This is a genomic window from Melioribacter sp. (assembly GCF_049325435.1).
Classification (GTDB): domain Bacteria; phylum Bacteroidota; class Ignavibacteria; order Ignavibacteriales; family Melioribacteraceae; genus Melioribacter; species Melioribacter roseus.
This window is the reverse complement of record NZ_JBMOLD010000010.1, coordinates 1-57,671: the sequence shown is the minus strand read 5'-3', so window position 1 is coordinate 57,671 and position 57,671 is coordinate 1. Positions and strand designations below refer to the sequence as shown.

Sequence of the window (57,671 nt, the reverse complement as noted above, 5' to 3'; positions counted from 1 at the left end):
CAGGAATTCGAAAGGGAACCCAACGCCGAAGAGCTCGCCGAACAGTTGAATATGGACGTTTCCGAAGTAGCCGACGCAATTAAAAATGCCGGCAGACACATTTCGATGGATGCGCCTTTCAGCCAGGGCGAAGAAAACAGTTTGCTCGACGTACTGCCCAACGACGAAGTGCCATCGCCGGACCAAACTTTGATGTCGGAATCCCTGAAAAAAGAAATCGAAAGAGCGTTATCAACCTTAACCGACAGAGAAGCAGAGGTCATAAAACTCTATTTCGGACTGAACGGCGAGCATTCCCTGACGCTCGAAGAGATTGGCGAAAAGTTCAATCTTACGCGGGAAAGAGTCCGTCAAATTAAGGAAAAAGCTATCCGACGTCTCAGACATACGTCCAGGAGTAAAAACCTAAGAGCATATCTGGGATAAAACTCGGATGCCCGTAAAAATAGCAATATCTCTTTTACTCATTTCATTTATCCTGATAACAGGATGCTCTTCCACTTCTTCCTCGGTCAGGTATAACAAACCGAAAGAAAAAAAGGAAGAAGCGAACCGTACCCCCAGATTTACTTCCGAAGATAACTTTAAAAGCGACACGTTAAATTATAAAGCCCCCGTTCCGGATTCCGAAGTTTCTGAGTTCGATGAATTGCCGGAAGAAATCAATTCCATTAATAAAGAAGAATTTATAGAGGAATACAGAACTACGGTAAGCTCCGGCGCGCCTCTTTCGTTCAGGGAAAAATTGCTTCTCGAAGTAATAAAGTATATCGACGCTCCTTATAAGTACGGCGGAAATACGGATAAAGGCATTGATTGCTCTGCGTTTACCAAGCATATATTGAGCGCCTTTTCCGTAGATTTGCCCCGCACTGCAAAAGAACAATTTGCCGCAGGTGCAAGCGTCGATGAAAACGAATTAAAATTCGGCGACCTGGTATTTTTCGATACTTCCAAACGAAGTTATCCAGGACATGTGGGAATTTATCTCGGGAACCGGGAATTCGTTCATTCGAGCAGAACCCTGGGCGTTACCATCTCTTCATTGGACGAAGATTATTACAAGAAAAGATTTATAGGAGCCCGCCGTTTTCCGCTATCCAGGTAACGGTTTTAACGATTGCATTAATTTATTCATTCCATTAATTTGTGACATACAATCTAATTTAACGGAGTCAAAGATGGATTACAGAATTGAAACCGACAGCATGGGGGAAATTAAAGTTCCCGCAGACAAATATTACGGAGCGCAGACTGCAAGGTCGTTACAAAATTTTAAAATCGGGGGCGAAAGATTTCCTTTCGAATTGATAAGAGCCCTTGCAATTGTTAAGAAAGCAGCCGCATTGACAAATAACGAGTTGGGACTTTTACCGGAGGAAAAGAAAGACCTGATAATTAAAGCCGCCGACGAAGTGATCGAGGGAAAATTGAACGAACACTTTCCGCTGGTGGTATGGCAAACCGGCAGCGGTACGCAGACCAACATGAATGTAAACGAAGTGATTTCTAATCGCGCTATTGAAATTGCCGGAGGAAAACTCGGCAGCAAAACTCCCATACATCCCAATGACGACGTTAACAAATCCCAATCCACGAACGACGCATTCCCGACGGCTATTCACATTGCGGCAGTTGAAGAAATTCACCGCCGTCTGATTCCCATGATAACAAAATTAAGAGACGCGCTGCAGGAAAAGGCGAAAGAGTTCTCATCGATAATTAAAATCGGTAGGACGCATCTGATGGACGCAACGCCGTTGACATTGGGACAGGAGTTTTCCGGATACGCGCAACAATTAACCAACGGACTGGCAAGAATAAACGACGCTTTGAATCGCCTTTACGAAGTACCTCTTGGAGGAACGGCCGTGGGCACCGGATTGAATACACATCCTGATTATGCGGTTAAAGCGGCGCAAAAAATTTCGGAGCTTACAGGCAAACCTTTCCGTACGGCGCCGAATAAATTCGAAGCTATGGCGGGTAAAGACGCCCTTGTGGAATTAAGCGGAGTTCTGAAAACAATAGCGGCTTCTTTAATGAAAATTGCAAACGACGTTCGCTGGCTCGGCTCCGGACCACGCTGCGGAATCGGCGAAATTGTTTTACCCGCGAACGAACCCGGCAGTTCAATTATGCCAGGCAAAGTAAATCCCACTCAATCCGAAGCCATGACGATGGTTTGTACGCAGGTATTCGGCAACGACGTTACGATAAACTTCGCAGGCGCCAGCGGTAATTTTGAACTGAATGTCTTTATGCCTGTTATTGCTTTCAATATACTGCAATCGATACGGCTAATCGCCGATGCGTGCGAGAGCTTTACGGATAATTGCGTGGTAGGAATAAAACCGAACCGGGAAGTAATTAACAAGCATTTGAATAATTCGCTTATGCTTGTTACGGCGCTGAATCCCGTTATCGGATACGACAACGCCGCCAAAGTTGCAAAGAAAGCATATGCCGAAAACAAAACCCTTAAACAAGCCGCCGTTGAACTGGGATTGCTTACGGAAGAGGAATTCGACAAATTCGTTAGACCGGAAAATATGGTCGGCCCGAACAAAAAATAATTTGTAGGGAAAATGAGGCTGCCCTGCAATTCTAATGGGCGGCCTTTCTTATTATGAAAGAAACCATATTAAATATTTATGTCGAAATAGAAAACAAGGACGTAGTCGGATTTAAGGCGATTTCGTACGAAGTCGAAGGCTCGGACGCCGACAAAATAAATTTTCTTAAACGTCAGGCAAAAAGCGATTACATGCGCGCCGTCCGTTTCGAAGCGCCCGTTAATGAAAAGGGTGAATTTATTTCCTACAGAAAATTTTCCCGTCTCGAATCCAAAGGTTATCATTACAAATTGTACGAAGAAATTTTTGACTATTTCGAAACGCCGGACAACCCTTTGATATGCGTTACTCCGGTACTCGACGGAAAAATATTAGCGGATTAAATTAGATATTTAATTGCAACGAACCCGCCTATTAACAATACGGTGAAAAGAATAGCTAGTGTGTTGAAATATTTATCGATAAAAGTTCTTATCTGCTCGCCGAATTTCCATATAAGTCCAGCAACCAGAAAGAAACGAAGTCCTCTGCCTACAACCGAGGCTGTGATAAAAAGGAGAAAGTTTATATCGAATGCTCCGCCGGAGATTGTAAAAACTTTATAAGGTATGGGAGTAAAACCTGCGGTAAAAATAATCCAGAAATTCCACTCGTTATAGAGGTTGCGTACATTAAAAAATAATTCTTTCGTAAAGCCGGGTACGTTAGCAAAAAAGAAGTTGGCTAAAGCCGAAAAATTTTCAGGAGAATCCCACCATAAGTAGTGGCCGATACCGAATCCGGCGGTGGCTCCGGCTACCGAAGCGGCAGTACAAATTAAAGCAAACTTGAACGCTTTTTCTCTTGAACCGAGTACGAGAGCTATCAGAAGCGCGTCGGGCGGTATAGGAAAAAATGACGCTTCGGCAAAAGCCAATACAAACAATGCCGCGGCTCCGTACTGTGTCTCCGACCAGTGAAGCACCCAATCGTATAGTTTTCTTAAAAATTGCATACTGTATTTATTTTAATCCGTAATTATAGCAAAAATATCGTCAGGATAAAATCGAAATGAGCGCTCGCTCTTTTTCGATTGCCTTTTTTATTTTGTCAGTTTATCTTGTATAAAACATTTTAGGGAGATGATATGCCTATTATTAAAGATTTTAAAACAATTCCTGAATTATTTCATATCATAGCGGTTGAATTTGGCAAAGGGAAAGACAAACCTGCCTTGAAATACAAAGACAAAGATAAATGGATCGACATAAAGTACGATCAACTGTATGAAAAAACGGAATTGTTGGCTTGCGGATTGGCTTCGATGGGAGTAAAAAAAGACGATAAAGTTGCGATTATTTCAGAAAACCGACCTGAATGGGTCTATGCGGATATGGCTATCCTGGGCCTCGGGGCTATCGACGTTCCTTTGTATCCCATATCGACTTCCGATTCTATCGAGTTTATTCTCAATAATTCGGAAGCGGTAGGCATCTTTGTCTCCAATAAATTTCATCTCAACAAAATTTTGAAGATAAAGGACAAGTGTAAACACCTCAAGTTTATTATAGTAATGAACAACGCCGAAAAATCGCCGGACAAGGGAGTTTACGCTTTTGAAGATATTCTGAATATGGGTAAAGAATTTCGCAAAGAAAATCCCGGATATTTTAAGGATAAGAGCGAACTTGTAGAGGAAAATCAACTTTGTACGATTATTTATACTTCGGGTACTACCGGCGAGCCTAAAGGCGTTATGCTTACTCATAAAAATATTGTATCTAATATCAAAGCCGCTCATGAAATTTTCGATATTGACGAAACAGACACATTCCTGTCGTTCCTTCCGCTGTGTCATATATTCGAAAGAATGGCTGGGTATTATACGGCATTTTCGTGCGGCGGAACTATTGCATATGCGGAATCGATTGAAAAAATCGCATCGAACATGCTCGAAATACGACCGACTATTATGACGGCAGTGCCGCGATTATTCGAAAGAATGTATACTAAAATCAAAAGAAATATCGAAAGTCAATCCGAAAAGAAACAGAAAATATTTAATTGGGCAATCGAAACCGGAAAAGAATATCAATTGGCAAGAAAGTCCGGCCAACCGATTCCCGTTTCATTGACTCTGAAGCATAAACTTGCCGACAAGCTTGTGCTCTCTAAGCTGCGCGAAAGAACAGGCGGAAGAATGAGGTTCTTTATATCGGGCGGCGCGGCTTTAGCCAGGGAACTGGGAATATTTTTCGAAGCCGCCGGCATTCTCATAATCGAAGGATACGGATTGACGGAATCGTCTCCCGTAATTGCGGCTAACAGATTAAACGACTATAAATTCGGAACCGTGGGGAAGCCTATGCCGGGCGTCGAAGTGAAAATTGCTAAAGACGGGGAGATACTGGCTCACGGTCCGAATATTATGCAGGGATATTATAAAAATAAAAAAGAAACGGAGGAGACGATTAAAGACGGCTGGCTCCATACAGGCGATATAGGCGTCTTTGACGCTGAAGGCTTTTTGATTATTACGGACAGAAAAAAGCACTTGTTCAAAACCAGTCAGGGTAAATATGTGGCTCCGACTCCGATAGAAAGCATGTTTCTTGCAAGTAAATATATCGAACAATTTGTAATCATCGGCGACCGCAGGATGTTTATCACAGCTCTGATAGTTCCCGATTTCGAAGCTCTGAAAGAATACGCCGACGCCAACAGAATACAGTATAAAGATGAAAAAGAACTCGTTAAAATGAAACAAATTTATGAATTGCTCGACAAGGAGCTTGAACAATTCCAGAAAAAACTTTCGTCGTTCGAAAAGGTGCGCAAATTTACTCTGCTCGATAAACCCTTTACGATAGAAGACGGCGAGCTTACGCCGTCGTTAAAAGTTAAAAGAAAAGTAATAGAAGAAAGATATCGCGATTTAATCGACGAAATGTATAAAGGTTTGGAAGGATAATTCATTCTTCGATTTATAAAATTAACCTCGGCGCCCGGTGGTCTAAATCACCGGGCAATTTATATCGCAAATCATTTTAGAGCGCAGCCTGCCGCAATTCTTATTCTGGGAAATTTCTTATATTTGTCTTCAATCATAAATAAAAATGAGTGAAAAATTGAAAAAAGAAAAGGTGCTGGTTACGTCGGCTCTGCCTTATGCCAATGGCAGAATTCATCTGGGTCATTTGAGCGGAGCTTATTTACCTGCCGATATTTATGTCCGTTACAAACGACTCAAAGGCGACGATGTGATTTATATCTGCGGTTCGGATGAGCACGGCGTGCCTATAACTATTACTGCGGATAAAGAAAAAGTTAGTCCGAAAGTAATTATCGACAGATATCATGAGCTGAATAAACAGGCGTTCGAAAAATTCGGTATGAGTTTCGATATCTATTCGAGAACCAGCATACCGATTCACCATAAAACGGCGCAGGAATTTTTCAAATGCTTTTACGACAACGGACTGCTCGTCGAAAAAAAATCGATGCAGTTTTACGATCCGAAAGCCAAAATGTTTTTGCCCGACCGGTATGTGGAAGGCACATGTCCGAAATGCGGCAATGAAGAAGCCAGAAGCGACGAGTGCGAAAAATGCGGCTCGTTGTATGAACCATCGGAGTTGAAAAATCCCAAAAGCAAAATTACAGGCGAAACGCCAGTTTTGAAAGAAACTTCGCACTGGTATTTCCCTCTGGGTAAGTTTCAGGAACGTCTTGAAAAATATATCGACGAGATGAACAAAAAATACGGCTGGAAAGAAAATGTGCTTCAATATTGCCGCGGTTGGTTTAAAGACGGATTGAAAGACAGGGCGGTAACCCGTGACCTCGACTGGGGCGTCAAAGTTCCATTGGAAAATGCCGAAGGAAAAGTAATCTACGTATGGTTCGAAGCTGTCCTCGGTTATATCTCGGCGACCAAGGAACTCTCGGAAAAAAGAAATCAACCGGATCTGTGGAAAAATTACTGGCAGAATCCCGATACAAAATATGTCGCTTTCATTGGAAAAGATAACATCGTCTTTCATACAATAATTTTCCCGGCTATGTTGATGGCATGGAACGATTACAATGAAGACAAATATATTCTGCCGCAAAACGTTCCGGCTAACGAATTCCTTAATTTCGAAAGTAAGAAGTTTTCAAAATCGAGAGGCTGGGGTGTCGACGTTCTGGAATTCCTCGATATGTTTCCTCCGGATCCTTTGAGATATACGTTGGCTGCAAACCTGCCGGAAAACAAGGACACCGATTTTTATTGGAAGGAATTTCAGTCGCGTAATAACGGCGAACTTGCAGACATTCTGGGAAATTTCATTAATCGTACGTTTACTTTTGCCTTCAAACATTTCGAAGGAAAAGTTCCTCCTGTTAATGAACTTCTGGATATCGACAGAGAAATGATAGAACTTGTTAAAAATTATCCCGCAAAGGTCGGCGAGTTAATCGAGAGATATAAAATTAAAGACGCCGTATTTGAAATGATGAGTTTGGCAAGAGCGGCAAACAAATATTTCAACGATTCCGAACCCTGGATTACGGTCAAGAAAGACAAAAACAGATGCGCTACGACGATTAATATTTGTCTTAATACAATCTACACACTGGCGGAAATATTTGAACCGGTAATTCCATTTACGTCTCAAAAAATATTCAATATGCTCGACGTCGAAAGAGCTCCCTGGTATGAAGCCGGTCAATTCCGTCTCGAACCGGGTAAGGAATTGAAGAAACCCGAAATACTCTTTACTAAAATTGAAGACAAAATTATCGACGAACAGATTTCCAAACTCGATGAGGAAGAACCTGTAAAAGATGACGAATTGATTTCCATAGACGACTTTAAAAAAATTAAACTGATGGCAGCCAGAGTTATCGAAGCCGAAAAAGTGCCGAAGAGCGACAAGCTCCTTAAATTAAAATTGAATACCGGCGACGGCGAACGGCAGGTGGTGGCGGGAATTGCTAAAAGCTACAGCCCTGAAGAATTGATTGGGAAGAACCTGTTGATAGTCGGAAATCTGAAACCGGCGAAGCTTTTCGGAATCGAGTCGCAAGGAATGATTCTGGCGCTCGATACGGACGAAAAAGACAAAGTGAAAATCGTAGAAATAGATTCTTCCGTTTCACCGGGACGCCTTGCTAAATAATATTATGGATTATTGATATGAAGGCGGGCAAAGAGGCGAAGGCGAGGAACAAGACTATTATCCTTGATAATGAAGACATAAATCTTTATTCGAAAAAACTTATTAGACTCGACTCGAATACGGACGTAAATTCGTTGATTAACAAAACGATAAACCAGGATTTTTTCGAAGCGGTTAAATATTTACCCGGAGAATTTGTAGACCTTCTTATACTCGATCCGCCGTATAATTTGAATAAATCGTTCAATTCTATAAAGTTTACTTCGAGAAGCATCGATAAATATTCCGAGTGGATCGATAAAATTATTACCGCTCTTAAACCGTCCCTGAAAAAAAGCGCATCGATATACTTCTGCGGCGACTGGTACACTTCGATATCCATTTCTAATGTTCTCACTAGGCATTTTATTGTGCGTAACAGAATCACATGGGAAAGAGAGAAAGGGCGGGGGTCGTTAAGAAACTGGAAAAATAATTCCGAAGATATCTGGTTTTGCACAATGTCTGATAAATATAAATTCAATATAAACGCAGTTAAACTGATTAAAAAAGTAATTGCTCCCTACAGGGATGCGAACGGATTGCCAAAGGACTGGATTGAAGTAGAAAACGGGAATTACAGATTGACGCATCCTTCCAATATCTGGACTGACATATCGGTGCCTTTTTGGTCGATGTCGGAAAATACCGAGCATCCCACTCAAAAACCCGAGAAGTTAATAGCTAAATTGATTTTAGCCAGCAGCGACGAAAACGATATTGTGTTCGATCCTTTTACAGGTTCCGGCACCACGTCGGTCGTTGCAAAAAAACTGGGCAGAAAATATGTGGGTATCGAAGCTGATAATTATTTCGCTTGCCTTACCGAAAAGCGATTGGAATTAGCAGAAACAAATTCCGATATTCAAGGTTATAATTATGGTTATTTCTGGGAACGTAATACCAAGCCGTTTCCAATCAATTTGAATGTTAAAAAGAAGCGTTAAAAATAACGGGAGGAATCTCATGTCGTCAAAATTCGTCAAAATTCTGAGTCTGATTTTCATTATTGTAATATCTGCATGTTCTGCTCAAAATTCCAAAATAGTAGTTGCCGAATTCGGCGACAACGAAATTACGCTGGATGAATTTCAAAAAGCTTACGAAAAAAATGCCGCGCTTGAAAAAGACGCCGGTGACTCGCTCGACAGTTATAAAAATTTCCTCGACCTTTATGTCAATTACAGAATGAAATTAAGAGACGCCTGGGTAAGAGGCTATTATCAAGACGAAGATTTGCAAAAGGAATTGACGGATTACAAAGTTAATATCGGCGCTGCGCTCTATTATGAAAATGAAATTATTAAGCCCGGTATTGAAAGGCTTTACGATAAAAGAAAAAACGAATTTAAAGTCGCTCATATAATGCTCGTACCCGACTCGGGTAAAACCGTAGAAGACATAATCGCGCTCGGTAAAGAATTAATACGAAGAATTAATAATGGCGAGGATTTTGCCGCTTTGGCAAATGCGTATTCAAAAGATAAATTTACGAATAATAAAGGCGGTGTAATCGGATACATTACGGCGGGCGACATTCCGTTCCCCGAAATCGAAGACGCTATATATGCGACTGCGCCCGGCTCGGTTTATCCCGAACCGGTAAAATCGAATTTTGCTTATCATGTTCTGAAGATTCTCGAAAAACAGCCCCGCCGCTATATGATAAGAATTCGACATATCATGGCTTCCGTAATGGACTCCAACGAAGTTGTCGATACGGCAGCTTCTTATAATAAAATTCTCGAAGTGAATGAGAAGTTGAACAACGGCGGCGATTTTGAAGAACTTGCACGCGAATATTCTGACGATAAATTCAGTTCGAAAAGAGGGGGCGACCTCGGTTTCATTGCGAGAGGGAGAATGGTAAGAGAATTCGAAGACGCAGCTTTTCAATTGAAAGTGGGCGAGCGTTCTCCGATTGTCAAAACACGATTCGGCTATCATATAATCGAAGCTACCGACGAAAAACCGACGCCGCCGATTGACGAAATTAAAGAAGAGTTGAAAAACATTTATCAAAAAACTCGCTATAATTACGATAAGAGTAAATTTATCGACAGCCTGAAACAAAAAGCAGGATTTACAATCGTGCAGTCTACAATCGACAAAATTTTGGAAAACGTCGATTCGATGAAAATGGGAGACGACTACTGGACTTGCAAAATCCATAACGAATTCGGCAATATGCCCGTTTTCAAACTTAACGGTAGAGACGTTATCGTCGATTCATTGTTCAACTTTATGATAACTAAAAAGAAAATTACGAGAGGAAAAGTAGGCGAAACCATAATAGATAATTCTATTGACGAATATTCCGACGAACTTGCAGTGCGGGACGAAGTGATGAATTACGATAAGGTGAATGCTCAATTTGCTTCTTTGATGGATGAATACGAGAAAGGCGTCTATTTATTTAAGATACTTGACGAAGAAGTCTGGTCGAAAGTTAATATCGACAGCACAATGGCAAAAAATTATTATGAGAAGAACAAGGAAAACTTTAAACTGAACGACCGGGTTCAATATAAGCAAATACAGGTTAGGTCTGATTCGCTTGCAAATGTTATTTACGGAGAGTTAGTATCAGGAGCGGATTTCGATTCGCTAGCTTCCAAGTATACCCGTTCAACAATCGTATCGGAATTGGTCGAAGTTAAAAACGACGGAAGTCTGCCGGACAAGGCTCTCGAACTCGGAGAGGTCGGTAAAATTTCCGAACCGTTTAAATTCAAAGGCAACTGGGTGATTTTGAAATTAATAAAACATGAACCCGCGAGAATTAAAACGTTTGACGAAGCGCGCAACGAAATTACGGGCATTCTGCAGGAAAAAGAAAGCAAACGTCTTGAAAACGAATATATAGAAAGATTGAAAAAATTGTATCATCCGGAATATCATTATGACAAACTCGCTGAAATTGTTAAAAAATAGCGCGTATATTGCTGCATTGCTGACGCTGTTGTTAGTCGCGTGCGAACAAAAAAGAGAAATTGGCGACGAAGTGGTGCGCATAGACGACGCTGTATTGACTGAAGAAGATATAGAAAAGGAGATTGGAGAAGGCGCCTCAAGGTCAATGTATCGGGAGCAATTTATTAACGACTGGATCGAAAAAGAAGTGCTCTACCGAAAAGCAATTGAGGAAGGCGTTACAGAATCCGATTATTATGTCGGATTAATAGACAATTCAAAAAAAGAACTTGCAGGCGCCATACTAATTGAAAAATACTTGAAAGAAAATCCGGTTAATATTGAAGAAAATGATTTGATCGATTTTTACGATAAATACAAACAAGATTTTGTCCTTCAACAGGATGCGTACATACTGAATTATATTTCGTTTAATAATTCCGAAAGCGCGCGGGAATTCAGAAGAATTTTGATTGAAAGCGATTGGAACAGAGCTCTCAACGTTTTTCGGGATAACAAATCAATTATTGAAAATGAAACCGACAAACTTTTTTATGATTATCAAATAACCCCGGTTGCTCTCAATCGCATTGTCAAAAATCTCTATGAAAATGAAGTCAGCGTAGTAACGGAAGTTAATCCGGGTAAATATGTCGTTGCGCAGTTCTTAAAAAAATATGAAAAAGGAACTCTGCCGGAATACCGAATAGTAAAGGATGTCGTTTATGAAAGGTATAGACAGTACAAGCAGAAAGAAAAAATAAAAGAATACATTGAACGGTTAGTTATGGAAACCGAAATTAAAAGGGAATCAGAATGAAAAAAATATTTTTGTTTTTTTTGCTCGCATCGGGAATTTATGCGCAGCAAACTATCGATAGAATCGTGGCGGTAGTGGATAACGATATAATACTCCAATCGGAATTGGAATTTCGCGCAAACGTAGAAGCGGCGCAAAGACAATTGCCTCAGATCGATTCGACATTGCTCAGAAACGTTTTAATCCGTATGGTCGAAGAAAAATTATTATACGCTCAGGCAGAACTCGATTCGGTTGTAGTCTCCGACGACCAGGTAAAAAGTCAGCTCGATTATCAAATCAATTATTTTATTCAACAATACGGTTCGCAGGAAAAACTCGAAGAAGCTTACGGTATGCCGGTCGAAAAAATTAAAAGAGTTCTGAGAGACGACACCAGAAAGAATCTTATGGCTCAGATGTTGCAGCAAAAAAAATTCGGAGAAATTCAGGTTTCGCGTAAAGAAGTTGAAGATTTTTATGAAGTCTACAAAGATTCGCTCGGGATGGTGCCGGAGAAATTCGAGCTGGCGCATATTTTCCAGAATCCTAAAACCGGGGAGCAAACAAAAAAGCGCGCGTACGAATTCGCCAGGTCGTTGCTCGACAGCTTGATTCAAGGAGCCGATTTTGCGTATTTGGCAAGAAAGTATTCCGACGATCCCGGAAGCGCATCTGAGGGGGGCGACCTCGGCTATGTTAAACGCGGCGTTTTCTATCCTCAATTCGAGGCGGCTGCATTTTCACTCGCTCCCAATCAAATTTCCGATATCGTCGAAACTCCCGTCGGTTATCATATTATTCAACTCCTCGACAGAAGAGGCGAGTCGATCCACGTACGACATATTCTCGTAAAATTGAAAGCCGACGACGAAGCCGATCTGAAAGCTATCGAATTTCTTAACGAAATCCGCGACAGTATTTTAGCGGGTCATAATACATTCGAATATTACGCAAAAAAATACAGCGACGATAAAGAAAGCGCAAAGTTCGGAGGCAAACTCGGTATTTTCGAAGCCAGTCAGCTCGATAAATCTTTGCTCGATTTAATTTATAAAATGAAAGAAGGCGATATCTCTTACCCTAAAAGAATGGAGCTTGATCCCACTTCTTACGGTTATCATATCGTTAAGTTGATCCGGAGAATACCTCAGCACAAACCGAATCTCGAACAGGATTATGACGAATTGAAACGATTGGCCGAATATTATAAAAGACAAAAGATATATAACGAATGGATGCAGGAGATTAAAAAAAGAATCTACTGGGAAATAAGACTATAGCAAGGGAGAAAATTGAAAAACAAAGAAAACAACTCATTTGACCTAGAACTCGCGGAAAAGTTAAGCGAAAAAATTAATAATGTAAGGAACGAAATATCGAAAGTTATTATTGGGCAAACCGATATAGTAGATAACTTATTGGTATCGCTGCTTTCGCGGGGACATTGTTTGCTTATCGGCGTTCCCGGTCTTGCAAAAACCTTATTGATCAAAACGCTCGCTGAGGTAATGGACTTGAAATTCAGTCGTATCCAGTTTACGCCCGATTTAATGCCGGGAGACATTACGGGCACGGAAATTATCGAAGAAGATTTGTCAACAAAAAAAAGAAATTTCAAGTTTATCAAGGGACCCCTTTTCGCGAATATTGTTTTGGCGGACGAAATAAACAGAACGCCTCCTAAAACTCAATCGGCTCTGCTCGAAGCGATGCAGGAGCATAGAGTAACAGCCGCAGGCACAACGTACACACTCGAAGAGCCGTTTTTTGTCCTGGCAACGCAAAATCCGATCGAACAGGAAGGCACATATCCGCTGCCGGAAGCTCAGCTCGATCGTTTTATGTTCAGTCTCTGGCTCGATTATCCCGCGATTTATGAAGAAATTGAAATTATTAAACAAACTACAAGCGATTACTTGCCCGAGCTGAAGAGAGTTATCACATCGGAAGAAATAATCGAATTCCAGAATTTGATTAAGCGCGTTCCAGTTGCAGACAACGTGATAGAATACACGGTTAAATTTGTCAATGCGACCAGACCTGGCGACGGTAAACCTGAGTTTATTAATAAGTGGGTAAATTGGGGCGCCGGTCCCAGAGCTTCGCAATATCTTATTCTGGCTGCAAAAACAAAATCTGTCGTCGACGGCAGATTTACTCCGAACATCGACGATGTTAAAAGTTTTCTTTTCCCTGTGTTGAGACATCGTATCGTTCCCAATTTTTCAGCCGAAGCGGAAGGTATTTCAACGCTCGATATTATTACAAAACTGAAAAGTCAATTTTAGTTATCATCATACATTGAACGGATTTTATGTTGAAAACAACCCGAATTCTCATTGCGCTCTTGTGCGCAGGTATTATATTTTCAGCCTGTTCTCAAAAAACTGAAAAAACCCAAAATGTTAAACATAAAAAAAATTCATACGGTATTGTAGCCGATACTTTCGAGGTGGTTTCGGGAAAAGTAAAAGCGGGTCAAACCGTTACAGATCTATTGGCTCCGTATGCGGACTATTCGTTGATTCATAAAATGAGAGAAGCCTCCCGCGGTATTTTTAGTTTAAGAAGCATTAAAGTCGGCAATACATACAATATTTATTTAAATAAAGATTCGCTCAATACGCCTAAATATTTTGTTTACGACGAGGATATGATAAACTACGTTGTCTTTGAGTTTGGCGATTCGATTAAGGTTACAAAAGGAGAAAAGGAAAAATATGTTGAATTGAAAGTTGCGGAGAGCGGAATTGTCAATTCTCTTTACGAAACGCTCGACAAAAAAAATCTAAGCGTGGATTTGGCAATTAAACTGTCCGATATTTATGCCTGGCAAATCGATTTCTTCAGAATTCAGCCGAGCGACAGCTTTAAGGTTTATTATGAAACCATTTATGTGGACAGTCAATATGTAGGAACGGGGAAGATTCTGGCAGCTCGGTTTTTCCACCGGGGAACCGAATTCAACGCGTTTTATTTTGAAGGCGAAAAAGAAGCCGGTTATTACGATGAAGAAGGCAATAGTTTAAGGAAGGCATTTCTTAAAGCGCCTTTAAAGTTTAGCAGGATATCGTCTAGATATTCGTCTCGCAGACTTCATCCGATACTGGGACGGGTCAAAGCGCATCTGGGGACTGATTATGCGGCTCCTATCGGCACTCCGATAATGAGCGTCGGGGACGGCGTTGTAATTGCCGCAGGATATACCAGAGGAAACGGGAACTACGTGAAAATAAAACACAATTCGGTGTATACCACTCAATATTTGCATATGTCGCGTTTTGCAAAAGGAATCCGTAAAGGAGTTTATGTTAAACAAGGGCAGGTTATCGGATACGTAGGCAAAACCGGATTAGCTACCGGCCCGCATGTATGTTTCAGGTTCTGGAAAAACGGACGGCAGGTGGATCCTTTCCGGGAAAAAATTCCGCCGTCGAAAGGCATATCGGAAGAAAACCGGGCGAAATTCGATTCTTTGAAAATCGCATATCTTAATGCGCTCGATCCGGGCGCAATCTGAAAAATGCAAATTTCGCGCTAATTAAAAAAATTTATAATTATGCATAATTGTGCATAAAAATAATTTTTATATTTTTGTAAAGGCGCAAAAATTTTTTTATTTTTGCAATTAATTTTTCCCAAATTAATGAGGTTGTTTTATGAAAGCAGAATGCCCGGTCTGCGGCGCAGAATTAGAATTAGCCGAAGGAACGGTTGTGGGCGAATTGCTCGAATGCCCCGATTGCGGTACCGAACTCGAAGTGGTTTCGTTAGATCCGCCCAAATTAAACGAAGCCCCTCAAGAAGAAGAAGACTGGGGTGAATAATTGGTCTGGGTTCTCGATTCCACATTAAGAGAGGGCGAGCAAACGCCGGGTGTTTATTTCGATAAACACATTAAACTTGCAATAGCAAATATGCTCGACGAAGTTGGCGTCGATATAATCGAAGCGGGGCACCCGATGGTCACTCCCGAAATACACGCCGCCGTTAAATCGATTGCTCAAAAAGATTACAAAGCGATTGTGGGCGCTCATTCCAGATCGTTAAAAGCCGACGTCGATCTGGCGCTCGAGTGCGGCGTTAATTTTATCGGCATTTTTTATTGCGTTTCGGACGAACGTCTTAATAACGTATTTAAGAAAGACCTCAATACGGCCATAAATCAAATTACAGATGTTATTAAATACGCCAAATCCCAAAAACCGGATTTGCTGGTGCGTTATACTCCGGAAGATACCGTGCGTTCTCAATTCGAAAACGTTGTGACTGCGGCTGTTGCGGCGGTAGAAGCGGGCGCGGACATTATAAGCGTTGCCGATACTACAGGCTATATGGTTCCGGGCACTAAAAGAAGTATGTACGATTATATATCGCGTCTGAAGGATGAATTCGCAAAAAGGAATTTGAATCCCAAAGTGGCTGTCCATTGCCACAACGACAGAGGTCTTGCATTGGCAAATTCGCTCGACGCTTACAGAGCGGGCGCCGATATAATCGACGCGGCTACTCTCGGCTTAGGCGAACGCGCCGGGATTACGGATCTCGCTCAACTTTTGGTCGTTCTGACGGTTGATTTCGGAGAAAACAGATGGAATTTGAAAAAATTACCGGAATTGTACGACCTCGTCAGCAAGCATTCGGGAGTTCCGATTCCCCATAATTTCCCGATGACGGGCAAAAATGCTTTTACGCATTGCGCCGGCGTTCACACTCACGCAGCTTCAATTAATCCGATGCACTACGAAAGTCTGACTCCAGAATTGCTGGGACGTCAGCGTGAATTTGCTCTCGACCATATGTCGGGCATCGCATCTCTCAGATACGCTCTCGGTCTCATCGGCGAAAATGAGATTGACGAAGAAATGCAGAACGATATTCTAAAAGAAGTTAAAGCCGTCGGACAACGCGGCAGAACAATTGACCTTTCCGAACTTAAACATATCGTCGACGCTGTAAAACATCACCAAACCTATAAACATATTTGATGTTTTATAGCTCTTCTAAATAAATTACAATAAGAGGAGATTATTAAAATGAAAGTTGGTTTACTTCATTCATTATTAAGAAAAGATGAAAAATATTTAATCGACGAATTTAATAAGGTTAAAGGCGTCGAACTTGTTATGATAGACGACAGAAAGGTCAAATTTAATGTCGGTAAAGACAAATTCGATGTGGATGTAATTGTAGAAAGATGTATAAACCACTCGAGAGCGTTGCACGGTTTACGACTGTTCGAAGCTGCGGGCGTAAAATGCGTGAATTCTTATAAAACGGCTACTATTTGCGGCGATAAACTTTTGACGTCGGTGGCTCTGGCTGAAAACAACGTTCCCCAACCCGAAGTCAGAATCGCATTTACCGAAGAATCGGCTTTGGAAGCGATTGAAGAAATGGGATATCCGGTGGTTCTCAAACCCGCCGTCGGATCCTGGGGAAGATTGCTTTCAAAAGTTAACGACAGGGATGCCGCCGAAGCTATTCTGGAACACAAAACAATTTTGGGCTCTTATCATCATTCGATTTTCTATATTCAAAAATATGTCGAAAAAAAGGGAAGGGACATTCGCAGCTTTGTGGTTGGCGACGAATGCATCGCGGCAATTTACAGAACATCGCCTCACTGGATTACAAATACGGCGCGCGGCGGTAAAGCAACCAACTGCCCTGTAACAGATGAAATTGCAGAAATTTCCTTAAACGCCGCTAAAGCCGTAGGCGGCGGAATTGTAGCTATCGACATCTTCGAAACCGATGACGGATACATGGTAAATGAAGTGAATTATACAATGGAGTACAAAAACAGCATCGATACGACGGGCGTTAATATTCCAGCCAAAATGGTCGAATATGTATTAAAAGTCGCCGGAGGAAAATAATGGAAAAATTGAAAGTTTCTATTGTCGGAGCTTCCGGGTATACTGGCGGCGAATTGCTGAGACTATTGCTGTTTCATCCGAATGCGGAAGTTAAACAGGTTACTTCGGAATCGTATACCGGAAAATTTGTATATAAAGTCCATCCGAATTTGCGCAAGGCGACGCAGTTAAAATTCAGCTCAGTCAGCGAGCTCGAGGAGTGCGACGTTTTATTCCTTTGCCTGCCTCATAAAAGTTCGCAGAATAAAATTGACGACTTCATGAAACTCGCTCCGAAAATAATCGATTTGAGCGCGGATTTCAGATTGAAAGACGGTGCGGAATATAAAAAGTGGTACGGACACGACCATGCTCGTCCCGATCTGTTAGATAAATTTGTTTACGGAATCCCCGAGCTTCATCGGGAAGAAATGAAAAAGGCAAATTATATATCGAGCGCGGGTTGCAATGCCACTGCGTCGATTCTCGGTTTGTATCCGCTTTATAAAGAAGGTTTGGTTGAAGAAGACCGAACCGTTATCGAAGTGAAAGTCGGTTCGAGCGAAGGCGGCAATAAAGCCAACGAAGGTTCCCATCATCCCGAACGCAGCAATGTCGTGCGTTCTTATATGCCGACGCGGCATCGACACACTGCTGAGATAATTCAGGAATTGAGTTTCGGGAAAAATATTACCGTCCATTTTTCCGCAACGGCAATAGACCTTGTAAGAGGTTTGCTTGCCACTTGCCATCTCTTCCTGAAAGAAAATCTTGAAGAAAAAGACATATGGAAAATTTATCGTAAATATTATTCAGACGAACCTTTTATCAGAATAGTAAAGGAAAACGAAGGCATTTACAGATTTCCAGAACCGAAATTATTGGCGGGTACGAATTATTGCGATATCGGCTTTAAAAAAGACGAATTGTCGAACAGACTGGTCGTAATTAGCGCAATCGATAATTTGATGAAAGGCGCCGCCGGACAAGCTCTGCAGGCTTTCAATATCATGAACGGTTTCGACGAAAAAACCGGACTCGAATTCCCGGGTCTTCATCCAATTTAACCGGATTGACAATGTGCCGTTTATTCTATCTTAATTCGAAAGAAAAAATTAATGCCGGAGAATACCTCGAGAAATTTGCTCTTATTTCAAAAAACAGTAAGGAATATCAGGGGCACGGATGGGGTATGGCGTACTGGATCGATGGCGAACGCAGAATTTATAAGAATATTAAACCGATTTGGGAAGACGACCTCTCGCAATTCGGCTATACAAACAGAATAGTTGCCCATGCCCGCAGCGCTTTCAGGGACGAAGGTATTGTTGTGGAAAACAATATGCCTTTCTACGACGATAAATATGTTTTTATTTTTAACGGCGAATTGAGAGGCGTCCGAATTAAAGAAGAAGGCAGAATTGGCGCCGAAAAAATTTTTAATTACGTCAAAAGATTCGACAAAGGGTCAATTAAAGAAGCTATCTTAAAAGGCGCGTCGATTATCGAGAAGAAAAGCGCTTATGTAAGAGCAATGAATATTATCGTTGCGGACAGAAACTACGCGTATGTCTATTCCAAGTTCAGCGAAGATCCCGATTATTTTACAATGCACAAAAAGGTTGAAGATAATATCGTTCTCGTTTCATCCGACCCTTTTCCGGATGAATCCGGCTGGCAAAAAATTGAAAACGAATCAATAACGGAGTTCAAATGCTTTTAATTAAAATTGGCGGCGGAGCCGATATTAATATTAAAGGAATAATCGAAGACCTTGCTAAGCTCGACGAAAAATTTATTATTCTGCACGGAGCTAATGCGCTGCGCGACCAAATTGGCGAAAAAATCGGATACAAAAAAAGAGTTGTTACTTCGGTCTCCGGTTACGATTCGGTTTTCAGCGCCGAAGAAACAATCGATTTGATGATGATGACTTATGCCGGACTAAGAAATAAAAGAATTGTCGAGTTGTGCCATCAGAACGGAATAAATGCAGTCGGCTTGAGCGGACTGGACGGAAAAGTTGTTGAAGCCAAAAGAAACAGCGGCATTCGAGTGCGGGAAAACGGCAAAACTCTTTTACTCAGAGACTTTTCGGGCAAACCCAAATCGATCAATAAACATCTACTCGATCTTCTGCTCGACAATGGTTATACTCCCGTATTGTCCGTGCCTTTGATTGACGAAAATAATTTTGCGGTTAATTCCGAAAACGACGATATACTGGCTCTCCTTCAGAAAGAATTTAATGCCGATAAAATTATTTCGCTGATCGAAGCTCCCGGATTTTTGCTCGATAAAAACGATCCGGATTCGTTGGTTAATAATATTTCCCGAAATGAACTCGAAGCTATGGAACAGAAAGTTGAAGGCAGAATGAAAAGAAAGATACTCGCGCTTAGAAAATTATTCGAAGGCTCGCCTACTACCGTAATAATATCCGACGGCAGAACGGCGCATCCTGTTGACGACGCGCTAAACGGAAAAGGAACAACAATTTCATAAAGGTGTATTATGAAAGACTTCAAAGCTTTACAGCAACAATACGAAATCGACGTTTATCCGATGAGGGACGTGGTATTTGTCAAAGGAAAAAATTCCAGATTGTGGGACGACAAAGGAAACGAATATATCGATTTGTCTTCCGGAATCAGCGTTGCAAATATCGGTCATTCCAACGAAAAAGTAGCGCAGGCAATAGCCGAGCAGGCTCGGACTCTCATTACATGCGCCAACACATTCTATAACGATAAAAAGGCGCTGTTCCTGGAAAAACTTTTTTCGGTTGCGCCAAAAAATCTTAAAAAGGCTTTTTTAACTAATTCCGGCGCCGAGGCTGTCGAAGCCGCAATCAAGTTCGCCCGCTTTACTACCAAAAAGAAAAACTTTATTGCCGCCATGAAAGGATTCCATGGCAGAACAATGGGAGCTTTGAGCGCAACGTTTAAGAAGGAATACCGGGAAGCCTTCGAACCTCTGGTGCCCGGATTCTCTTTTGTGCCTTACAATAACTTTGAAAAATTGGCCGAAGCGGTTGATGACGATACCGCCGGCATTATTCTCGAAGTGGTTCAGGGCGAAGGAGGAATTAATATAGGCGACAGGGAATATTTTCAAAAAGTGCGCGAACTCTGCGACGAAAAAAATATTTTGCTGATTATTGACGAAATTCAAACCGGATTTTGCAGAACCGGAAAAATGTTCGCAATTGAACATTACGGAATTGAAGCCGATATGATGACGCTTGCAAAATCAATTGCCGGCGGATTTCCAATGGGAGCGCTTCTCTGTTCCGGCAAAATTCAGATCGAAAGAGGCAAGCACGGTTCTACTTTCGGCGGAAATCCCCTCGCATGCGCCGCGGGAATTGCAGCCATCGACTTTATGGTGGAATATAAATTATGGGAAGAATCAGCCGCAAAAGGAAAATATTTCAGAGAAAAACTCGAAGCTCGTCAACTATCCAAAGTAAGAGAAATACGGCAGATCGGTTTGATGATCGGCATTGAATTGAAAGAAAAAGTTCAACCGTATATTGTCGAATTATTGTCGCTAGGAGTGGTAACTCTGCCCGCAGGCACAACTGTTTTGAGGCTGCTGCCGCCTCTTACGATCGACTACGCCGACCTCGACGCTGCAGTCGAAAAAATTACAGCCGTATTGGCGTAACCGAAAGGCTTTCTTATCCGCGACAATTTCGGAATTAACTCCGGGTGAGAAAGCCTCCTCTTTTTAATTGAGATACTTTGACTTTATACCCTCTTTTAGCTTATTTTACCAAATAAAAAAAATAGATTTACTCATGTTATTAGACTATCTCCCAATTTTTCTGGTGCTCGCATTTTCGGTAATCGTAAGTCTTGCAATAGTCTTTTCTTCACGATTATTCGGACCTTACAGACCCAACAAAGTCAAAAACCTATCGTATGAAAGCGGTAAAGACCCTGTAGGCGGTACGCACGAGCGAATTTCAGTTAAATATTACCTGGTTGCAATGTTGTTTATAATTTTTGATATTGAAGTTATTTATGTTTATCCGTGGGCTGTTGAATTCAGGAATATGTTTCATACTCACGGATTATTCGCATTTATGCCGATGTTTATCTTCTTGATTGTTCTTGAGCTCGGGTATTTGTATATCCTTATGAAAGGAGGATTGAAATGGGATTAGAAGCAAAGCTGACGCAGGATGGTTTTATTACGACAACGATTGATGCGGTTATAGCATGGGCTCGTAAAAGCTCCGTTTGGCCGATGCCGATGGGTATTTCTTGCTGCGCCATCGAAATGATTGCTGCGGCAGACCCTAAATACGACCTTGCCCGATTCGGTTCCGAAGTAATGAGATTCACGCCGCGCCAATGCGATTTGATGATTGTCGCAGGCACGGTTACTTATAAAATGGCTCAGGTCGTCAGAAGAATTTACGACCAAATGCCCGAACCCAAATGGGTTATAGCTATGGGAGCGTGCACTTCTTCAGGCGGCATGTATCGTTCTTATAACGTTGTTCAGGGTATCGACCAGTTCCTGCCCGTCGATGTTTATACCGCGGGATGTCCGCCGAGACCGGAAAATCTGATTAATGCGGTTATGACCATTCAACAGAAAATCGCTAAAACCCGCGCTCAGGATTTTCAGGATAAACCATCATTAGAACTTCAGAAATAGGCAATATGGATCAAAAAAATATTACCGAAAAAATCAAAGCGAAATTTGAAGAATCGGTTTTTGAAATTACTGAATTCAGAGGCGACGTTTCTATTACGGTAGACCCGAACAAAATAGTAGAAATTGCCGGATTTCTTAAAAATGACGAAGACCTCCAATTCGTAATGTGCAAAGACGTTACGGCGATCGATTGGGCTACGCGCAAAAATCGATTTACGGTTGTTTATCATGTCTACTCGTTTAAGAATAATTTTAATCTCAGAATCAAAGCGAATATTTCGGAAGAACCGCCTGCTATTGATTCCGTAACCCCGGTTTGGCGTAGCGCAAATTGGTACGAACGCGAAACCTATGACATGTACGGTATCAATTTCCGCAACCATCCCGATTTAAGAAGAATGTATATGCCCGAAGGCTTTGAATATCATCCTCTTCGTAAAGAATTTCCGGTCTTAGGAATACCGGGCTCATTACCACTGCCAGAAAAACCGGAATAACCATGACGAACAATAAAAAAGTTTATACCGACGAAAAGATTTACAAGAAATTAATGGAAGATTCGAATATAACCGTCGAAGACGCTCTAGAAAATGAGATGGTTATTAATATGGGTCCTCAGCACCCTGCCACACACGGCGTATTGAGACTGGTATTGCGAATCGACGGCGAAACCGTTGTCAATTGCGTTCCCGAGCTCGGCTATCTTCATCGCGGCTACGAAAAGATGGCCGAAGAGATGAGTTATATCGAATTTATTCCTCATACAGATCGTCTCGACTATACGGCTACAATGTGCAATAACGTCGCTTACGTTCTGGCTGTCGAAAAACTGTTGGGAATTGAAGCTCCAAAACGCGCTCAATATATCCGAATGATGGTAGCGGAATTATCGCGTATCGCCGCTCATATGGTCGCCATCGGTACTTATGCAATGGATGTGGGCGCGGTTACGATGGTTATGTGGACTTTCCGAGAACGCGAAAAAATTCAAAATATTTTCGATCGTCTTGCAGGCGCTCGATTTACCACCAGCTATACGAGAATCGGCGGCGTTGCTTCCGACGCGGACGACGAAACATTGAAAATGGTACGCGAGTTTCTCGACCAGTTTCACCCCGCATTGGACGAAATGGACAAGCTTCTGCTTGCAAACAGGATTTTTATTGATCGTCTTGAAGGAATAGGAGTTTTATCCAAAGAAGAAGCAATCGAGTTGGGCGTTACCGGTCCGAATCTGAGAGCCTCGGGCGTCGGTTACGATGTTCGCAGAGCCAAACCCTATTTGTTTTACGACGAAATCGATTTTAACATACCCGTTTATACCGAAGGCGATTGCCTCGCTCGTTATTTCCTGAGAGGCGACGAAGTTCGTGAAAGCGTCAAAATTCTTTATCAAATTCTGGATAAAATGCCCGCCGGGGAAATACTGGCAAACGATCCGAAACATGTGCTGCCTCACAAAACCGAAATTTATACTAAGATGGAAGAGTTGATACACGACTTCATGATTATTAATTACGGAATTAATCCTCCAGAAGGCGACGTTTTCTTTTCGGCGGAAAATCCGAAAGGTGAATTGGGATTCTACCTGGTCAGCAACGGCAAAGGAAATCCCTGGAAACTGAAAATACGTTCGCCCTCGTTCTGCAATCTACAGGCAATAGCGCAACTTTGCAAAGGCGCCATGATTTCCGATGTTATCGCAATTATTGGAAGTCTCGACCCGGTCATGGGAGAAGCCGATAAATAATTATTTTTGAATAGCTGTCGGGAATAATTGAATATGAGTTTTAAATTTACCGAAGAAAATCTTAAGCGAATAGAAGAAGAGCGCAAAAAATACCCTGAATCGTTAGCTGCGGTAATGCCGGCAATTTATATTGCTCAGGAACAAAACGGCTATATTACAAACGAAGTAATGGCTGAAATTGCCGACGTGCTCGGTATCGACAAAGTGGACGTTCTGGGCGTCGTTACTTTCTATACCATGTTTCACACTAAACCCGTCGGCAAATATCATATTCAGGTTTGCACCAATGTATCGTGTATGCTCCGGGGCGGTTACGAAATTTGGGAACAGGTTAAAAACAAACTCGGCGTCGATAACATGGGAGTAACGCCCGACGGAAAATTTTCGATCGAAGAAGTCGAATGCATGGGCGCCTGCGGCTATGCGCCAATGATAGCGGTTAACGAAGATTACTATGAAAATCTGACAAAAGAAAAAGTAGAAGAAATTCTCAATTCTCTGAAATAATATCAGGTCTATTGATAATGGAAAGAATTGTATTACCCGAAATACCGAATTTAAATCAAATCGACGTCTATCTTCAAAATGGCGGTTTCGAAGCCGCCAAAAAAGCCTTTTCGCAATCTCCCGACGATATTATAGACCAGGTGAAGAAATCCGGATTGAGAGGAAGAGGCGGCGCGGCGTTTTCGACGGGGTTGAAATGGAGCTTTATGCCCAAAACGACAGACATGCCCAAATATCTGTGCATTAACGGAGACGAAAGCGAACCCGGTTCGTTCAAAGACCGACAAATTTTCGAATACAATCCTTTCCAATTGATCGAAGGAGTCATAATAGCTTGTTATGCCATAGGAGCAAACACAGCATACCTCTACATTCGAGGCGAATACCATAAATGGATTAAATTGATGCAGCAGGCTATCGATACGGCTTACGAGAAGGGTTATCTTGGCGAAAAAATGAAGAACACTTTCGGCGTCGATTTTTATTGCGATTTATATATTCATAAAGGCGCAGGCGCTTATATCTGCGGCGAAGAATCTTCATTAATGAACTCGATAGAAGGAAAAAGAGGCTACCCGCGCGTTAAACCGCCGTTCCCGGCTCAAAAAGGCTTGTGGGGATGCCCCACAACAATCAACAACGTTGAGACAATTACTAACGTGCCGCCGATTATTTCGAAAGGATGGGAATGGTTTTCGAAAATCGGAGCGCCGAAACATCCCGGAACTTTATTGTTTGGCATTAGCGGGCATGTGAACAAGCCCGGCGTTTATGAATTGCCAACCGGTATTTTGTTAACCGAATTAATTTATGATGTAGCGGGCGGAGTCCCGGGCAATAAGAAAATTAAATGTGTCATTCCGGGCGGCTCTTCGATGCCCCCGCTTAGAGGAGACCGGCTCGAAGGCGTTAGAATGGACGCCGAATCGCTTAAAGAAGCGGGTTCGGCTATCGGTACGGGCGGCGTTATCGTTATGGACGAGGATACGAATCTTCTTAAAGTTTTGTTAAGAATTACTCACTTTTATCATCACGAAAGTTGCGGGCAGTGTACGCCGTGCCGCGAGGGAACGGGATGGATGGAAAAAATCCTGAAAAGAATCGATCAGGGTAACGGCACTTCGAAAGACCTCGATTTGCTGGTAAGCGTGGCTCAGAATATCGAAGGCAATACTATATGCGCTCTCGGTGATGCCGCAGCTTGGCCTGTTAAATTTATGATTCAGAGATTCAGAGACGAGTTTGAAAAATACGTCAAACCTCAGGTCGTCATTCCGGTTCCGAACAAAGTGCATTCGATGAGATTTACTAAAATTGCTCTCGACGACATAGTTTTGAAATCATAAGTTTTTTATTCTTAAACTGCCTGAAGAGCAGGGTACAAAAAAGTTTAACACAAGAATTTATTTCAGGGCAGAGATGGGCAAAGTACTTATCCTTTACTACAGCAAAGACGGCAACACGGAAAAAATGGCTAAGTACGTTGCGGAAGGGGCGTCGCAAATTCCGGGCACCGAAATACGATTGAAGAATACTGAAACCGCTTCGAGAGAAGATATAATATGGTGCGACGGGGTGGCTGTCGGTTCGCCTACGCATCTGGGTATTTTATCTTCCGGGATGAAAAAATTCTGGGAAGATTTGCTCCCGGAATGGCAAAGAATCGACGGTAAAATCGGCTGCGCTTTCAGTTCCCAGGGCGGTTGGGGAGGCGGCGGCGAATTAACCTGCATGTCGATCCTGACTGTTCTGATGAATTACGGCTTTCTTGTATTCGGCGTTACCGACTATAGCGGTCATCAGTTTACTGCGCATTACGGCGCCGTTCAAGCTGGCGAACCGAGACTCGATAAAGAGATTGAAGCGTGCCGCCGTTTGGGAAAACGCCTGGCGGAATGGGTCGCAGTGTATGCCGACGGGCGAAAAGAATTTCATCCTTTGAATAATCTTTATAAAAGGAATCCATGGGATTGATTCAGGGGGTATTGACTATACGCAAAAATTTTTCATAAATTCCGGTAACAAATTTTTGTGAATATGTTAATTAAGCACCCTCATAAAACAAACAGACTCTTTATTTCCTCGGAACTCCTTCTGTTGCGTCCTTGCCCTGACCACTAATTTCCTTATATTGAAATTCATTTTTATTTCATCAAAACATAGGAGAACCATCTATGTGTGGTATTGTTGGCTATATTGGCGACAAGAATTGCGTTCCTATTTTAATCGAGGGGCTCAAACGCTTGGAGTACCGGGGCTACGATTCGGCCGGAATCGCGGTAGTCGGTCGGGAAGAATGTAGGGCAATCAAAACAAAGGGGAAAGTTTCCGAACTGGAAAAAAACGTCTATTCACAAAATATATCTGCCAATCTTGGCATCGGGCATACCCGATGGGCTACTCACGGCGAACCGAGCGTAACTAATGCGCATCCCCACAGCAATAAAGAGCAAACTCTCTTTATTATTCACAACGGCATTATTGAAAATTATTCAACGCTAAAAAATAATTTGATTAATGAAGGTTATACCTTCGTCAGCGAGACGGACACGGAAGTTCTGGCTCATCTTATCGATTATTATCTGAAACTGAAAAACAATTTATTCCAGGCGGTTAGGTACGCGCTGAATGAAGTTGAAGGCACATACGGACTCGCAGTTATCTATAAAGAAGAACCCGACAAAATTATTGCAGCCAGAAAAGGATCTCCTCTGGTTATCGGAATAGGAAAGAACGAAAATTTCATCGCTTCCGACGTGAACGCTCTGATTGTTCATACAAGCCAGGTCGTTTATCTGGAAGACGGCGAAATTGCCGAAATCTATAAAGACCATTTCCACGCAAAAACAATTCACGACGAAGAAATAATAAAAGAAATTCATAAGGTCGACATGAACGTCGACGAAATCACCAAAGGCGGCTATCCGCATTATATGCTCAAAGAAATAATGGAACAGCCCGATTCGATATTTAATTCGATGCGAGGCAGATTGCTTTACGAGGAGGGAATTTCCAAACTCGGCGGACTTCAAGGATACGAGGACAGGATTGTACGATCTCAAAGAATTATAATTTCGGCGTGCGGCACATCCTGGCATGCCGGACTCGTAGGCGAGTATATGCTGGAGGAATATGCTGGCATACCGGTGGAGGTTGAATATGCGTCGGAATTCCGATACAGACACCCGATCATTCGTCCTGAAGATACGGTAATATTTATTTCACAAAGCGGAGAAACCGCAGATACTCTGGCTTCGTTAAAGGAAGCCAAAAAGAAGGGCGCTCTTTGTCTCGGAGTTTGTAATGTAGTCGGCAGTTCGATTGCTCGCGAAAGCAATGCCGGCGTTTATATACACGCTGGTCCCGAAATTGGAGTGGCTTCAACCAAGGCTTTTACTTCCCAATTGGTGGTTTTATCATTGATTACTTTGCTGCTGGCGCGCAAAAAAAATCTGAGTCTTATAGAAGGACAAAACATTATACGCGAAATGCAATCGTTGCCCGAAAAGGTTAAAAAAATTCTTGAATCGAACGACCAGATAGAAAAAATTGCCGATGAATATATGTCGTGCAGGAACTTCCTTTATCTGGGACGCGGGTATAATTTCCCCGTCGCTCTGGAAGGCGCTCTCAAGCTGAAAGAAATATCCTACATACACGCGGAAGGCTATCCTGCAGCCGAAATGAAACACGGCCCGATTGCATTGATAGACGAAAATATGCCCGTGGTTTTTATTGCCACAAAAGACGCGGTTTACGATAAAGTTATCAGCAATATCGAAGAAGTGAAAGCGCGCAAGGGAAGAATTCTGGCTATTGTTAACGAAGACGACGATTATATTGAAAAACTTGTCGACCACGTAATAAGAGTACCCAAAACAATTAATATGCTTCAACCGATTCTTAGCGTTATTCCGCTTCAGTTGCTTGCATATCATGTGGCTGTTAAGAGAGGATTGAATGTGGATCAACCCAGAAATTTGGCTAAAAGCGTAACTGTAGAATAAATAAACTGAGGTGTAGTATGACTAAAAGAAAAGTAATTATTATGGGCGCGGCAGGACGCGATTTCCATAACTTCAACGTCTATTTCAGGGACAACGAGAATTACGAAGTTGTCGCTTTTACGGCAACACAGATTCCCAATATCGAAGGAAGAGTTTATCCCGCAGAATTAGCGGGCAAACTTTATCCGAACGGAATTAAAATATACGACGAGAGCGAACTTGTCGATTTAATCAAAACTCTCAAAGCCGACGAGGTGGTTTTTGCTTATTCGGATGTGCCTTTTGAATACGTGATGACAAAAGCGTCAATCGTTAACGCTGCAGGAGCTTCATTCAGATTAATGGGCGCGCAGGAAACGATGATTAAAAGCAGTAAGCCGGTTGTATCGGTGCTTGCCGTTAGAACAGGATGCGGAAAATCTCAGACTTCCAGAAAAATCGTAAAATTATTGTCCGAGGCGGGAAAGAAAGTTGTGGCAATTCGTCATCCTATGCCCTACGGCGACCTTGTTAAACAAAAAGTACAACGCTTTGCATCCTATGAAGATCTGGACAAATACGAATGCACTATTGAGGAGCGGGAAGAATACGAACCTCATATTGCAAGGGGCGGCGTAATTTATGCGGGCGTAGATTACGAAGCCATTCTCAGACAAGCCGAACAGGAAGCGGACATTATCCTTTGGGACGGAGGCAATAACGATATGTCGTTTTATCATTCCGACCTTACATTCACCGTAGTCGACCCGCATCGCCCCGGTCACGAATTAAGATATTATCCGGGCAATACTTCTCTTCGAATGGCAGATGCCGTAATAATTAATAAAATCGATTCGGCTACAAAAGAAGGCATCGAAACAGTCAGGGAAAACGTCCGCAATGTAAATCCGAATGCAGTAATCATCGAAGCGGCTTCTCCAATAACGGTCGATAAGCCTGAATTGATAACCGGAAAACGAGTTCTGGTTGTTGAAGACGGACCGACTTTAACGCACGGGGAAATGAAGTACGGAGCCGGTACTGTAATTGCTCAAAAGTTGAATGCAAAAGAAATAGTAGATCCCAGACCTTACACCGTTAAGTCGATTGCGGAGACTTACAAAAAATACCCGAATATCGGAATCCTTTTACCGGCAATGGGATACGGCGAACAACAAATAAAAGATCTTGAAGAAACAATCAATCGCACAGATTGCGACTCGGTTGTAATAGGCACCCCGATAGATCTGGGACGAATACTCAAAATAAACAAGCCGACAACGAGAGTTATGTATGAACTCGACGAAAAAGGCGAAAATACTTTAGAGTCCGTATTAAGATCTAAAGGATTGTTATGAATAAAATAGCCGTTGTCGCACTGGGCGGTAATGCCCTACTGAGGGGGGACGAAACCGGAACGATCGAGCAACAGGAAAAGCATACGCTTGAAACGTGCGAAAAATTGATCGGTTTGTTACGGAACGGTTATAATCTCGTTCTTACTCACGGCAATGGTCCTCAAGTCGGCAATATATTGCTGAGAAACGAAGCCGGCTACAATCAATTCAATATTCCCAAAATGCCTTTAGATATTTGCGTAGCCGATTCCCAGGGAGGAATCGGCTACATGATTGAAAGGCAAATGAGAAACGCCATGAGTAAGACGGACATTCAAAGAAACGTCCTGGCGATTATTACTCAGGTTCTTATTGATATTAACGACCCGGCGTTTCAAAATCCGACAAAGCCGATCGGCAGATTTTATTCAAAAGAGGAAGCCGACGATTTATCCGCGCGGAAAGGTTGGATATTCAAAGAAGATTCAGCCAAAAGAGGATGGAGAAGAGTTGTGCCTTCGCCCAAGCCAGTAGATATTATGAATAAGCAGGTAATAAAAGAAATGGTCGAACGAGGTCATATCGTTATTGGCGTGGGCGGCGGAGGAATACCGGTCTACTGGCATCAGGATACGAAATATCTTGAAGCCATCGAAGCTGTTATCGACAAAGACCTGGCGTCGGGACTTCTGGCAAGCGAAATAAAAGCCGACCGTTTTTATATCATTACGGACGTGCCGAAGGTCTATATAAATTACAAAAAGGAAAATCAGAAGCAGCTCGATAAATTAACCGTTACAGAAGCCAAAAAATTATACGACGAAGGACAATTTCCGCCAGGAAGCATGGGCCCGAAAATTCTTGCCGCCATTCAATTTGTAGAAAAAACAGGCAACGAAGCAGTTATTACAAACGAAGAAGAAATAGAAAAAGAGAATTGCGGGACAAGAATTATTCCGTCCTAACCAAATCTTTTTTATTTTTGCATTAAATTAAAATTTCAGGTGACTTATGGCAATCAACATGAAAGGGAAAGATTTAATTTCCATCAACGATTTATCATTAGAAGAAATTTATCAAATATTCGACTTGTCGAAAACTTTGAAGGAAAAGCAATTAACCGGCGAGCCTCATCGACTGCTGGAAGGCAAAACGCTCGGTATGATCTTTCATAAACGCTCGACCAGAACCAGAATATCTTTTGAAACCGGTATCTACCAGTTGGGCGGACTCGGGCTTTATTTCGGTCCGGCCGACCTTCAACTCGGTAAATCTGAGAACATACACGATACGGCTAAGGTATTGTCGAGATATCTCAACGGCATTATGATAAGAACGTTTTCTCACGACGACGTTGTCGAGTTAGCCAAACACGCGGATATCCCTGTAATCAACGGTTTAACCGATTTGCTTCATCCCTGCCAGGTATTGACCGATCTTTTTACGATTCTTGAAAAGAAAAGAAAACTGCGGGGGCTGAAGCTCGCTTATATCGGCGACGGCAACAATATGGCGCACTCGTTGCTTCACGGCTGTTCGAAAGTGGGAATGGATATCGCTATAGCTTCGCCGTCAGGATATACGCCCAAAAAGGAAATAGTGGATAACTCCCAAAAGAATGCGGATTATATGGGAAGCAAAATTGTTATTACTTCCGATCCGGTCGAAGCCGTTAAAGACGCCGATATTGTTTATACGGACGTATGGGCAAGCATGGGGCAGGAAGCAGAGGCAAACGAACGCCGCAAACATTTTGAAAAATATCAGGTCAACAGCGAGTTGGTTAAAAATGCAAAAGACGACTATTTGTTTATGCATTGTTTGCCCGCTCACAGAGGCGATGAAGTAACTGATGAAGTGATTGATTCGGCTAATTCCGTCGTGTTCGACGAAGCCGAAAACAGATTGCACGTACAAAAAGCAATTATGGCTCTTGTTATGTAATTTTGTGCGAAAATGTTTTGATTTTATTTCTCTTTTTCTATAGATTTGTTGCCACAATTTAACGGCATTATCCTGTTTGAGGTTGGGCAGATAGCTCAGTCGGTAGAGCAAAGGACTGAAAATCCTTGTGTCGGCGGTTCGATTCCGTCTCTGCCCACAAATAAGAAAGGATGAGAAATCATCCTTTTTTGTTTTTAAAGAAGAGAAAGCGGTTTGATGGAGTTTACCACGACGCAGGCGTGGTCTCTGCCCACCATTAAAAAAGGATGAGAAATCATCCTTTTTTGTTTTAAAGAATTGGGGCGTTACCATGATAAAAGCAGGGCTTCAATAAAAAATTCAGACAAAAATTAAACGTCGAATAAATTGATTCTTTCTAATGTATTCGAGAGATAATAATGGAAAGTTATCAGTATTTCTTATATTTCTTTTAATAATTCACAATATTTTAAGAGAGCAATGCAAAAACCGCACGAAAGAATTAATGATATTTTGTTGGGCCCGCTCGAAAGACCTGCGCTTAAATGGCTCGCGTCCAAAATGCCGGAATTTATGACTCCGGACAAATTAACGTTATTGGGATTGTTCGGTTCTTTCCTTACAGGATGGAGTTATTATATGACCAACTACGATAAAAATTATCTGTGGTTGGCAAGTTTAGGACTCGTAATAAATTGGTTCGGCGACAGTCTCGACGGAACATTGGCGCGTTATCGTCATATCGAAAGACCGCGTTACGGTTTTTTTATCGATCACACGCTCGATTCCATAAGTATGATTTTCATTGCCTTCGGAATAGGTCTTTCACCGTACGCGCAGTTTGAATTTGTATTAATGGCGCTTCTCAGTTACTTTCTTATGTCGATACTTGTATATATCAGAACTTATATCCAGGGCGTCTTCCGATTGTCTTATTACAAAATCGGACCAACCGAAGTAAGAGTATTTATAATAATTTTGAATACGATTCTTTATTATTTCGGCGCTTTCCCGTTTTTATGGGGCAGAAGGATTGTAACCGTAATCGATGTGGCTGCCGTTTTATTGGCTTCGGGCTTATTTATTATTTATGTTGCTTCTGTAATAATCGAAGGGCAAAAACTTAAAGCCGAAGAAAAAAAATGAGTTCCCAATAATTATTGGGAACTCATTGATCTCAAAACGCCGAGATTATACCAAGGCTGAACTGAGCGAATTCATTCTTAATGTTGTAAGTGCATTCGCCTATCAATCTTATGTTCCGGTTCAACAAATGACCGATACTAAGAGTTACGGTTTTATAGTCGAGAGGATTCCATTCGGAATCGATCCAGTTGAATAGAGCGACTCCGTACCATTTGCTTTCGTCTCCCCGGGGACTGAAAATCAATTCTGCCATACCGCCCTGGGTTTCTATGTCGTTGTTAAAGTACGTGGCTTGCTTGTCGTTCCGGTAGAGATATTGAACGTTCAGTTCCCATATTTGTTCATACGATAAAGTAAAATCTGCGCCCCATGAATAAAATTCGTTTGTGAAATTGTAGCCGAAGTCGTCCTCGATTTCGTCGTTTCCGTAATAACCGAATGCTCCGAGTCTTAGATTATCGTTTACGTCCTGTGATATTCTCAACAAAACGTTTTTATATTTGTCGTCGTCGAATATTTTCAGATTATTTGCTTCCCCGATTCCGTTGCCATTGAGTATCTCCAGGATGATATCAGTTCCGCTTGGAGCGCCGTACGTTATCATTAATCCTCTGTCGTAAGTTAAGGCGGCTTTGGCATATCCCGGTTTGGCTTTGTAGATCGAATAGTCTTCGAGCGTAAGTCTCAACTCTCTTTTAAACAGCGGGTCGGACACCTGGAATTGACCCAAATAAATATCGAGGTCGTATCCGAACAGGTCGTTATACATAAGAAAAGCATCTTCGATGCCTGCCACTTCGCCTCTTTCGCTGAAAAAGAAATAGAAATAATATGAAATCTTATTCGACAGTTCGCCTCCCGAAAGTAATTTTAAGATATACGGAGCTGTAAAGTCAAATTTGTCAGAATTGTTCATATTGTAAGTTGTGTAGCCTTCAAGACGAACTGCAAGCGGCAGTTCTCTGATAAGGGATAGATCGTCGTCGCCTGTGTTAATGTAATATCGCGGCGCTTCCTGATCGGATAATCTGAAACCGTTGCCTGCAAATTCGTCTCCGTAAGGTTTCAATTTAGGAAAAGGAGCGTGGCAAGTTTGACAGCTCATTCTGTATTTTCTGGCAAAAGCAGGTATGCCGTAAATGAATTCAGCCGAAAAAAGAATAAGGACGAATAAGAGTATTAATTTTTTCATTTTATTGCCCGCGTTTTGTTATGGTAAAATTTCGATTTCGGTCGAGTGCCTGTTAACTTCTACAATTCTCGATTCTTCTTCCGGAACCCCGAGAAAATCGGCTACCGGTTTAACCAACAACTGATAATTTAAAACGGCGGTCACTTTGAGTTTGCCCGGCGGCATGTCGTCCGGTATGTGAAAAGTGAACGTTTCCAATTTGGTTTCGCGCGGACCGATTCTGTAATCGACGCCTAAAGACGCAGTGTTCCATTGTTGAATAGTCATTCTGCCCTGAGGATCGAAGTAAGGCATTCTGAAAATTCTGTCGCCTTCGGGCACACCGTCGCGTTCGACTCCTTTGAAATCCGGATTGCCGAGCGCAATTCCCATATCCTGATAAGCGAGTTCTTTACTTGCTATTGTATACTCTTCTCCTTCGAATCCTTTTTTATCGACGGGCAGGTGATAAACTTTTCCGTTGGCATCGACTGCTTCCACATGCAGCCATACGATTCGATCTTCGACCGACCCTGTGGGAAATTTATGTCCCGTTTTTTGATTGAAAAGGGCGAGCGTAAATTTTACGGTTTCCCCGGGCTCGGCTTGGCGCATGTCCGGATTTATACGCAGCTCAATAACGCCTCGCACTTTGCCGGGGTCGTGCGCGCCGTGAAACAGATGAAGCTTGGCGTCTTTATATGCGGGTCCCATCGATGCGGTTTTCATTTCGCCTTTTGTCATATGACAATCCTGGCATTGAACTCCTTCTTTCGAATACGGTCCTTCCTTCCATTCCAGATGAGTTGATTTTACCCATACTCCGTAAGGACTTTTTTCGTTGTGGCAGATGCCGCAAAAATCGCCGCTCTTATGAAGTTCCGTTACTACAATTTCGTGAACGGGAGAATCAACTCTATTTTTTCTTGACGTAAATTTGGTTTTACCCGGCTCCATTATATAATTGAAATTATACGGCACGTCTCCGGAATAGCCTTTGATACTGTGACAAACGTCGCACGAGACCGATTCGTTGGCGCGCGAATTCATTTTGGGCAAAGGGGGCGGAGTATCACCCGAAACATATGCGATTGGAGAATGGCAGCCGTTGCAACCCGCTTTTACTTCCGCCACTTTTTCGTCTTTTTCCGCGTGCGGCACAGCCAATTTGAAGTATTCTATTTCATCCCATTCGTGTGTATATGCCTGGGACATCATTGCCTGTTTCCACTGTTGATAAAAATCGTTGTGACAGGAACGGCAAAATTCGGGCTTCTTAAAATCTTTATAAGAAAATTTCCCTTGCTCGGGTTGAGCCGTAATTATACCGCAGATTATAAAAAAGAATATTAGTTTTTTCATACTACCCTCCGGATTTTAATGAGAGGTAAATCTCCTGTTTAATTTAGTTATCGACTTTACAAGTGTCAAGAATTATTTTTTTATCTAAATTTTGTTCTTGATAATTCCGGCGTTAATTTTATTTTTACATTTCTATGGATTTTCATAAGCGGATTTATGATAAAAATAATTCAAAGTAAGTTGTTTCGGCAATTTGAAAATCTCGTTTTCGGATTTTCGACTAAGATAGGGCTCGACAGAGGAGATCCGTATTATTTTAATATGTCGTATAACGTTGGAGACGATGAGTATAGAGTCAAAGAAAACCGGAAAGCGTTTTTCGGATATCTTGGAATCGAGTCCGAAAAAGTAGCTTATCAAAAACAAATCCATTCGGATATTATTAAAGTTGTTCGCAAAGGCGGCTTTGCAGGAGAGTCCGACGCGATGATTACAACCGAGCCGGGCGTTGCCCTTGCTATTTCCTCCGCGGACTGTATCCCGATTTTTTTGTACGATAAAAAGAATAATCTGATCGCAGGAGCGCATTCGGGCTGGCGTGGCACAAAGTCGAACATTCTGGGCAAAACGCTCGATTTTTTGGTAAGCAATTTTAACTCCTCCGTCGATTCTTTGTTTGTCTACTTAGGTCCCTCGATATCTAAAGAAAATTATGAAGTCGGACCGGATGTAGCTTCGCAATTCAAAGAAAAATATTTATCGGTAATCAACGGGAAATATTATCTGGATTTACGGAGCGTATGTATCGACGTTTTGTACGATTTTGGCGTTCCGGATTCGAATGTCGAAATTTATGAGGGATGTACATACAAGGAAAAAGAATTACTTCACTCTTACCGCAGGGACGGTAAACTTTCGGGCAGAGCGCTCGGAGTAATTTATATGAAGGAGTAAGATTTGGAAAAATTAAAAGTGGCAGGCGGTTATATTCTTATTTGTATTATTTGGGGGTCTACCTGGCTGGCAATACGTCTGGGGCTCGATTCAATCGACCCGATTATTTCGGTGGGCATACGATTCCTGTTGGCGTCCGGTTTTATTTATTTTTTGATGAAATTCAACGATGTAGAATTACAGGTCGATAAAAAGTCAGTCAAAATTTATTTGATGCTGGCGTTCTTTTCATTTATAATACCGTTCGGATTGGTTTACTGGGCTGAACAGTTCATACCCTCCGGGCTTGCTTCGATATTGTTTGCGATAATGCCTTTCGGCGTGATAATCTTTTCGCGATTAATGATGCCGCAAAACCGCGTCGGTTTGAGTCAGCTGGCGGGCGTAGCTCTGGGATTCGCCGGAATCGTGATAATTTTTTCGGAAAATATCCATATCGAAATCACAAATTATTTGTGGGGAATGATAGCCGTGCTCGTAAGTTCTATGATGCAGGCTTTTATAGCCGTAGCGATGAAAAAACACGGTGGTCATCTGCATCCGCTGTCGATGAATTTTCTACCGCTGTTAATTGCAGGAATCGTATTGATTCCGATTGCGTTTATATTTGAAACTCCGTCGCGCTGGATTTTCGACGCTAAATCGGTGGGCTCTATTCTATATCTTGCTTTCTTCGGAACGGTAGTAACTTTTACAACTTATTATTGGCTTCTGAAAAGAATGAACGTTGTAATTCTTTCGTTGAGCGCATTTATTACGCCGATTATTGCCGTTGTTCTCGGGTGGTTGATCCTCGACGAATATTTTTCACAAAGAGTAATTATGGGAAGTTCTTTAGTGCTTATCGGTATATTATTTGCTAATTTTAAAGGGTTAATTAAATATTTTCATATGCGGAGGAGCCGAGTGAATATATGACGAATATAATTCGATTAAGAAACGCTGTTTTCTATGCTTATCACGGCGCTTTGAAGGAAGAACAGAATATCGGCGGAAAATTCGAAGCCGACGTCGATATTTATACCGATTTTTCGGAAGCCGCGGCAAAAGACGACTTGAAACTTACTATTAATTACGACGAAGTATATAAATACATCAATAGTCTCGTTCATCAAAAAAAATTATATTTGATTGAAACTTTGGCTACAATAATTGCCGACGGATTATTGGAAAAATATCCTTCAATCAAGAAAATTGCAGTACGCGTAAGGAAGCATCACGTTCCGGTCGGCGGAGTAATCGATTATGTCGAAGCGGAGGTAATTAAAGAAAATGGTAGATAATATCTATATCGGTCTCGGCTCGAACAAAGGCAATCGTCTTCAGTCTTTGAGGGAAGCCGTTAAAAAAATCAAAGAGCACGAAAGTTGTAAAGTGCTTGCCGTCTCTTCGGTATACGAAAGTAAGCCGTACGGAAATCCGAACCAGGAGAATTTTTATAACGCTGTAATCGAAATCGACACGGGTCTCGGTGTAATCGGTTTGTTTGAATTCTTGAAAAATATCGAAAAGGATTTGGGTAGAAAGGAAGACGACGTAAAATGGGGTCCGCGCGAAATCGACCTCGACATTCTTTTCCTCAACACGTTGGTTTATGACACGGGCGACATTATTATTCCTCACCCGGAAGTTTTCAAAAGGGATTTTGTGATAGTTCCGTTATTGGAAATTGCGCCGGATTACGTTCCGCCGGGTCATAAGAAAAAACTGAGGGAAATTGATTTCTCCGATCTCGATCGATATATTATCGGTAAACTCGATTCAACTTTAATATAAGGCGCTCAACGGTGCAGGATATCAGATATATAGCAATCGAAGGCGTTATCGGGGCTGGCAAAACCACATTGGCAAAAATGCTTGCCGAAAAACTCGACGCCAATCTGATTCTCGAAGAATTCCAGGAAAATCCCTTCCTCGAAAAATTCTACGAAGACCGACATCGATATGCGTTCCAGACTCAAATGTTTTTTCTTGTGAATCGTTACAAACAGCAACAGCAGCTAAATCAACAGGATTTGTTTGCCCGTTATATCGTATCCGATTACATCTTCGACAAAGACAAGATATTTGCATATCTCAATTTGCAAGGCGAGGAGCTAAAACTCTACGAGTCGATCTTTCCGTTATTGGAGCGCGATATTCCCAAGCCGGATTTGGTAATTTTTCTGCAGGCGAGTATCGACAGGCTGATGCACAATATTAAAAAGCGCGCCAGGCCTATGGAAAAGCACCTGACCCGGGCATACATCGTGGAATTAGCGGAAGCATACAATAATTTCTTTTTCAAATACAGTCAAACTCCTCTTCTTATTGTCAATACATCGGAAATCGACTTTGTTTATAACAAAAAAGATTTCGACGAACTCTACGAACAGATATTCAGAGAAGACAGGGGTTTTATAGAGTACTTCAAACCGGAGGCAAGCAATAATGATTAGTATTTTGAGAGTTATTATATGGATACTTTTGGTGACTATAATTTACCGATTGATTAAAGCCGTTTTCAGGGCGCTTAAATCGGACGATTCAAAACCAAATAAAAGTCCGAAATCCGGAAAGAATTCAAAATATAAAATCAATAAAGAAGACGTAATAGAAGCGAAATTCGAAGAAATTAAACCGAAAGAAAACAATAATTCCTGATGTCCCGTCAAAAGAAAAATCCTTTCGAATCATTTCTGAAAAAATATTTCTCAGTTGAAAGTCTGAACGACTTTAATCTCGGTTTGCCGAAAAGAATTTTGATTGTTCGACAGCATAATCAACTCGGAGACATGCTGGCGAGCGTTTCGCTTTTCAGAGCGGTAAAAGAATCGTTCCCGACGGCGGAAGTAACGTTGATTGCAAGCCCGGAAAATTTTTATGCGGTAACGAAAAATAAATTTATCGACAAACTCTTCGTTTTCGATAAGAAAAAAATATTCAACCCTTTTTACATTATAAAATTATTCCGCGTTCTTCGAAAAAAATACGACGTTGCGATTGTGCCGGCAACCGTGGCAATATCGAAAACCAGTTGCATATTGGCTGCGTTTTCGAACAGCGCTATTAAGATAGGTCCGGCGTCGTTGAACGGAAAGGAAAATTATATATCGTATTTGTTTCATTACGGGATTGATCTCGATTGGCGCGTTAACCCAGACGCTCATGTTTCGGATTTCATACTCGATATTGTCAGACCGTTTAAAGTTTCGACCAAGGATTTCAAATCCCGGATTGAATTCGACCAAAAAGATATGGACTTCGCGCGTAACTTTGCTTTACAGCTCGAAGGCGAAAAATTAGTGGGGTTTCATGTGGGAGCCGGAAAACCTCAAAACAGATGGCCGATGGAAAATTTTCTAGAGCTGATTAAATACATAAAAGAAAAGTTCAAGGCAAAAATTTACATTACGGGAAGCTCCGCCGACAGGAACGAAATTGAATTTCTCCGGGATAATCTCAATTTTGAAGCGGGGTATTTTATTAACAGGAGCATTCCGGAAATCGCCGCTTTGATTTCCATCAGCGATCTTTTTATTACAAACGATACGGGGATTATGCATGTAGCTGGGGCTACCGAAACCCCGCAAATTTCGCTCTTCGGTCCGACGAATCCTTTCAATTGGGCTCCGCTGGGCAATAATAAATTTTTCTTGAGAAAATCCGACCTGGTTTCGGACATCGGCGTCGACGAAGTTATTTCTCTTTGCAATTCGATTTTAAATTCACGGGATAAAGAGCATGCTAAATAAAAATCTTGCCGCCATCGATATCGGCACAAATTCTTTTCATCTTATTGTAGTTAAAATTAAGAACAAAGGAAATTTTGAAATTATAGACCGGGAAAAAGAAGTTATTCGTCTGGGCGAAGGCAGCAGTACGGATATCAAAAAGATATTGCCCGCGGCGATAAAAAGAGCCGTAGATTGCCTGGTTCGATTTAAAGAGATAGCGGCTTCGCATAACGCAATTATTAGAGCTGTCGCTACAAGCGCCGTAAGAGAAGCGCATAACCGGAACGAGTTTATCGAATTAGTAAGGCAGAAAACCGGCGTCGAGATTGAAGTGGTAAGCGGGCACGAAGAAGCCCGTTTGATTTATCTCGGAGCCTTAAAAGCTTTGCCAATTTATAACAACAGAACGTTGTTGGTGGATATAGGAGGCGGGAGCACTGAATTTGTCGTGGGCTTTGAAGGGCATATCGATTTCTCGGTTAGCTTGAAATTGGGAGCCGTAAGATTATCTGAAAAGTTTTTTCCTGATTTTAAGATCACTCCTTCGCGAGTCGAAGCCTGCAGAAGATGGGTCGAAGGCGAAATTTTTCCCGTGGCAAATCATTTGAAACAATTCCGCGTCGATAAAATTGTCGGCTCTTCCGGCACGATAATGTCGTGCGGATTTATGATTAATGCGAAGAAGAAAAAAACGAGCGACTCAGCCGTCCTGAATAATTTTACTTTTTCCAAAAACGAATTGAAGGAGGTCGTAAAAGAAGCGCTTTCTAAAAAAACGCCTGAAAAAAGAAAAAAGATAAAAGGGCTCGACGAAAAACGCGCCGATATTATTCCCGCCGGAGTTATTATTCTCGAAACAATTTTTGACTTGCTCGGGATCAACGAAATGACAATTTCCGGATATGCTCTTCGGGAGGGCATAATCATCGATACTTTACAAAAAAGCGCCTCGGAAAAATCGAAGCCGGTTTTGGCTGACATACGCAAAGAATCCGTTATGCATCTGGCTGAAAAATGCGAATACGACAGAAAGCATTGCATTCATGTATCGCGGTTGGCTTTGGAGCTTTATGACGACCTCGTTCCGCTTCATAAATTAAAACCCGAATGCCGCGAATATCTCGAAGCCGCATCGATATTACATGACGTCGGTTATCACATCTCGCATACAAATCACCATCATCACAGCTATTATATAATTAAGAACAGCGAGTTGCTCGGGTTTTCGGAAAATGAAATCGAAATTATAGCGCACACCGCGCGGTATCACAGAAAAAGTCATCCCAAACCTGGTCACTCCGAATTTATGAAATTAAACGATCAGACCAGGGAAATAATAAAAAAACTTTCGTCAATTCTCAGAATTGCCGATTCCTTCGACAGAACGCACAAAAAAATTGTAAGCCGTCTATCTGCTTCGGTAGAACCTAAAAAGGTAATAATCACTGTAAAACATAAAAAAAGCATGAAACCTGTTATCGAACTGTGGAATCTGGAGCGGAGGAAAAAACTGTTCGAAGAAATTTTCGGCAAAAAGGTTTTAACCGAATTGGCAAAACAATGAACATAAAGAATCATCTTTTTTTGCATTATAATAAGTCACTTCATTATATTTGATTATAATTTTTCGAGAATTTCCAGATAATGAGACCTTCTGTTTATATTAAAGATTTAAGAGAGCACGTCGGTAAGGAAGTCAGCTTAAAAGGCTGGCTTTACCACAAACGCTCCAGCGGAAAAATTAAATTCCTTATAATGAGAGACGGCACAGGCTATCTCCAGTGCGTAGTTTTCAAAGGGAATGTTTCTCCTGAAATTTTTGAATTAGCCGACAAAATAACGCAAGAATCTTCCTTTGAAGTCAAAGGAGCAGTAAGGGAAGACAAGCGCGCAATTGGCGGTTATGAACTCGACGTTACTGATCTGAAATTAATTTCACTCTCGCAGGAATACCCCATTACCCCGAAAGAACACGGCATCGAATTTTTGATCGATCACCGCCATTTGTGGGTAAGGTCTAAAAAGCAGGTGGCTATTCTTAAAATAAGACATCGCGTTGTTAAAGCCATTCGAGACTTTTTCGATTCGCACGGATTCACTCTTTTCGACGCTCCGATTATAACCCCGAATGCATGCGAAGGCACTTCGACCCTTTTCGAAATGGATTATTTCGATCTGGGTAAAGCCTACCTTACGCAGTCGGGACAACTGTATGCCGAAAGCGGAGCGCTGGCTCTCGGAAAAGTTTATACTTTCGGGCCTACCTTCAGAGCGGAAAAATCGAAAACCAGGAGACACCTTACCGAGTTCTGGATGGTCGAACCAGAAATGGCTTTTTACGACTTGAACGATAATATGGACCTGGCTGAGGAGTTTCTGGAATATATAGTTCAAACGGTTTTGGAAGACAGAAAAGAAGAACTGAAAGAGCTCGAACGCGATACTTCGAAACTCGAAAAAGTAATGCGGCCCTTCCCGAGAATTACGTACGACGAGGCGGTCGAAATTCTGAAGAAAAACGGCGTCGATTTCAAATGGGGAGACGATTTTGGAGGCGCCGACGAAACTATTATTTCCGAGCAATTTGACCGCCCTGTAATGGTTCACAGATATCCTGCGGAAGTAAAAGCGTTTTACATGAAAAGAGACCCCGAGAATCCTAATCTTGCTCTTGCCGTCGACGTGCTTGCGCCAGAAGGCTACGGGGAAATTATCGGAGGCAGCCAGAGAGAAGACGACTACTACACGCTCATTTCCAGAATAAAAGAACATAATCTGCCTCAGGAATTTTTCGAATGGTATCTTGACTTGCGCAGATACGGTTCGGTTCCGCACTCGGGTTTCGGACTCGGTTTGGAAAGAACCGTTAGCTGGATTTGCGGACTGGAGCATTTAAGAGAAGCAATACCATTTCCCAGAATGATTTACAGGAATACACCGTAAATGGAATTAGCACTTTTTATTATTCTGGCGCTGATTGCGGCAGTTTCGTCAATAATGATGATCACAAGGAGAAATGCGGTAATAAGCGCTCTCTTTCTTATTCTTAATTTCTTTGCGCTGGCAGGGCTCTATTTATTGCTCAACGCGCAATTTATTGCCGTCGCTCAAATTATCGTCTACGCCGGCGCGATTATGGTGCTCTTCCTTTTCGTAATAATGCTGTTGCGCACCGACAGCGAAGCTAAGATCTTCAGCGAAAAGAAATTGTTAAAATATTTTGCAATCGGTATTTCGATATTCGTATTTCTCCAGGTGGCATACATAATATTATACGGCGCGCCATCGAGAAACGCGTCGCCCGATGTAATGAAAAGCGTGGAAATTGGAACGATCCAGTCGATCGGCAGGGAACTCTATACTAATTATATTATCCCGTTCGAAGTGGCGGGCTTTATGCTGTTGGCAGCCACAATCGGAGCTTTGATTTTGGCAAAAAGAAAATTTGAATAAATTCCGACGGAGCCGTTGTAATGACAAATATACCAATGGAATATTATCTGGTTTTAAGCGCCTTTATGTTTACCGTAGGAGTTACGGGCGTGCTTTTACGCAGGAATGCAATTGTTGTTTTTATGTGTATCGAATTGATGCTTAATTCTGCAAATTTGGCGCTGGTTACATTTTCTTCGTATTTAGGAAATCCGGCCGGACAGGTGTTTGTGTTTTTTGTTATGACAGTGGCTGCAGCCGAAGCTGCCGTGGGCCTGGCGATAATTATAGCGATCTTCCGTAATAAACTTACGGTCAATATAGACGAAATCAATATTTTCAAATGGTAAGGTGTTAATGATCGACTTAATCTATTTAACTGTTGTATTTCCGTTTGTCGGATTCCTGATTAACGGACTTTTCGGCAGAAAGATTAAAAATGAAAAGATAATCGGTATAATCGGCAGCGGCGCCGTCGGGCTCGGTTTCTTTATTACGGTTATGGCTTTTATTGAAACGCTCGGATTGCCCGCCGACCAGAGGTCTAATACCGTTGAATTATTTACATGGATATCCGTCGCGGGTCTTAAAATTAACGCCGCTTATCTGGTAGACCAGCTTTCTCTTACCATGGCTTTGATTGTAACGGGAGTCGGATTTTTGATTCATGTTTATTCGATCGGTTATATGCACGGCGACAAAGCCTTCTGGCGTTTCTTTGCGTATCTGAATTTATTCATTTTCGCTATGATGAATCTTATCCTCGCCGATAATTTCGTGCTTTTATTCCTCGGATGGGAAGGCGTCGGTCTTTGTTCATATCTTTTAATCGGCTTCTGGTACGACAGGAAATTCGAGAAAGGCACAACATCCGAAGCCGCCAAAAAGGCGTTCGTTGTAAACAGAATCGGCGACTTCGGTTTTCTGCTCGGTATGTTCTTGATTTTCTATACATTTGATTCGCTTACATTCAACGAAGTTTTCAGTAAAGCCGCTTCGTTTCCGGTATCGGAAACTACTTTCGGTCTAATCGCTTTGTTTTTGTTTATCGGAGCTACCGGCAAGTCGGCTCAAATACCGCTTTATGTTTGGCTTCCTGACGCGATGGCTGGTCCTACGCCCGTCTCGGCGCTGATACATGCCGCTACAATGGTTACCGCCGGCGTTTATATGGTATCGCGAGCGTCGATAATCTTTGCGTCGGCCCCCGCTGTCATGACAGTTGTCGCGGTAATCGGTTTGGCTACTGCCATTTTTGCAGCAACAATCGGATTGGTTCAAAACGACATTAAAAAAGTATTGGCATATTCTACTGTCAGCCAGTTAGGATATATGTTTCTCGCCGCAGGCGTCGGCGCTTTCGGAGCTTCTATATTTCACGTTATGACGCACGCTTTTTTCAAAGCTCTCTTGTTCCTCGGCGCAGGCTCGGTAATTCACGGCATGCACGAGCGCCAGGATATTCGTCATTATGGCGGACTTAAAAAGTATATGCCAAAAACCTACGTAACGTTTTTAATTGCTTCGCTTGCAATCGCAGGTTTCCCGGGTTTTTCCGGTTTCTTCAGCAAAGACGAAATCTTATGGTATTCCTATGCAAACGGCGGTTTGTTCTATTGGATTATCGGAGCAATAACCGCAATGCTGACGGCGTTTTATATTTTCAGACTATTCTCGCTGACGTTTCTGGGCAAAGAGAGATTTAATCATAACGAAGTTCATCCGCATGAATCTCCAGCGGTAATGACGATTCCTTTGATGATTCTTGCGTTTCTGTCGGTGGTCGGCGGCTATATCGGAATACCTGAAGTATTTTCCGGCGAACATGGAAATCTCTTCGAAGTATGGCTTGAGCCTGTGTATCAACCGGCAATGGAAAAATTGTCGATTTACGGTTTCCATACGCACTTCGAAGAAATATTGCTGATGGCTATTTCGGTAGCCCTCGCATTGACTGGCATTTACGCCGCTTTGTATATCTATACTAAAAAACCTGAAATTGCCCGTAAGGCGTCGGAAAAGTTTGCCGCTCTTTACAGAATATTATTGAATAAATATTATGTGGACGAATTATACGAAGCCGCAGTAGTTCAACCGATTCAAAAAGGCTCCGAAAAAATTCTTTGGAAATTTACCGACGCAGCCGTTATTGACGGAGTCGTAAACGGGACGGCTCGTCTTATCGGCGGTCTGTCGGGTGTAATCAGAAAAATACAAAACGGTTTCGTGCAATTTTATGCATTTATAATGATGATGGGAATCGCCATTGCGCTCCTTTGGCTGATTCTGAGTTTGTAAATAACACAAAACGTATAGATTATGGAATCCAGTAATATATTAACATACTTATTATTCACACCGATTATCGGCAGTATTTTGGTGCTCTTTTTAAAAAAGGATAACGAGAAGTTCATTAAGTGGACGGGATTATTTATCTCTTTAATTGCATTTGTTATTTCTCTCGTAGTTTATGCGGGATTTAATTCGGCTTCTCCGGGATTCCAATTTACGCATCAAACCCTTTGGATTGAAAGTTTGAATGTCAGCTATTTTGTGGGAGTCGACGGAATTTCTTTAATACTTGTATTGCTGACAACATTTTTAACTCCTCTTACTTTGCTTTCCACGTGGAAAGCCATCGATAAGAACGTCAAAATGTTTACGTTTTCAATGTTGCTTCTCGAAGCCGGAATGTTGGGAGTTTTTATTTCGCTCGACTTATTTCTGTTTTATATCTTCTGGGAAGCAATGCTTATCCCGATGTATTTTATTATCGGTATTTGGGGAGGGGAGCGAAGAATTTACGCTTCCGTGAAGTTTTTCCTTTATACGATGTTCGGAAGCTTATTGATGCTGGTTGCAATTATCTGGCTGGCTGTTTATGCCGCCAATCAAACGGGCGCCTTCAGCACAAATCTGCTCGAACTTTATAAAGTGGCTCCGACTATAACCCGCGACATTCAGAACTGGATGTTTCTGGCGTTCTTTTTAAGTTTTGCAATAAAAGTTCCTTTGTTTCCGTTGCATACCTGGTTGCCCGATGCGCACGTCGAAGCTCCTACTGCAGGTTCTGTAATACTGGCGGGAGTTCTTTTGAAAATGGGAACATACGGATTGGTGCGTTTCAATCTCCCCTTATTTCCTCAGTCTGCCGTCCAATACGCGCCTATAATTTCAGCGCTTGCCGTCATAGGTATTATCTACGGCGCGTTGGTCGCAATGGTGCAGCCCGATATGAAAAAATTGGTGGCTTATTCGTCGGTATCCCACCTCGGATTTGTAGTGCTTGGAATATTTGCGTTTAACTCCGAAGCGCTGCAGGGAGCCGTTATTCAGATGGTTAACCATGGGCTTTCGACAGGCGCTTTGTTCTTGCTGGTAGGCGCAATTTATGAGAGAACTCACAGAAGAGACATTGCATACTATGGAGGAATTGCCAGAATCGTGCCGCTCTATTCTACAATATTGATGATAGTTTCCCTTTCTTCAATCGGACTGCCCGGTTTAAACGGTTTCATCGGCGAGTTCTTAATTCTGCTCGGCGCATTTAAATCGGAAGTTCTCGGCAGCTGGTGGTATGTGGTATTTGCCGCAACGGGAGTAATATTTGCGGCGGTTTATTTGTTGTGGATGTATCAAAGAGTTGTTTTTGGCGAAGTAAAGAATCCCGTTTTGAAAGAACAGCTTACGGATTTAAATCAACGCGAAATGATTGTGCTTATTCCAATTCTCATTTTTATAGTATGGATTGGAGTTTATCCTTCGACATTTTTACACATGACGCAGTCTTCGGTCGATTCATTGTTGAATCAGATTGCAGAATACGTACCATTAATTAAATAGGGAAAAGATGAAAAAATTAGTATTACTATTGGCGTTTTTATCGAAAGATATTTTTGCCTCCGGAGGCGAAGCCGCTCACGCGCTGCCAAATCCCTGGATGGTAATTCCGTTTGCGGTCTTGTTGATTATGATTGCTACGGGTCCACTTTTTTATCATCACTTCTGGGAAAAGAATTATCCTAAGATAGCAATTGCATTGGGAAGCATAACCACGTTTTATTATTTGGTATTGTTAAACGATACTCATACTTTGTTGCACACTGCCGCCGAATATATTTCATTTATTGCTTTATTGGCCTCGCTGTTTGTGGCTTCCGGCGGAATTCTTATTAAGATAGACAAAAAATCGACGCCGTTGCTCAATATCTTCGTGCTTTTGTTCGGCTCTGTTATTGCAAATATCATCGGTACAACCGGCGCATCGATGCTTTTGATACGTCCTTATATTCGTATTAATAAGAACAGGATTAAGCCGTATCACATAATTTTCTTTATTTTTTCGGTTAGCAACATCGGAGGAGCATTAACTCCGATCGGCGACCCTCCGTTGTTTCTCGGATTTTTGAGAGGGGTAGATTTCTTCTGGTTCGTAGAACATCTCTGGTATTTATGGCTGCCCACATTGATTGTATTGATGGCGATTTTTTACGTTATCGATTCTAGAAACAAAGAGCCGGAAACCGATACGGATTATACCGGTAAGATTGAAATCAAGGGCACCAAGAATCTTATCTATTTACTGGTTATTTTAATCTCAGTATTTCTCGACCCCGGTATTTTTAGCTGGGTGCCTTCTTTGGCTCCGCTTCCGATCGGTGTAAGAGAAATCATTATGTTTACTGTAGTTTACCTTTCTTACAAAAATGCCGATAAGGAAATACTCGAGAAAAACGAATTTAATTTCGAACCTATCAGAGAAGTGGCGTATCTGTTTATCGGAATATTTGCAACCATGATACCCGCCCTTCAATTAATTTCATACGAAGCAAAGGTCTACGGCGAGCAATTGAACGCCGGAATATTCTATTGGGCTACGGGTTCGTTGTCTGCGTTTTTAGATAACGCTCCCACGTTTCTGAATTTCCTCAGCGCCGCATTGGGTAAATACGGCATGGATGTGACGATAAAAGAACAGGTGAGCGAATTTGCGTGGTTGCATCCGTTATACCTTCAGGCAATTTCGGTGGCGGCGGTATTCTTCGGAGCAATGACTTATATCGGCAACGGTCCCAATTTTATGGTTAAATCGATTTGCGAAAGAGCCGGTATTAAAATGCCGAGTTTCTTCGGTTATTTGATTAAATATTCAATCCCGATTTTATTGCCTTTATTTACTATTTTATGGTTTATTGTTTATTATGGCAGAGGTTAATATGAGAACATTAGACGAGGTTTTAAAAAATAATATTAACGGACTTCATTACGGCAATAGAGTGCTCCTTCCTTTCAAAGCGGACATACTCAAAGCCGTCGTGGAAAACGACATAATAATGGATTTCAGCAGCCAACGAAAAGAAGCCTGTTACAACAAGTATGATAATTTTACCGAAATTTATTTTTTCGAATATCCGAATCTCGAAGAGGTTGTAACGGAGTATGAAACCATTAAATTAGTGGTAGTAGAGGAGGGGAAAGATATTTTCGATTTTGAGAATCACAGAAAATTGGCTCTGCACATTAAAGAAAATCATAAGTTAATTATCGAAGAAACTAACGAAGACATATTGTTTATAGAGTAATTATGCCTACAAGTAATCAAGAATATTTAATGTTGATTCCCTTCATTCTGATGGGAGTTACAATATTAATATCGGTTTTAATAGAAATTTATTTCAAACGCAGCGAGGAAATTTTACCCTGGTTCTCCGCTATCGCTTTTTTGGCTGCTGGTATTATTTCTCTCTGGAATATTAACGAGCGTGCGCTGCTGTTCGGCGGTATGATAGAAGCCGGGGGAATATCCGCCATATTTAATTTTATTTTTAATGTAGCTGCAATGCTTGTTGTGCTAGCTTCCGCCGATTATCTGAAAAAATACGGCACTTATTACGGCGAGTATTATATATTGATACAATCCTCCGTACTAGGAATGATGGTAATGGCAAGCACTCAGGATTTGCTGATGATCTTTATGGGTCTCGAACTGATGTCGATTTGTTTTTATATTCTTGCCGGAATTAACAGAAAAAAATTAACCGCAAATGAAGCCTCGTTAAAATATTTTCTCCTCGGCGCTTTTGCTTCGGGATTTATTTTGTACGGATTGGCTCTCGTTTACGGCGCTACTCAAACTACGGGCATTTTTACAATAGTGGATAATATCGTATCGATGCAGGGTAATATTGTATTCTGGACGGGCGTGTTGCTTTTGGTAGTCGGTTTCAGTTTTAAGATTGCGGCTGTTCCCTTCCATATGTGGGTGCCCGACGTTTATCAGGGAGCTGCGACTACAGTTACGGGATTAATGTCCACCGCAGGTAAAACCGCAGCCTTCGGCGTTCTTATTATCTTATTGGCTTTATCGTCTCCGGTAAACGGGAATAATGTGCTGCAACCGTATTTTGCAGTTATAGCTACTTTGTCCATGGTAGCGGGAAGCGTCATTGCGTTGTCTCAAAGCAATTTGAAAAGACTTTTGGCATATTCGTCGATTGCTCATGCGGGGTATATGTCGATAGGTCTTGCGGCAAACAACGTCGAAAGTATCAGCGGCATTATTTTTTATCTTGCCGCATATACATTTATGAATATCGGAGCCTTTGCGATTATATCGGTCATTGAAGGCGAGTCGGATGCCAACCTGGACATCGATTCGTATGCCGGCTTGAATTCGCGCAGTCCGTTCCTCGCCGCAGTTATGTCGCTCTTTATGTTTGCCCTGGCGGGAATTCCCCCTCTCGCCGGGTTCTTCGGAAAGTATTATGTATTCCTGGGAGCAATCGAAGGAGGACTTACCTGGCTTGCAATTGTCGGCGTATTGTCGAGCGTAATCAGCGTCTATTTTTATCTTAAAGTCGTCGTATATATTTACTTCAAAGAGCCCCAAAAAGATTTAACCATAAACGTTAGTCCATACAGTTTGTCTGCAATAATAATTTCAGCTCTTTTTGTTTTGATATTCGGACTGTTTCCCGACCTGCTGTTAAGAGTTATCAGCATAGCCGTCGGTTGAAGTTATGATTCCTTTATTTACATCGCGACAAGTCCGTAGTGCCGATGAATTTGCAATTGCGAAGCTCGGTTTGCCGGGCTTGGTCTTAATGGAAAATGCGGCCAGGAGCATCTTTGAGCAGATTAAATTAAATTTACCCCTCTCTGAAAATACTACATTCGGCGTAGTCTCCGGGAAAGGAAATAACGGGGGCGACGGATTTGCCCTTGCGCGCCATCTTTTGATTAACGGATACAAAGTAATTGTTATTGCTCTTGCCGACGACAAAGAATTAAAAGGCGACGCTCTTGTAAATTTTAGGGCGCTGAGAAATCTCATTAAATATTATCCCGATTCAAAATTAATTAAGTACAAAAGGCTAAACGACCTTTCAATATTAAAAAATGCGGATGTAATCGTCGATTCAATACTGGGCACGGGTAGCAAAGGCGAATTAAGAGAGCCCTATAAATCTATCGTTGAAAAATTAAACTCAATTGACGCATTTAAAGTCGCAGTGGACTTACCGACGGGACTGGATGTTGATACGGGGTACGGAGACGTTGTATTCGAAGCCGATTTGACCGTTACGCTTTCCGAATACAAAACGGGACTTTTTTACGGTAAAGGTTATACTCACTGCGGTAAAGTTGTAAAAGGTTCCATTGGAATCGGTTCGGAATATTATAATCGGTTGGAAACAGATACTTATTTAATCGAACCGGAAGACGCTTTCGTGAATATTCCGCTCAAAGAGCCCGATCTCCACAAATATTCGGCGGGGAAGGTATTGCTAATAGCCGGTTCAAGAAATTTGCCCGGAGCCGCTATCTTGGCTGCGGAAACCGCATTAAGAGCGGGCGCTGGCGCGGTTATTCTGGCTGTGCCCGATTCAATTTCGGAGACGGTACGGACAAAAATCGGTTCCGCAGTAGTAATTTCATATAATGATAATGGCAAGGGGTTCTTAACGGAAGAGGCGACCTCTCAACTCGAAGAAAAAATTTGTTGGGCGGATACAATTGCAATCGGACCCGGACTCGGACGAGACAAGGATACAATTAACGCAGTAATAAATATTCTTAAAAAGAATAACGGGAAAAAATTCGTTATCGATGCAGATGCAATTTTTGCCCTGGCAAATTCGAAGCAATATCTAAAGAATTCGATATTAACGCCGCATTTAGGTGAATTTGCCAATCTCATCGGTATTGCGGTCGAGGATCTGAAAGTAAATCCAATTCCGCATGCAAAAAAATTTGCCGCTAAAAACAAATGTCATCTGGTATTGAAAGGCGCGCCTACATTAATTTTCAATCCTGCCGGCGAGGTGTTCGTTAATACAACCGGAAATCAGGGGATGGCAAAATTCGGTACAGGCGACGTACTGACGGGAGTAATCTCTTCGTTTCTGGCTCAATCGGGTAATAACGAAGCTTCTGCAATTTCGGGCGTTTATCTACACAGCCTTGCCGCTGATTTGTTAGCCGAAGAAAAAACAATTTACGGTTTTACCGCGAATGATTTAATGGAAAAAATTCCTTATGCAATCAAATTCATTATTGATACTTTTTTACCGGATATTGAGGACTAATCCGCGTCGATACGTTTATATTCCGCTTGTAATATATTGGCTCTTATTATTTTCGCTTACAACCATTCCCGCCGATAAATTGCCTCAGATATTCGTTTGGCAAGATAAGATTCAGCATTTCATCGCGTATCTTATTCTGTCGATGATGTTGGAGCTTACACTGCATTTCCAGCGTAAAATTCCTAAATTTTCACGAATGCCGCTCAAAATAACTCTCTGGTTTATTATTATCTATGCCTCGCTGGACGAAATTCATCAGGCATTCATTCCGGGCAGGTATTGCGATATATTCGATTTGATTTTTGATATTGCGGGCGGCGCGTTAGGGGCGCTGATTGTGTATAAATTTTTAAAAAATGTAAAAAGAATTGAAACAATATAAAATATGAAGGGTAAAACAAGAGAAACAAATTGACTATTCACTCTCAATTTTTTAAGTTTGCTAAGGCTAAATGTGTAAATAGGAGATAAATTGTGGCTTTAAAGAAAAATCCAAAAGCAGATCTTAAAAGACAGTATCAGAGGGTTTTCGAAATTAGTATTATTATCTCTCTGGCTGTTATAATTCTTGCCTTCAAGTTTTTCCCGCAGATGAAAAAAGAGGTCGTAAAACTTGAAGCGGCGCAAGAATTGGTAAACGTTGAGGATGTGGTTAATACAAAACAGGAAACGGCTCCTCCTCCGCCGCCAAAGCCGCCAATTCCGATCGAAGCTCCGTCCGAAGATGTACTGGAGGATATTGAAATTGGCGAAACCGAGCTTGATATTAACGAGCAGGTAACAGCGGCTCCTCCGCCGCCGCCGAAAGAAGAAGCCAAAGAAGAAGAAGAGGCTGTATTCTTCGTCGCAGTTGAAGAACAACCCGAACCGATAGGCGGTATTGAAGCTATTCAGAAAAAAATTGTTTATCCTGAAATAGCTAAACGCGCCGGCGTGCAGGGCAGAGTTTATATTAAAGCTTTTGTCGACGAAAACGGCAACGTGGTTAAAGCGGAAGTGATAAAAGGCATTGGAGCAGGATGCGACGAGGCCGCAGTCAAAGCCGTAATGGAAACCAAATTCAAACCCGGCAGACAAAGAGGCAAACCGGTAAAAGTTCAGGTATCCATTCCGGTTGTATTCAAGCTTCAATAAAAGTTCTGGGGCTGTCTAAAAAGTAATTGTTCCGCTGCGGCGGAAGAATCCGAAATTCAATAAACTTTTTAGAAAGCCCCTTTATTTTTTTATCTCCGCATATTTATAAATTATCTGCAAACTAAATTGATAATTAAAATTAACAACCTTTATTTTAGCTACCAAAGCGGTAAGGAGTACAATCAATTTAAACTTTCGGTAGACGACTGGGGAATTAATAAAGGCGCCTTTTTGAGTTTGCTCGGACCGAATGGAAGCGGAAAATCGACCCTCCTGAAATTAATACTTCGTTTTATTAAACCCGACCGGGGAAGTATCTTTATAAACGGCGTCGACATTAAAAATTATAAAAGAAAAGACCTGGCCAAAACAGTCGCTTATGTTCCTCAAAAAATCACCTCCGCCTTTCCGTATTCCGTATATGAAACCGTCATGATGGGAAGAACGCCCTATATGAATTTTATGGGTTTTGAAGACGAAGACGACCGGCGGATCGTTAAACACGCGCTCGAAACATTTGAAATCGATCATATTAAACATAAAGGGATCAATGAATTGTCCGGCGGCGAATTGCAGCGGGTAATGATTGCGAGAGCCGTTGCGCAAGACGCCTCGATTATACTACTCGACGAACCGAATGCGCACCTCGATATTGAACATCAGGTTAGCATTTACGGAATATTAAACGAACTCAGGAGACAAAAGCGCATTACTATTCTTACGGTTACCCACGATCTCAATCTGGCGGGCATTTATTCGGACGATATTGCATTTATGGTCAACGGAAGAATCGTAATATCCGGCAAAAAAAGCGAAGCGCTTAACGAAAAAAATATCAGAGAAATATTTAAAGTTAATGCGGAAGTAATTAAATATACGGACGATATTTTAAATGTTTTGGTCAAACCCGATAAATTGAATTGAAACCGGCTAAAAAACAAATTTCTTTGCCTTTCTTAATTGCCGCAGTCATTGCGCTTTTTGTATTTATTTCGACGCTAAAATATCTGAATAACGGATTAAATCCTGTCGGCTACAACCCGTACTTTTTCGGGAACCTGCTCAATATAATCGTAACGTTTTTGACAATTGCGGGTTTAATTGCCGCCAAAAGGAAATCGAAAAATCTTTCAGGAATACTTTTGTATTTGCTGCTTATTCTATCGGTAACGCCATTGATTTTAATATTCATAGACAAATATACAGGTTTGCTGAATCTGCTCGATTCGTATACTTCCGAAGAATATTTTTTCACTTTCCAGATCAAAAAAATTCATGTCGGTCTGTTGTTTCTTATTTCGTATTTCTTTCAACTTTATATGATGATTTATCTCTGGAGTAGGGCTCTTTCAAAAGAGAGAACCGTTTATTTGGTCTCATTCTTCAGAACTTTACTTCTCCTGACTCTCTTTTTTGTAATCAGTCTGTTTTATGTTTGGTTCTATCCTGCTTCGCCGGAAGAAATCAAAGGGAAGACATACGACTATGCGTTGGTTCCGGGCGCCGCGGTATGGAACAAAAAATCGCCCAGTCCCATTTTCGAAGCGCGTTTGAGAAAAACTCTCGATTTATACAGAAGCGGTATCGTTAAAAAAATTATTTTAACCGGAGGAAAAGCGCCCGGCGAATTGAGCGAAGCCGATGCGGGTTATCATTTTTTATTGAATCTCGGAGTCGATACACGGTCGATTATTAAAGAAGATAAATCGGGCGCTACCCGGGAGCAGATTAAATATTTATATTACATTAAGAATGCAAACAGTAATTCCGAAAATCTCGCAATTATTTCCGATAAATTTCATCTGCCAAGAATTAATCAAACGTGCGGCTTCTTCGGCATTAAAGCCGACCTGATACCTTCCGGTTATAAAATGATTTTTTCCCGAGCGTTTTATTACCGGCTCAGGGAGGGCATTGCGCTTATTCTCTTTTGGCTATTTGCGATTTGAGAATAATTGTCGAACGATTTTCATTTTACCGACAAGTATCTTAGATTTGTGTGTTAAAAAATCCGGTCTTTTATATAATGAATAAGAAATCAGTAAGAAGAATTCTACGCGAAAGAGCGCTTCAGGTTCTTTATGCTTATGAACTTAACGGCGAAGGTCTCGAAGCGCTTATAAACGGGCTCCTGTCGGATTTATCCGTCCAAACCGATATCGATTTTGCCAGAGAATTAATCGAAAAAACGATCATTAACAGAAAAGAACTCGACGAAAAAATTAAAGAAAAAGTGGCTAATTGGGAAATGGACAGAATTGCATTGATCGACAGAATTCTTTTGCGTATCGGTATTTGTGAGTTGCTCTATTTCCCGGACATCCCGCCGAAAGTTACAATTAATGAAATTATCGAAATCGCCAAGGACTTTTCCACTTCCAACAGCAATAAATTTATTAACGGAATCCTCGACGCCATTCTATCCGACTTGAAAGAGTCCGGCAAGTTGAACAAAAGCGGCAGAGGCTTGATTGACCAGTCGCTTACAAAATCGTCTAAAAAAAATGAATCTATTGACGATCAAGAATCTTAGAAATAATGAAAAATTCAGAATTTTTGTCTGGACTCTGTTCGACTTCGCAAACACGTCATATTCGATAGTTGTAGTCACATTCCTTTACGCGGTCTATTTCAAACACACAGTTGCCAACGGCGAGCCGGTAGGAGACTTCTATTGGAGCATCGGCACAAGTATTTCCATGTTGATAACCGCTCTAATCTCGCCTGTGCTGGGCGCCATAGCCGATTATTCAGCGGGCAAAAAAAGATTCCTGTTGTTTTTTACCGCTTTATGCATTTTGTCCACTTTCATGCTCTATTTCGTCGGCAGCGGGGATTTGGTTTCCGGACTTCTCCTTTTCATTCTTGCAAATATCGGGTTCGAAGCGGGATTGGTTTTTTATGACGCCTTTTTGCCGGAAATTACTAAAGAAAGCAGCTATGGCAGAGTAAGCGGATACGGATTTGCAATGGGATATTTGGGTTCGTTTACTACTCTGTTGGTAGTTTATCCTTTTATAGAACGCGAAATGATAAAAGAAACTTTTCCGTTGTCGGCTCTAGTCTTTTTGATTTTTGCCATGCCTTTGTTTCTCTTTCTGAAAGATTCGAGAAAGAGCAGGACTGCCGATGAGTCGTATTTTGCAATCGGTTTCGGCAGAGTTACGGCTACATTGAAGAATCTGAAGAATTATCGAAACCTTGTTCTTTTTCTGGTTTCATACTTCTTTTTTATCGAAGGAGTCAATACGGTTATCTATTTTTCGGGAAATTATGCCAGTACTACGTTGTCGTTTTCGATGAAAGAATTGATCGTCTTTTTTATGATTGTTCAAACTACGGCAATTATCGGCTCGGTAATTTTCGGAATAATATCCGATTCGATCGGGCAAAAAAAGTCTCTTGTAATATCGCTTTCTATCTGGATTGCAACGATTCTTCTGGCGTATTTCACGAGTTCGGTAGATTCGCCGTTAATCGAATTAACGGCGTCGATCTTTAATTTGAGTCCGGAATCAGACGGGCATTTGTTATTGAGCCGTTATTTTTATTTGGTTGGACTTTTGGCAGGTATGGTTATGGGCGCAACACAATCGATAAGTCGTAGTTTGATGTCGAAACTTACTCCTTACGACAAGAAGACTGAATTTTTCGGATTCTACTCGTTTTTCGGAAAAAGTTCGGCTATACTTGGTCCTCTGGTATTCGGGATTACAAGTTATCTGACCGGGAATCAGAAATATGCCATTTTAAGTATAGGTATATTTTTTGTGGTTGGTCTGTTATTTCTCGGGGCGGTTCGCGATAAATAAATCAGTTTTTGTTGAAAATAATTTTTTTGCCCATATACCAAAACAAAACCAGAAAAATCAAAAGCCATAAAGCTATCCAGGCGAATTCGGGAATGCCGCTTTGACGCGACAACAGAGCTACGTCGGAACGGATTAAATTTTCCCCTGTTGAATCAGCAAAAAGATCGAGTGCCACGAAAATCAATCCGGTAAGTCCGATAATTCTGAAAAACAATCGATTTAACGCTTCCGGAGTAAAACGCGCTATAACAAAAAAAGCCGCAGCAATTATTAATATAATTATCGACATTACCGTATCTTCAATGAAATTAGCCGCAATAAAAACCAAAGCCGCCGGTATTCCGAACGCAGAGATAAGTTTTAATTTTTTATTGTAAGCCGAAAAAAACAATAAGGCGGCAATCAAAAAGCTGCCGGGGTAGCCGCTCAGCGCAATCAATAGATTGCTTCCGCCTTCTGCAACGCAACCTCCCGATAGATTATTGTTCAATTCAATGCCGACAATCTTCCCGCCTGTGAGAAAGGTCGCCAGCGCATGACTAGCTTCATGAAACAATATGAACATAAGTTTTACTGGATAGATAATTTTAGTATCCCATAATATGACTATGGTTAAAAGAGAGGCGGTTATAAGTATCAATTCCGTTATCTTGTTGAAATTTTTCATGATATAAAGTTATAAAAAAATATTGAATCTGAATTTGACTGTTGATAATTTTGCAATTGATAATAGGTTAAAAAATTAGATTATTTGAGTTCATTGAAAAATTGTTTTATCCGTCGACTGACGGAGTGGCAGCCTGTAGAAAAAAATAAAAAACATAAAAAATAAGCGGGCGTAACTCATCCGTCGACTGACGGAGGCAGAGTGGCAGCCTGTAGGAAAAAATAAAAAAACATAAAAAAT

At 41.7% G+C, this 57,671-nt stretch carries 58 protein-coding genes and 1 tRNA gene (1 of these 59 running past the window's edge); 55 read left to right on the top strand and 4 right to left on the bottom strand.

Annotation, left to right across the window (positions count from 1 at the left end; translation table 11 throughout):
• The 4 genes from ACOYVE_RS06920 to ACOYVE_RS06905 all read left to right on the top strand — a co-directional run.
• Positions 1-426, top strand: the end of a protein-coding gene (locus ACOYVE_RS06920) for a sigma-70 family RNA polymerase sigma factor (RefSeq protein WP_014854861.1). 429 nt of this gene lie to the left of the window's left edge; 426 of the gene's 855 nt are visible here — the last part of the coding sequence; its start codon lies beyond the left edge, outside the window; it ends in the stop codon at positions 424-426.
• Positions 427-433: 7 nt separating this feature from the next.
• Positions 434-1,108 (top strand): C40 family peptidase, encoded by a 675-nt coding sequence (locus tag ACOYVE_RS06915; RefSeq protein ID WP_014854860.1) that lies wholly within the window; start codon positions 434-436, stop codon positions 1,106-1,108.
• 73 nt (positions 1,109-1,181) lie between these two features.
• On the top strand, positions 1,182-2,576 hold the full coding sequence (fumC, locus tag ACOYVE_RS06910; RefSeq protein ID WP_422881384.1) for a class II fumarate hydratase: 1,395 nt from the start codon (positions 1,182-1,184) through the stop codon (positions 2,574-2,576).
• 53 nt (positions 2,577-2,629) lie between these two features.
• A complete protein-coding gene (locus tag ACOYVE_RS06905; RefSeq protein WP_014854858.1) occupies positions 2,630-2,959 on the top strand; it encodes a hypothetical protein in 330 nt (109 codons plus the stop codon).
• Here the strand turns inward: ACOYVE_RS06905 and ACOYVE_RS06900 are convergent.
• A complete protein-coding gene (locus ACOYVE_RS06900) occupies positions 2,956-3,570 on the bottom strand; it encodes a YqaA family protein (RefSeq protein WP_422881382.1) in 615 nt (204 codons plus the stop codon). The two genes, ACOYVE_RS06905 and ACOYVE_RS06900, sit on opposite strands and share 4 nt — an antisense overlap.
• A gap of 132 nt (positions 3,571-3,702) precedes the next feature.
• Between ACOYVE_RS06900 and ACOYVE_RS06895 the strand changes: the two genes are divergently transcribed.
• From ACOYVE_RS06895 to ACOYVE_RS06760, 28 genes are all read left to right on the top strand, one after another.
• A complete protein-coding gene (locus tag ACOYVE_RS06895) occupies positions 3,703-5,526 on the top strand; it encodes an AMP-dependent synthetase/ligase (protein ID WP_422881380.1) in 1,824 nt (607 codons plus the stop codon).
• Between the two features lie 145 nt (positions 5,527-5,671).
• Positions 5,672-7,720, top strand: coding sequence for a methionine--tRNA ligase (gene metG, locus ACOYVE_RS06890; RefSeq protein ID WP_422881378.1), 2,049 nt, complete (start codon positions 5,672-5,674; stop codon positions 7,718-7,720).
• Between the two features lie 17 nt (positions 7,721-7,737).
• The gene (locus ACOYVE_RS06885) at positions 7,738-8,706 is read left to right on the top strand and encodes a DNA-methyltransferase (protein WP_014854854.1); all 969 of its coding nucleotides are present in this window, start codon (positions 7,738-7,740) and stop codon (positions 8,704-8,706) included.
• Between the two features lie 19 nt (positions 8,707-8,725).
• Complete coding sequence (locus ACOYVE_RS06880; protein WP_422881375.1) at positions 8,726-10,693, top strand: peptidylprolyl isomerase; 1,968 nt, start codon at positions 8,726-8,728, stop codon at positions 10,691-10,693.
• Entirely contained in the window at positions 10,662-11,492 is an 831-nt protein-coding gene (locus tag ACOYVE_RS06875) for a hypothetical protein (RefSeq protein ID WP_422881373.1), read from the top strand. Before ACOYVE_RS06880 ends, ACOYVE_RS06875 begins: the two co-directional genes overlap by 32 nt.
• Positions 11,489-12,754 (top strand): peptidylprolyl isomerase, encoded by a 1,266-nt coding sequence (locus ACOYVE_RS06870; protein WP_014854851.1) that lies wholly within the window; start codon positions 11,489-11,491, stop codon positions 12,752-12,754. Before ACOYVE_RS06875 ends, ACOYVE_RS06870 begins: the two co-directional genes overlap by 4 nt.
• Before the next feature lie 12 nt (positions 12,755-12,766).
• Positions 12,767-13,762, top strand: a complete 996-nt coding sequence (locus tag ACOYVE_RS06865; RefSeq protein WP_422881370.1) for an AAA family ATPase — start codon at positions 12,767-12,769, stop codon at positions 13,760-13,762.
• Positions 13,763-13,788: 26 nt separating this feature from the next.
• Positions 13,789-14,994 (top strand): peptidoglycan DD-metalloendopeptidase family protein, encoded by a 1,206-nt coding sequence (locus tag ACOYVE_RS06860; protein ID WP_422881368.1) that lies wholly within the window; start codon positions 13,789-13,791, stop codon positions 14,992-14,994.
• 139 nt (positions 14,995-15,133) lie between these two features.
• A complete protein-coding gene (gene lysW, locus ACOYVE_RS06855; protein ID WP_422881367.1) occupies positions 15,134-15,301 on the top strand; it encodes a lysine biosynthesis protein LysW in 168 nt (55 codons plus the stop codon).
• A complete protein-coding gene (locus ACOYVE_RS06850; protein WP_422881365.1) occupies positions 15,302-16,462 on the top strand; it encodes a homocitrate synthase/isopropylmalate synthase family protein in 1,161 nt (386 codons plus the stop codon). It abuts the gene before it with no gap.
• Between the two features lie 48 nt (positions 16,463-16,510).
• The gene (gene lysX, locus ACOYVE_RS06845; RefSeq protein WP_014854846.1) at positions 16,511-17,356 is read left to right on the top strand and encodes a lysine biosynthesis protein LysX; all 846 of its coding nucleotides are present in this window, start codon (positions 16,511-16,513) and stop codon (positions 17,354-17,356) included.
• The gene (gene argC / locus ACOYVE_RS06840; RefSeq protein WP_014854845.1) at positions 17,356-18,402 is read left to right on the top strand and encodes an N-acetyl-gamma-glutamyl-phosphate reductase; all 1,047 of its coding nucleotides are present in this window, start codon (positions 17,356-17,358) and stop codon (positions 18,400-18,402) included. Before lysX ends, argC begins: the two co-directional genes overlap by 1 nt.
• An 11-nt stretch (positions 18,403-18,413) precedes the next feature.
• The gene (locus ACOYVE_RS06835; protein WP_014854844.1) at positions 18,414-19,058 is read left to right on the top strand and encodes a class II glutamine amidotransferase; all 645 of its coding nucleotides are present in this window, start codon (positions 18,414-18,416) and stop codon (positions 19,056-19,058) included.
• Positions 19,049-19,840: a [LysW]-aminoadipate kinase gene (locus ACOYVE_RS06830; RefSeq protein WP_014854843.1), complete on the top strand. Its 792-nt coding sequence runs from the start codon at positions 19,049-19,051 to the stop codon at positions 19,838-19,840. Before ACOYVE_RS06835 ends, ACOYVE_RS06830 begins: the two co-directional genes overlap by 10 nt.
• 9 nt (positions 19,841-19,849) lie before the next feature.
• Entirely contained in the window at positions 19,850-21,004 is a 1,155-nt protein-coding gene (locus ACOYVE_RS06825; protein WP_014854842.1) for an aspartate aminotransferase family protein, read from the top strand.
• Between the two features lie 133 nt (positions 21,005-21,137).
• Positions 21,138-21,506, top strand: coding sequence for an NADH-quinone oxidoreductase subunit A (locus ACOYVE_RS06820; RefSeq protein ID WP_014854841.1), 369 nt, complete (start codon positions 21,138-21,140; stop codon positions 21,504-21,506).
• Complete coding sequence (locus ACOYVE_RS06815) at positions 21,497-22,006, top strand: NADH-quinone oxidoreductase subunit B (protein WP_014854840.1); 510 nt, start codon at positions 21,497-21,499, stop codon at positions 22,004-22,006. Before ACOYVE_RS06820 ends, ACOYVE_RS06815 begins: the two co-directional genes overlap by 10 nt.
• A 5-nt stretch (positions 22,007-22,011) precedes the next feature.
• Complete coding sequence (locus ACOYVE_RS06810) at positions 22,012-22,503, top strand: NADH-quinone oxidoreductase subunit C (protein ID WP_014854839.1); 492 nt, start codon at positions 22,012-22,014, stop codon at positions 22,501-22,503.
• Positions 22,504-22,505: 2 nt separating this feature from the next.
• Positions 22,506-23,756, top strand: coding sequence for an NADH dehydrogenase (quinone) subunit D (gene nuoD / locus ACOYVE_RS06805; protein WP_014854838.1), 1,251 nt, complete (start codon positions 22,506-22,508; stop codon positions 23,754-23,756).
• Positions 23,757-23,789: 33 nt separating this feature from the next.
• Positions 23,790-24,263 (top strand): NADH-quinone oxidoreductase subunit NuoE, encoded by a 474-nt coding sequence (gene nuoE / locus ACOYVE_RS06800; protein WP_014854837.1) that lies wholly within the window; start codon positions 23,790-23,792, stop codon positions 24,261-24,263.
• A gap of 17 nt (positions 24,264-24,280) precedes the next feature.
• A complete protein-coding gene (gene nuoF / locus ACOYVE_RS06795) occupies positions 24,281-25,609 on the top strand; it encodes an NADH-quinone oxidoreductase subunit NuoF (RefSeq protein ID WP_014854836.1) in 1,329 nt (442 codons plus the stop codon).
• A gap of 73 nt (positions 25,610-25,682) precedes the next feature.
• Positions 25,683-26,237, top strand: coding sequence for a flavodoxin family protein (locus tag ACOYVE_RS06790; protein WP_014854835.1), 555 nt, complete (start codon positions 25,683-25,685; stop codon positions 26,235-26,237).
• Between the two features lie 200 nt (positions 26,238-26,437).
• Positions 26,438-28,270, top strand: coding sequence for a glutamine--fructose-6-phosphate transaminase (isomerizing) (gene glmS / locus ACOYVE_RS06785; RefSeq protein ID WP_041355672.1), 1,833 nt, complete (start codon positions 26,438-26,440; stop codon positions 28,268-28,270).
• 17 nt (positions 28,271-28,287) lie between these two features.
• The gene (locus ACOYVE_RS06780; protein WP_014854833.1) at positions 28,288-29,607 is read left to right on the top strand and encodes a cyclic 2,3-diphosphoglycerate synthase; all 1,320 of its coding nucleotides are present in this window, start codon (positions 28,288-28,290) and stop codon (positions 29,605-29,607) included.
• Entirely contained in the window at positions 29,604-30,551 is a 948-nt protein-coding gene (gene arcC, locus ACOYVE_RS06775) for a carbamate kinase (RefSeq protein ID WP_014854832.1), read from the top strand. Before ACOYVE_RS06780 ends, arcC begins: the two co-directional genes overlap by 4 nt.
• 46 nt (positions 30,552-30,597) lie before the next feature.
• Positions 30,598-31,530, top strand: coding sequence for an ornithine carbamoyltransferase (argF, locus tag ACOYVE_RS06770; RefSeq protein WP_014854831.1), 933 nt, complete (start codon positions 30,598-30,600; stop codon positions 31,528-31,530).
• An 84-nt stretch (positions 31,531-31,614) separates the two neighbouring features.
• Positions 31,615-31,687 (top strand) — tRNA-Phe (locus ACOYVE_RS06765).
• 302 nt (positions 31,688-31,989) lie between these two features.
• Positions 31,990-32,655 carry a CDP-alcohol phosphatidyltransferase family protein gene (locus ACOYVE_RS06760; RefSeq protein ID WP_422881360.1) on the top strand — a complete coding sequence of 222 codons (666 nt, stop codon included), beginning with the start codon at positions 31,990-31,992 and terminating at the stop codon, positions 32,653-32,655.
• A gap of 31 nt (positions 32,656-32,686) precedes the next feature.
• Here ACOYVE_RS06760 and ACOYVE_RS06755 read toward each other — a convergent pair whose 3' ends face one another.
• Positions 32,687-33,847 carry a hypothetical protein gene (locus ACOYVE_RS06755; protein ID WP_422881358.1) on the bottom strand — a complete coding sequence of 387 codons (1,161 nt, stop codon included), beginning with the start codon at positions 33,845-33,847 and terminating at the stop codon, positions 32,687-32,689.
• Positions 33,848-33,865: 18 nt separating this feature from the next.
• Positions 33,866-35,188, bottom strand: coding sequence for a multiheme c-type cytochrome (locus ACOYVE_RS06750; RefSeq protein WP_014854828.1), 1,323 nt, complete (start codon positions 35,186-35,188; stop codon positions 33,866-33,868).
• Positions 35,189-35,344: 156 nt separating this feature from the next.
• On the opposite strand from ACOYVE_RS06750, the gene pgeF reads away from it, so the two are divergent.
• From pgeF to ACOYVE_RS06635, 23 genes are all read left to right on the top strand, one after another.
• On the top strand, positions 35,345-36,082 hold the full coding sequence (gene pgeF, locus ACOYVE_RS06745; protein WP_014854827.1) for a peptidoglycan editing factor PgeF: 738 nt from the start codon (positions 35,345-35,347) through the stop codon (positions 36,080-36,082).
• A 3-nt stretch (positions 36,083-36,085) separates the two neighbouring features.
• The gene (locus tag ACOYVE_RS06740; protein WP_014854826.1) at positions 36,086-37,000 is read left to right on the top strand and encodes a DMT family transporter; all 915 of its coding nucleotides are present in this window, start codon (positions 36,086-36,088) and stop codon (positions 36,998-37,000) included.
• Complete coding sequence (gene folB / locus ACOYVE_RS06735) at positions 36,997-37,365, top strand: dihydroneopterin aldolase (RefSeq protein ID WP_014854825.1); 369 nt, start codon at positions 36,997-36,999, stop codon at positions 37,363-37,365. The genes ACOYVE_RS06740 and folB overlap by 4 nt, the downstream gene beginning before the upstream one ends.
• Complete coding sequence (folK, locus tag ACOYVE_RS06730; RefSeq protein ID WP_422881355.1) at positions 37,355-37,858, top strand: 2-amino-4-hydroxy-6-hydroxymethyldihydropteridine diphosphokinase; 504 nt, start codon at positions 37,355-37,357, stop codon at positions 37,856-37,858. Before folB ends, folK begins: the two co-directional genes overlap by 11 nt.
• 11 nt (positions 37,859-37,869) lie before the next feature.
• The gene (locus ACOYVE_RS06725) at positions 37,870-38,520 is read left to right on the top strand and encodes a deoxynucleoside kinase (protein WP_422881353.1); all 651 of its coding nucleotides are present in this window, start codon (positions 37,870-37,872) and stop codon (positions 38,518-38,520) included.
• Positions 38,513-38,725 (top strand): hypothetical protein, encoded by a 213-nt coding sequence (locus ACOYVE_RS06720; protein WP_422881352.1) that lies wholly within the window; start codon positions 38,513-38,515, stop codon positions 38,723-38,725. The genes ACOYVE_RS06725 and ACOYVE_RS06720 overlap by 8 nt, the downstream gene beginning before the upstream one ends.
• Positions 38,725-39,816 (top strand): glycosyltransferase family 9 protein, encoded by a 1,092-nt coding sequence (locus tag ACOYVE_RS06715; protein ID WP_422881350.1) that lies wholly within the window; start codon positions 38,725-38,727, stop codon positions 39,814-39,816. The genes ACOYVE_RS06720 and ACOYVE_RS06715 overlap by 1 nt, the downstream gene beginning before the upstream one ends.
• The gene (locus ACOYVE_RS06710) at positions 39,806-41,362 is read left to right on the top strand and encodes an HD domain-containing protein (RefSeq protein ID WP_422881348.1); all 1,557 of its coding nucleotides are present in this window, start codon (positions 39,806-39,808) and stop codon (positions 41,360-41,362) included. Before ACOYVE_RS06715 ends, ACOYVE_RS06710 begins: the two co-directional genes overlap by 11 nt.
• An 80-nt stretch (positions 41,363-41,442) precedes the next feature.
• Positions 41,443-42,741, top strand: a complete 1,299-nt coding sequence (asnS, locus tag ACOYVE_RS06705; RefSeq protein ID WP_422881346.1) for an asparagine--tRNA ligase — start codon at positions 41,443-41,445, stop codon at positions 42,739-42,741.
• On the top strand, positions 42,742-43,251 hold the full coding sequence (locus ACOYVE_RS06700; RefSeq protein ID WP_422881344.1) for an NADH-quinone oxidoreductase subunit J: 510 nt from the start codon (positions 42,742-42,744) through the stop codon (positions 43,249-43,251).
• 20 nt (positions 43,252-43,271) lie between these two features.
• Positions 43,272-43,580 carry an NADH-quinone oxidoreductase subunit NuoK gene (gene nuoK, locus ACOYVE_RS06695; RefSeq protein WP_014854818.1) on the top strand — a complete coding sequence of 103 codons (309 nt, stop codon included), beginning with the start codon at positions 43,272-43,274 and terminating at the stop codon, positions 43,578-43,580.
• A 7-nt stretch (positions 43,581-43,587) separates the two neighbouring features.
• On the top strand, positions 43,588-45,528 hold the full coding sequence (gene nuoL, locus ACOYVE_RS06690) for an NADH-quinone oxidoreductase subunit L (RefSeq protein WP_014854817.1): 1,941 nt from the start codon (positions 43,588-43,590) through the stop codon (positions 45,526-45,528).
• Positions 45,529-45,549: 21 nt separating this feature from the next.
• Entirely contained in the window at positions 45,550-47,073 is a 1,524-nt protein-coding gene (locus ACOYVE_RS06685) for an NADH-quinone oxidoreductase subunit M (protein ID WP_422881341.1), read from the top strand.
• A gap of 7 nt (positions 47,074-47,080) precedes the next feature.
• Positions 47,081-48,445, top strand: a complete 1,365-nt coding sequence (locus ACOYVE_RS06680) for a sodium:proton antiporter (RefSeq protein ID WP_014854815.1) — start codon at positions 47,081-47,083, stop codon at positions 48,443-48,445.
• Between the two features lies 1 nt (position 48,446).
• Entirely contained in the window at positions 48,447-48,812 is a 366-nt protein-coding gene (locus ACOYVE_RS06675) for a hypothetical protein (protein ID WP_014854814.1), read from the top strand.
• Between the two features lie 2 nt (positions 48,813-48,814).
• Entirely contained in the window at positions 48,815-50,245 is a 1,431-nt protein-coding gene (locus ACOYVE_RS06670; protein ID WP_041355663.1) for an NADH-quinone oxidoreductase subunit N, read from the top strand.
• Positions 50,246-50,249: 4 nt separating this feature from the next.
• The gene (locus tag ACOYVE_RS06665; RefSeq protein WP_014854812.1) at positions 50,250-51,818 is read left to right on the top strand and encodes a bifunctional ADP-dependent NAD(P)H-hydrate dehydratase/NAD(P)H-hydrate epimerase; all 1,569 of its coding nucleotides are present in this window, start codon (positions 50,250-50,252) and stop codon (positions 51,816-51,818) included.
• Complete coding sequence (locus ACOYVE_RS06660) at positions 51,808-52,200, top strand: VanZ family protein (protein WP_041355661.1); 393 nt, start codon at positions 51,808-51,810, stop codon at positions 52,198-52,200. Before ACOYVE_RS06665 ends, ACOYVE_RS06660 begins: the two co-directional genes overlap by 11 nt.
• A 92-nt stretch (positions 52,201-52,292) precedes the next feature.
• Entirely contained in the window at positions 52,293-52,952 is a 660-nt protein-coding gene (locus ACOYVE_RS06655; RefSeq protein WP_014854810.1) for an energy transducer TonB, read from the top strand.
• A 126-nt stretch (positions 52,953-53,078) separates the two neighbouring features.
• Complete coding sequence (locus tag ACOYVE_RS06650) at positions 53,079-53,876, top strand: ABC transporter ATP-binding protein (RefSeq protein WP_014854809.1); 798 nt, start codon at positions 53,079-53,081, stop codon at positions 53,874-53,876.
• Complete coding sequence (locus ACOYVE_RS06645; protein WP_014854808.1) at positions 53,873-54,901, top strand: YdcF family protein; 1,029 nt, start codon at positions 53,873-53,875, stop codon at positions 54,899-54,901. The genes ACOYVE_RS06650 and ACOYVE_RS06645 overlap by 4 nt, the downstream gene beginning before the upstream one ends.
• A gap of 77 nt (positions 54,902-54,978) precedes the next feature.
• Positions 54,979-55,485, top strand: coding sequence for a transcription antitermination factor NusB (gene nusB / locus ACOYVE_RS06640; protein WP_014854807.1), 507 nt, complete (start codon positions 54,979-54,981; stop codon positions 55,483-55,485).
• Positions 55,457-56,764, top strand: a complete 1,308-nt coding sequence (locus ACOYVE_RS06635; protein ID WP_422881338.1) for an MFS transporter — start codon at positions 55,457-55,459, stop codon at positions 56,762-56,764. The genes nusB and ACOYVE_RS06635 overlap by 29 nt, the downstream gene beginning before the upstream one ends.
• Before the next feature lies 1 nt (position 56,765).
• Here the strand turns inward: ACOYVE_RS06635 and ACOYVE_RS06630 are convergent, their stop codons facing one another.
• Positions 56,766-57,431 carry a M50 family metallopeptidase gene (locus tag ACOYVE_RS06630; RefSeq protein ID WP_422881336.1) on the bottom strand — a complete coding sequence of 222 codons (666 nt, stop codon included), beginning with the start codon at positions 57,429-57,431 and terminating at the stop codon, positions 56,766-56,768.
• Positions 57,432-57,671: the final 240 nt, after the last annotated feature.

What these genes read in the sequence shown, in the direction of transcription:
- ACOYVE_RS06915 (WP_014854860.1), top strand. Translation starts at nt 434, where the DNA reads ATGCCCGTAAAAATAGCAATATCTCTTTTACTCATTTCATTTATCCTG.
- fumC (WP_422881384.1), top strand. Translation starts at nt 1,182, where the DNA reads ATGGATTACAGAATTGAAACCGACAGCATGGGGGAAATTAAAGTTCCC.
- ACOYVE_RS06905 (WP_014854858.1), top strand. Translation starts at nt 2,630, where the DNA reads ATGAAAGAAACCATATTAAATATTTATGTCGAAATAGAAAACAAGGAC.
- ACOYVE_RS06900 (WP_422881382.1), bottom strand. Translation starts at nt 3,570, where the DNA reads ATGCAATTTTTAAGAAAACTATACGATTGGGTGCTTCACTGGTCGGAG.
- ACOYVE_RS06895 (WP_422881380.1), top strand. Translation starts at nt 3,703, where the DNA reads ATGCCTATTATTAAAGATTTTAAAACAATTCCTGAATTATTTCATATC.
- metG (WP_422881378.1), top strand. Translation starts at nt 5,672, where the DNA reads ATGAGTGAAAAATTGAAAAAAGAAAAGGTGCTGGTTACGTCGGCTCTG.
- ACOYVE_RS06885 (WP_014854854.1), top strand. Translation starts at nt 7,738, where the DNA reads ATGAAGGCGGGCAAAGAGGCGAAGGCGAGGAACAAGACTATTATCCTT.
- ACOYVE_RS06880 (WP_422881375.1), top strand. Translation starts at nt 8,726, where the DNA reads ATGTCGTCAAAATTCGTCAAAATTCTGAGTCTGATTTTCATTATTGTA.
- ACOYVE_RS06875 (WP_422881373.1), top strand. Translation starts at nt 10,662, where the DNA reads ATGACAAACTCGCTGAAATTGTTAAAAAATAGCGCGTATATTGCTGCA.
- ACOYVE_RS06870 (WP_014854851.1), top strand. Translation starts at nt 11,489, where the DNA reads ATGAAAAAAATATTTTTGTTTTTTTTGCTCGCATCGGGAATTTATGCG.
- ACOYVE_RS06860 (WP_422881368.1), top strand. Translation starts at nt 13,789, where the DNA reads ATGTTGAAAACAACCCGAATTCTCATTGCGCTCTTGTGCGCAGGTATT.
- lysW (WP_422881367.1), top strand. Translation starts at nt 15,134, where the DNA reads ATGAAAGCAGAATGCCCGGTCTGCGGCGCAGAATTAGAATTAGCCGAA.
- lysX (WP_014854846.1), top strand. Translation starts at nt 16,511, where the DNA reads ATGAAAGTTGGTTTACTTCATTCATTATTAAGAAAAGATGAAAAATAT.
- argC (WP_014854845.1), top strand. Translation starts at nt 17,356, where the DNA reads ATGGAAAAATTGAAAGTTTCTATTGTCGGAGCTTCCGGGTATACTGGC.
- ACOYVE_RS06835 (WP_014854844.1), top strand. Translation starts at nt 18,414, where the DNA reads ATGTGCCGTTTATTCTATCTTAATTCGAAAGAAAAAATTAATGCCGGA.
- ACOYVE_RS06830 (WP_014854843.1), top strand. Translation starts at nt 19,049, where the DNA reads ATGCTTTTAATTAAAATTGGCGGCGGAGCCGATATTAATATTAAAGGA.
- ACOYVE_RS06825 (WP_014854842.1), top strand. Translation starts at nt 19,850, where the DNA reads ATGAAAGACTTCAAAGCTTTACAGCAACAATACGAAATCGACGTTTAT.
- ACOYVE_RS06820 (WP_014854841.1), top strand. Translation starts at nt 21,138, where the DNA reads ATGTTATTAGACTATCTCCCAATTTTTCTGGTGCTCGCATTTTCGGTA.
- ACOYVE_RS06815 (WP_014854840.1), top strand. Translation starts at nt 21,497, where the DNA reads ATGGGATTAGAAGCAAAGCTGACGCAGGATGGTTTTATTACGACAACG.
- ACOYVE_RS06810 (WP_014854839.1), top strand. Translation starts at nt 22,012, where the DNA reads ATGGATCAAAAAAATATTACCGAAAAAATCAAAGCGAAATTTGAAGAA.
- nuoD (WP_014854838.1), top strand. Translation starts at nt 22,506, where the DNA reads ATGACGAACAATAAAAAAGTTTATACCGACGAAAAGATTTACAAGAAA.
- nuoE (WP_014854837.1), top strand. Translation starts at nt 23,790, where the DNA reads ATGAGTTTTAAATTTACCGAAGAAAATCTTAAGCGAATAGAAGAAGAG.
- nuoF (WP_014854836.1), top strand. Translation starts at nt 24,281, where the DNA reads ATGGAAAGAATTGTATTACCCGAAATACCGAATTTAAATCAAATCGAC.
- ACOYVE_RS06790 (WP_014854835.1), top strand. Translation starts at nt 25,683, where the DNA reads ATGGGCAAAGTACTTATCCTTTACTACAGCAAAGACGGCAACACGGAA.
- glmS (WP_041355672.1), top strand. Translation starts at nt 26,438, where the DNA reads ATGTGTGGTATTGTTGGCTATATTGGCGACAAGAATTGCGTTCCTATT.
- ACOYVE_RS06780 (WP_014854833.1), top strand. Translation starts at nt 28,288, where the DNA reads ATGACTAAAAGAAAAGTAATTATTATGGGCGCGGCAGGACGCGATTTC.
- arcC (WP_014854832.1), top strand. Translation starts at nt 29,604, where the DNA reads ATGAATAAAATAGCCGTTGTCGCACTGGGCGGTAATGCCCTACTGAGG.
- argF (WP_014854831.1), top strand. Translation starts at nt 30,598, where the DNA reads ATGGCAATCAACATGAAAGGGAAAGATTTAATTTCCATCAACGATTTA.
- ACOYVE_RS06760 (WP_422881360.1), top strand. Translation starts at nt 31,990, where the DNA reads ATGCAAAAACCGCACGAAAGAATTAATGATATTTTGTTGGGCCCGCTC.
- ACOYVE_RS06755 (WP_422881358.1), bottom strand. Translation starts at nt 33,847, where the DNA reads ATGAAAAAATTAATACTCTTATTCGTCCTTATTCTTTTTTCGGCTGAA.
- ACOYVE_RS06750 (WP_014854828.1), bottom strand. Translation starts at nt 35,188, where the DNA reads ATGAAAAAACTAATATTCTTTTTTATAATCTGCGGTATAATTACGGCT.
- pgeF (WP_014854827.1), top strand. Translation starts at nt 35,345, where the DNA reads ATGATAAAAATAATTCAAAGTAAGTTGTTTCGGCAATTTGAAAATCTC.
- folB (WP_014854825.1), top strand. Translation starts at nt 36,997, where the DNA reads ATGACGAATATAATTCGATTAAGAAACGCTGTTTTCTATGCTTATCAC.
- folK (WP_422881355.1), top strand. Translation starts at nt 37,355, where the DNA reads ATGGTAGATAATATCTATATCGGTCTCGGCTCGAACAAAGGCAATCGT.
- ACOYVE_RS06720 (WP_422881352.1), top strand. Translation starts at nt 38,513, where the DNA reads ATGATTAGTATTTTGAGAGTTATTATATGGATACTTTTGGTGACTATA.
- ACOYVE_RS06715 (WP_422881350.1), top strand. Translation starts at nt 38,725, where the DNA reads ATGTCCCGTCAAAAGAAAAATCCTTTCGAATCATTTCTGAAAAAATAT.
- ACOYVE_RS06710 (WP_422881348.1), top strand. Translation starts at nt 39,806, where the DNA reads ATGCTAAATAAAAATCTTGCCGCCATCGATATCGGCACAAATTCTTTT.
- asnS (WP_422881346.1), top strand. Translation starts at nt 41,443, where the DNA reads ATGAGACCTTCTGTTTATATTAAAGATTTAAGAGAGCACGTCGGTAAG.
- ACOYVE_RS06700 (WP_422881344.1), top strand. Translation starts at nt 42,742, where the DNA reads ATGGAATTAGCACTTTTTATTATTCTGGCGCTGATTGCGGCAGTTTCG.
- nuoK (WP_014854818.1), top strand. Translation starts at nt 43,272, where the DNA reads ATGACAAATATACCAATGGAATATTATCTGGTTTTAAGCGCCTTTATG.
- nuoL (WP_014854817.1), top strand. Translation starts at nt 43,588, where the DNA reads ATGATCGACTTAATCTATTTAACTGTTGTATTTCCGTTTGTCGGATTC.
- ACOYVE_RS06685 (WP_422881341.1), top strand. Translation starts at nt 45,550, where the DNA reads ATGGAATCCAGTAATATATTAACATACTTATTATTCACACCGATTATC.
- ACOYVE_RS06680 (WP_014854815.1), top strand. Translation starts at nt 47,081, where the DNA reads ATGAAAAAATTAGTATTACTATTGGCGTTTTTATCGAAAGATATTTTT.
- ACOYVE_RS06675 (WP_014854814.1), top strand. Translation starts at nt 48,447, where the DNA reads ATGAGAACATTAGACGAGGTTTTAAAAAATAATATTAACGGACTTCAT.
- ACOYVE_RS06670 (WP_041355663.1), top strand. Translation starts at nt 48,815, where the DNA reads ATGCCTACAAGTAATCAAGAATATTTAATGTTGATTCCCTTCATTCTG.
- ACOYVE_RS06665 (WP_014854812.1), top strand. Translation starts at nt 50,250, where the DNA reads ATGATTCCTTTATTTACATCGCGACAAGTCCGTAGTGCCGATGAATTT.
- nusB (WP_014854807.1), top strand. Translation starts at nt 54,979, where the DNA reads ATGAATAAGAAATCAGTAAGAAGAATTCTACGCGAAAGAGCGCTTCAG.
- ACOYVE_RS06635 (WP_422881338.1), top strand. Translation starts at nt 55,457, where the DNA reads ATGAATCTATTGACGATCAAGAATCTTAGAAATAATGAAAAATTCAGA.
- ACOYVE_RS06630 (WP_422881336.1), bottom strand. Translation starts at nt 57,431, where the DNA reads ATGAAAAATTTCAACAAGATAACGGAATTGATACTTATAACCGCCTCT.